Source organism: Lutispora thermophila DSM 19022 (assembly GCF_900142105.1).
In the GTDB taxonomy this organism is placed as follows: domain Bacteria; phylum Bacillota; class Clostridia; order Lutisporales; family Lutisporaceae; genus Lutispora; species Lutispora thermophila.
The window spans coordinates 115,344-160,273 of the sequence record NZ_FQZS01000008.1 but is presented as its reverse complement, the minus strand read 5'-3'; the positions used below and the strand labels follow the sequence as shown (position 1 = coordinate 160,273).

Annotated in this window: 39 protein-coding genes, 1 pseudogene and 1 CRISPR repeat array (1 of these 41 only partly in view); of the genes and pseudogenes, 4 read left to right on the top strand and 36 right to left on the bottom strand. The window is 36.6% G+C overall.

Features of this window, described 5'->3' with window-relative positions; genetic code table 11:
- Positions 1-244 precede the first annotated feature (244 nt).
- From cas2 to BUB48_RS07335, 10 genes are all read right to left on the bottom strand, one after another.
- Positions 245-508: a CRISPR-associated endonuclease Cas2 gene (cas2, locus tag BUB48_RS07380; RefSeq protein WP_073025606.1), complete on the bottom strand. Its 264-nt coding sequence runs from the start codon at positions 506-508 to the stop codon at positions 245-247.
- Between the two features lies 1 nt (position 509).
- Entirely contained in the window at positions 510-1,502 is a 993-nt protein-coding gene (gene cas1b, locus BUB48_RS07375; RefSeq protein WP_073025605.1) for a type I-B CRISPR-associated endonuclease Cas1b, read from the bottom strand.
- 12 nt (positions 1,503-1,514) lie between these two features.
- On the bottom strand, positions 1,515-2,006 hold the full coding sequence (cas4, locus tag BUB48_RS07370; RefSeq protein ID WP_175548379.1) for a CRISPR-associated protein Cas4: 492 nt from the start codon (positions 2,004-2,006) through the stop codon (positions 1,515-1,517).
- Between the two features lie 8 nt (positions 2,007-2,014).
- Positions 2,015-4,249, bottom strand: coding sequence for a CRISPR-associated helicase/endonuclease Cas3 (locus tag BUB48_RS07365; protein WP_073025613.1), 2,235 nt, complete (start codon positions 4,247-4,249; stop codon positions 2,015-2,017).
- Between the two features lie 17 nt (positions 4,250-4,266).
- Entirely contained in the window at positions 4,267-4,992 is a 726-nt protein-coding gene (gene cas5 / locus BUB48_RS07360; RefSeq protein ID WP_073025603.1) for a CRISPR-associated protein Cas5, read from the bottom strand.
- A 17-nt stretch (positions 4,993-5,009) separates the two neighbouring features.
- A complete protein-coding gene (gene cas7i / locus BUB48_RS07355; protein WP_073025602.1) occupies positions 5,010-5,894 on the bottom strand; it encodes a type I-B CRISPR-associated protein Cas7/Cst2/DevR in 885 nt (294 codons plus the stop codon).
- Entirely contained in the window at positions 5,887-7,554 is a 1,668-nt protein-coding gene (locus tag BUB48_RS07350) for a hypothetical protein (RefSeq protein WP_073025601.1), read from the bottom strand. Before BUB48_RS07350 ends, cas7i begins: the two co-directional genes overlap by 8 nt.
- A gap of 15 nt (positions 7,555-7,569) precedes the next feature.
- Positions 7,570-8,292 (bottom strand): CRISPR-associated endoribonuclease Cas6, encoded by a 723-nt coding sequence (cas6, locus tag BUB48_RS07345; RefSeq protein ID WP_073025600.1) that lies wholly within the window; start codon positions 8,290-8,292, stop codon positions 7,570-7,572.
- A gap of 156 nt (positions 8,293-8,448) precedes the next feature.
- A CRISPR array of direct repeats spans positions 8,449-9,808; the repeat unit is 30 nt; unit sequence GTTTCAATTCCTTATAGGTAGTCTAGGTAC.
- A gap of 232 nt (positions 9,809-10,040) precedes the next feature.
- Positions 10,041-10,763 carry a CRISPR-associated endoribonuclease Cas6 gene (gene cas6 / locus BUB48_RS07340; RefSeq protein WP_073025599.1) on the bottom strand — a complete coding sequence of 241 codons (723 nt, stop codon included), beginning with the start codon at positions 10,761-10,763 and terminating at the stop codon, positions 10,041-10,043.
- Positions 10,764-11,066: 303 nt separating this feature from the next.
- Positions 11,067-12,074 carry a helix-turn-helix transcriptional regulator gene (locus tag BUB48_RS07335; RefSeq protein ID WP_073025598.1) on the bottom strand — a complete coding sequence of 336 codons (1,008 nt, stop codon included), beginning with the start codon at positions 12,072-12,074 and terminating at the stop codon, positions 11,067-11,069.
- Between the two features lie 1,049 nt (positions 12,075-13,123).
- On the opposite strand from BUB48_RS07335, the gene BUB48_RS07330 reads away from it, so the two are divergent.
- Positions 13,124-14,008: a helix-turn-helix domain-containing protein gene (locus tag BUB48_RS07330; RefSeq protein ID WP_073025597.1), complete on the top strand. Its 885-nt coding sequence runs from the start codon at positions 13,124-13,126 to the stop codon at positions 14,006-14,008.
- Between the two features lie 133 nt (positions 14,009-14,141).
- Positions 14,142-15,704 carry an S-layer homology domain-containing protein gene (locus tag BUB48_RS07325; protein WP_073025596.1) on the top strand — a complete coding sequence of 521 codons (1,563 nt, stop codon included), beginning with the start codon at positions 14,142-14,144 and terminating at the stop codon, positions 15,702-15,704.
- Positions 15,705-15,744: 40 nt separating this feature from the next.
- Here BUB48_RS07325 and BUB48_RS07320 read toward each other — a convergent pair whose 3' ends face one another.
- Positions 15,745-16,221, bottom strand: a complete 477-nt coding sequence (locus BUB48_RS07320; protein ID WP_073025595.1) for a hypothetical protein — start codon at positions 16,219-16,221, stop codon at positions 15,745-15,747.
- A gap of 13 nt (positions 16,222-16,234) precedes the next feature.
- The gene (locus BUB48_RS07315) at positions 16,235-17,734 is read right to left on the bottom strand and encodes a putative glycoside hydrolase (RefSeq protein WP_073025594.1); all 1,500 of its coding nucleotides are present in this window, start codon (positions 17,732-17,734) and stop codon (positions 16,235-16,237) included.
- A 278-nt stretch (positions 17,735-18,012) separates the two neighbouring features.
- Here BUB48_RS07315 and BUB48_RS07310 point away from each other — a divergent pair, with 278 nt between their 5' ends.
- Positions 18,013-18,720 (top strand): DUF4397 domain-containing protein, encoded by a 708-nt coding sequence (locus BUB48_RS07310; RefSeq protein ID WP_073025593.1) that lies wholly within the window; start codon positions 18,013-18,015, stop codon positions 18,718-18,720.
- Between the two features lie 14 nt (positions 18,721-18,734).
- Here BUB48_RS07310 and BUB48_RS07305 read toward each other — a convergent pair whose 3' ends face one another.
- The 19 genes and pseudogenes from BUB48_RS07305 to BUB48_RS07215 all read right to left on the bottom strand — a co-directional run.
- Complete coding sequence (locus tag BUB48_RS07305) at positions 18,735-19,394, bottom strand: SdpI family protein (RefSeq protein WP_073025592.1); 660 nt, start codon at positions 19,392-19,394, stop codon at positions 18,735-18,737.
- Positions 19,381-19,674, bottom strand: a complete 294-nt coding sequence (locus BUB48_RS07300) for an autorepressor SdpR family transcription factor (protein WP_073025591.1) — start codon at positions 19,672-19,674, stop codon at positions 19,381-19,383. Before BUB48_RS07300 ends, BUB48_RS07305 begins: the two co-directional genes overlap by 14 nt.
- A gap of 104 nt (positions 19,675-19,778) precedes the next feature.
- Complete coding sequence (locus BUB48_RS07295; protein ID WP_073025590.1) at positions 19,779-20,309, bottom strand: hypothetical protein; 531 nt, start codon at positions 20,307-20,309, stop codon at positions 19,779-19,781.
- A 166-nt stretch (positions 20,310-20,475) separates the two neighbouring features.
- A complete protein-coding gene (locus BUB48_RS07290) occupies positions 20,476-21,093 on the bottom strand; it encodes a V-type ATP synthase subunit D (protein WP_073025589.1) in 618 nt (205 codons plus the stop codon).
- Between the two features lie 2 nt (positions 21,094-21,095).
- Positions 21,096-22,466, bottom strand: a complete 1,371-nt coding sequence (locus BUB48_RS07285; protein ID WP_073025588.1) for a V-type ATP synthase subunit B — start codon at positions 22,464-22,466, stop codon at positions 21,096-21,098.
- Complete coding sequence (locus BUB48_RS07280) at positions 22,441-24,243, bottom strand: V-type ATP synthase subunit A (protein WP_073025587.1); 1,803 nt, start codon at positions 24,241-24,243, stop codon at positions 22,441-22,443. Before BUB48_RS07280 ends, BUB48_RS07285 begins: the two co-directional genes overlap by 26 nt.
- Entirely contained in the window at positions 24,240-24,872 is a 633-nt protein-coding gene (locus BUB48_RS07275) for a V-type ATP synthase subunit E (protein WP_073025586.1), read from the bottom strand. The genes BUB48_RS07280 and BUB48_RS07275 overlap by 4 nt, the downstream gene beginning before the upstream one ends.
- Positions 24,873-24,885: 13 nt before the next feature.
- Entirely contained in the window at positions 24,886-25,194 is a 309-nt protein-coding gene (locus tag BUB48_RS07270) for a V-type ATP synthase subunit F (RefSeq protein ID WP_073025585.1), read from the bottom strand.
- Positions 25,195-25,206: 12 nt separating this feature from the next.
- Positions 25,207-25,626, bottom strand: coding sequence for an ATP synthase subunit C (locus BUB48_RS07265; RefSeq protein WP_073025584.1), 420 nt, complete (start codon positions 25,624-25,626; stop codon positions 25,207-25,209).
- 59 nt (positions 25,627-25,685) lie between these two features.
- Positions 25,686-27,650: a V-type ATP synthase subunit I gene (locus tag BUB48_RS07260; RefSeq protein WP_073025583.1), complete on the bottom strand. Its 1,965-nt coding sequence runs from the start codon at positions 27,648-27,650 to the stop codon at positions 25,686-25,688.
- A gap of 14 nt (positions 27,651-27,664) precedes the next feature.
- A complete protein-coding gene (locus BUB48_RS07255; RefSeq protein ID WP_073025582.1) occupies positions 27,665-28,711 on the bottom strand; it encodes a V-type ATPase subunit in 1,047 nt (348 codons plus the stop codon).
- On the bottom strand, positions 28,699-29,061 hold the full coding sequence (locus BUB48_RS07250) for a hypothetical protein (RefSeq protein WP_073025581.1): 363 nt from the start codon (positions 29,059-29,061) through the stop codon (positions 28,699-28,701). The genes BUB48_RS07255 and BUB48_RS07250 overlap by 13 nt, the downstream gene beginning before the upstream one ends.
- Positions 29,062-29,302: 241 nt before the next feature.
- Positions 29,303-31,855, bottom strand: a complete 2,553-nt coding sequence (locus BUB48_RS07245) for an ABC transporter permease (protein ID WP_073025580.1) — start codon at positions 31,853-31,855, stop codon at positions 29,303-29,305.
- 1 nt (position 31,856) lies between these two features.
- Positions 31,857-32,555 (bottom strand): ABC transporter ATP-binding protein, encoded by a 699-nt coding sequence (locus BUB48_RS07240; RefSeq protein ID WP_408631044.1) that lies wholly within the window; start codon positions 32,553-32,555, stop codon positions 31,857-31,859.
- Between the two features lie 52 nt (positions 32,556-32,607).
- On the bottom strand, positions 32,608-33,525 hold the full coding sequence (locus BUB48_RS07235) for a sensor histidine kinase (protein ID WP_073025579.1): 918 nt from the start codon (positions 33,523-33,525) through the stop codon (positions 32,608-32,610).
- Between the two features lie 2 nt (positions 33,526-33,527).
- A complete protein-coding gene (locus BUB48_RS07230) occupies positions 33,528-34,208 on the bottom strand; it encodes a response regulator transcription factor (RefSeq protein ID WP_073025578.1) in 681 nt (226 codons plus the stop codon).
- 233 nt (positions 34,209-34,441) lie between these two features.
- The gene (locus tag BUB48_RS07225; protein WP_073025577.1) at positions 34,442-34,945 is read right to left on the bottom strand and encodes an SEC-C metal-binding domain-containing protein; all 504 of its coding nucleotides are present in this window, start codon (positions 34,943-34,945) and stop codon (positions 34,442-34,444) included.
- A gap of 182 nt (positions 34,946-35,127) precedes the next feature.
- The gene (locus tag BUB48_RS07220; RefSeq protein ID WP_073025576.1) at positions 35,128-35,460 is read right to left on the bottom strand and encodes a PCC domain-containing protein; all 333 of its coding nucleotides are present in this window, start codon (positions 35,458-35,460) and stop codon (positions 35,128-35,130) included.
- A 20-nt stretch (positions 35,461-35,480) separates the two neighbouring features.
- Positions 35,481-35,840 (bottom strand): annotated as a pseudogene (locus BUB48_RS07215) (dihydrolipoyl dehydrogenase); the annotation flags it as partial.
- A 126-nt stretch (positions 35,841-35,966) separates the two neighbouring features.
- Here BUB48_RS07215 and BUB48_RS07210 point away from each other — a divergent pair.
- Positions 35,967-37,223, top strand: a complete 1,257-nt coding sequence (locus BUB48_RS07210) for an amidohydrolase (protein ID WP_073025574.1) — start codon at positions 35,967-35,969, stop codon at positions 37,221-37,223.
- Between the two features lie 14 nt (positions 37,224-37,237).
- On the opposite strand, the gene BUB48_RS07205 is transcribed toward BUB48_RS07210, so the two are convergent.
- The 5 genes from BUB48_RS07205 to BUB48_RS07185 form a co-directional block, all read right to left on the bottom strand.
- Complete coding sequence (locus tag BUB48_RS07205) at positions 37,238-39,583, bottom strand: beta-propeller domain-containing protein (protein WP_073025573.1); 2,346 nt, start codon at positions 39,581-39,583, stop codon at positions 37,238-37,240.
- Positions 39,584-39,755: 172 nt separating this feature from the next.
- Entirely contained in the window at positions 39,756-41,384 is a 1,629-nt protein-coding gene (gene pruA / locus BUB48_RS07200) for an L-glutamate gamma-semialdehyde dehydrogenase (RefSeq protein WP_073025572.1), read from the bottom strand.
- 27 nt (positions 41,385-41,411) lie between these two features.
- Positions 41,412-41,840 carry an Lrp/AsnC family transcriptional regulator gene (locus BUB48_RS07195; RefSeq protein ID WP_073025571.1) on the bottom strand — a complete coding sequence of 143 codons (429 nt, stop codon included), beginning with the start codon at positions 41,838-41,840 and terminating at the stop codon, positions 41,412-41,414.
- A gap of 177 nt (positions 41,841-42,017) precedes the next feature.
- The gene (locus tag BUB48_RS07190; RefSeq protein WP_073025570.1) at positions 42,018-43,391 is read right to left on the bottom strand and encodes a tryptophanase; all 1,374 of its coding nucleotides are present in this window, start codon (positions 43,389-43,391) and stop codon (positions 42,018-42,020) included.
- Positions 43,392-43,631: 240 nt separating this feature from the next.
- On the bottom strand, positions 43,632-44,930 hold the 3' portion of the coding sequence (locus BUB48_RS07185) for a methyl-accepting chemotaxis protein (protein WP_073025569.1). It continues 399 nt past the right edge of the window; the window shows 1,299 of its 1,698 coding nt (coding positions 400-1,698); its start codon lies off the right edge, out of view — the gene reads right to left on this strand; it ends in the stop codon at positions 43,632-43,634.

Genomic DNA, 44,930 nt, shown 5'->3' with positions numbered 1-44,930 from the left:
TTTTGTTTCAATTCCTTATAGGTAGTCTAGGTACTGTAGTAGCAGATATAGTTGATATTAATTTCTTCTGTTTCAATTCCTTATAGGTAGTCCAGGTACCCGTGCACATGGCACATTTACTACGTTTTTAATTTTATTATACCAATATATTTTTTAATAGTAAAACCCAATACCTCTTTATTTTAGCCATTTTCTATTTCTATCGATGTCCAGGGTTTTTTACAAGATTACAGGTCGACGGGAATTAAAGAAAAATGGATTGGGGATTTTTTTCTAATCCTATTACTTCTCTTGTAGAATACTTCATATTAGCAAATGTGTATATAATTAAAGAATCTTCCTCTTTGTCCATTTTAGATGATAGCTCATGTTTTAGCTTCTTTAGGTTAGCTTGTGTTATTTCTCCTTCAAAAACAGAGTTCTGTACCCAAGTCAAATATTTTCTACAAATCTTCAGCGCTTTCCCTACTCTTTTTTCTCCAAAGTCATAGAATAAAATTACAAACATGCTACCACCCCGCTACAAAACCTTTATATTTTTCCCCTTCGGTTATATGCTTTTGTATTTTATAAAGTTCTAATCGTATCAATCGTTTGTAGCTAACACTGGTATTTAGCCTAGGATGCTTTATTACCGCATCTAACTTGCCATTATACTCTTCTATGAATTTTTTCTTTCCTTTCTCAGACATCAATATGCCATTGAAATCTTTTTCAAAATCTTTCGCTATTATGACACCCCTATTTATCAATGAAAATATGGTTCTATCCACAACAATAGGCTTAAATATTTCAGCTATATCAAGATTTAGAGTAAATCGTCTCTCATTGGTTGAATGCAAATACCCTATCCTTGGATCTAATTGTGTTTGATATATCTCGCCTAAGACTGTTGTATACATTATTGAATTTCCAAAACTGATAAGGGAATTGATATTATCAAGGGGTGGCCTTTTACTGCGCTGAGTGAACTTAAAATCTTCATTCTTAAGAATATCATTGAAGCAGCTATAATACTCATCTCTTATATTTCCTTCCAGAGCCATCAGTTGTTCAATTTTATTAACCTCTTTCATATCCTCCATCATATTTGTTATATTATCAATCCTCTGACTAAGATCTAAACCTCTTCCATTGTAGTATTTCAGTATAACAATAATGTTCTTTATACCTGTAATAATTATTTCCCTAGCTATTTCCATTCTTTTCGCATAATCTAAATAGTGCTCTACCTGTTTAAGTATCACATATCCAGAGTTCAAATGTTCTCTTGGATAGAAACTGCCGCTATAGTAGCCATAATAATTAAAAAAATGAAGACATATTTCCTTTTGTGACACAAAATCTAAAAAGGTTTTATTAAGAGTAACTTCACCAAAAATCCATATATTATTTATTTCTTCTACAGGAATATACTTTTTACCTGTTTCCGTCTCAAAGAGTATTGTATTATCTTTTCTTCTTATTTCTCCGTCATTAAATACATATATATCTCTTTTCAACACATGACCCCCTTAAGCATAGCAATACTCTCTATATCCACAGCTTTTGCAATATTTATTCTTTACAACCGGTGGTGGAGTTGCATCATTTATAATACGCCCAATTTCATCTTCTGCTTTTTCTAATAACATATTTTTTTCTTCAGTAAATTCAACCTCTACTCTTTTTCTTTCCTCCGGATAAAGCAAGACACCCTTGGCATTTATCCCTGCTCTTCTTAATTCTCTTATATAATAAAGCAATTGCATAGTTGAAGCTTCCTCAAACTTAGAAGTCTTCTTGGTTTCTCCAATTACAAGTTCATCTTTTGTATTAACAAGGACATCAAATTTAACATTTCCAAATTCTATTTCCTTTTTTGACCTATTGTAATAAGTCTCATGTAAGAACCGACCTATTTCAATATTTGTGTCTTTCTGATCAGGAGTAATATTTCTGCTCATAAGCCAAACTTCGCGTTTGCATATGGCATAGTACCATATAAGAGTTCCATTGACTACCATTTCCCACCTCATATCATTTCAATAGTATTGTCATTATAGACTATTCCCATATCACTATTGTACTCAATGGTGTATATAGGCAATTTATATGGGTTTTCACAGTAATTTCTGCGAATATACTTATTAAATCTTCCTATTCCAACAGGTACTTCGTATAAAGCTATTTTTGCGTACTCTCCCTTCTCAAACAGTTCTTCCACAATATCTTTATAAGCATAAGGTATAATAGAAATCTTTATATTATCTATTAACCTTGTTTGCAATCTTTCCTCATCATAATTCAAGTCAAAAATTGTCTCTTCTTCTACAATTTCTTCATATAGCTGTTGTCCCTTTTTATAGTTTTCATCATATATGTTAAAACCTTCATATACTTCACTCACCATTTGGAATATTTCTCTTTCTGACAAGAGCCTCTGATTGTTCCTTACTACTTCCTTAGTTTTAGCCAGAATATCGCTGCGATCCCTATAAACATACTTCTCAGAGATTTCAGAGTAATCAAACACTATAAACTCCGAATCTTCATACTCTCCTTTTCTATTACATCTTCCTGCCCTTTGTACGAGGCTGTCTATTGGAGCGCACTCAGAAAACATGATATTAAAACTGATATCCAACGACACTTCCATCACCTGTGTTGATATCACTATATTATAATCATTATTTTCTTCGAGTATCTTCTCTTTTTCTATTCTATCTTTCATGATAAACTCAGAATGAAGACATAGTGTTTCATAATCAGATGAAAATTCCTCATACAACTTTTTTGCAGTTTCAATATTATTGACTATTACTGCTACCTTCTTGTCTTTATCGATATAACTTCTTATTTCACCCTTAATTTCACCTATCTTTTTATCTATGAATCTCCATTTATTTTGCTTTCTGCTCATCAATTCTTCAGCGACTATCGGTGAGGATATGCCCAACAGTTTGGTAAAATGTTGCAATAAAAAGCTTGGCATAGTTGCACTCATTATCATTACATGTCCTTGTAGTTTCTTTATTTTCTTTATAGTCTCGGTTATCAAAGCCAGAGTAAATGTATCATAAGCGTGAATCTCGTCAATGATTATGGAACTCCCAACAAGAGCATATTCCTTCAAGCACCAATGACCTGTATTAAAACCGCTGGTAAGCATTTGATCAATGGTAGAAACCATAACAGGTGGTATAAAAACTTTGTATTGAAGCAATTCTAACCTTTCTTTCTCGTTAAAATCAGGATCAATTGCAAAATATACATCAGAACCAGAATGTGCCAAACCGCAATGCTCTTCCTCAAAATAATGCTTGGCAAGCCTGCTGAAAATACTGTTTGAGGTAACCATGGTAGGCATTAAAAATATAACTTTGCTTTTTTCCCAATTCAAAGCCCATAACAGAGAAGCCTCTGTCTTACCTGATCCTGTAGGTGCTATGGCTACAATATCCTTTGCAGCCATAGCACATTTTTCATGGAACTGTCTTTCAACAAATATTTTACCCTCGGATTCTACTTTCTGCTTTATCCTATCTTTGAGTTCTGATTGGCTCAATGTTTGCTGCATAGGCTCTTTATCTGATGAAGCAATCCAATCACAGTATTGTAGCAATCCTTTGTATAATGAATATAGCATCCTTATGTTGCTTTTACTTAGATTTGATTTAATTAGATATGATTCTAACACATAACTCTCTAATAGCTTAAATATACTCTCTATATTAATCTTATACTTGCTTATATCCATGACAAATTCAGTTTCTACCTTTGCCAATTCTTTTGAAAGATTTATACCATATTCATACTCGTTTTGCTTCAATAAAAACCAATCTTCATTTATATTTCTTTCACGAAAAAAACTGCTGAAATTTATATCCAGGCACTTATGGTGAGATAAAACAGTATAATAATGAAATGGGAAAGAATCTTTATTATGTCTAAGGTAATTCTGTGTAGCCAATGCCATATAGAGTGTTGATAATACCTCATGTCTGAATTTGATGCTTCTTAGCCTTTTATTAAATAATTTATTTTTCATTTGATTTTGGAAGTTTTCTGACAATTTGCCTAAGTCATGTAGCGAAACAGCCAAATAGGAATATAACTTGAAATCGTTTTGATCATATCCGACATCTACCAATATCTTCTTGATTGCTTCGCTATTTCTTTCAACTTCTTGATGATAAATTTCAACACATCTGCTTATATGATATTCATAACTTCCTTCCGGCCCGTCAATGGGCTTTGCGTAGTACATTTCAAACACCCCATTCATCATTTGCCAAAGGTAAACAGCGGTACCCTCTTCCCCATGAAATCATATACTAATACAGGTTTTTTCAACATATGAAGATCACCTAAAAAAGTAAATTTATAAAACTTAGTTGCAATTCTTTCATCGTTTTTCGTAAAACTGAAATCAACAGGCAAATTCTTAACAATAGGAGGTTTAATGGTTCTTTTTATTGGTAAACCCTTTATATTCTCCCAATCCAATTCAAAATCTTTTATATAATTTCCTTCTATCCACGTATCCCTAATCATATTATCCTCAGTACTTTTAACATTGATGATTCTATCAACTTTCAATATCTTAACCACATCATCGCTATTCCCTAATGAAAGTGCATATTGTGGATTTTTTAAAGAATCGTACAATTCATCTATCTTTTCACCATCTTCGCATGCAAAGAATATATCGGCAGTTACATCAAACAAGAACTCTCTCAACAAAATGGCCTTCACAACTTCTTTTCCTTTTATCTTTGAATAATTCCAAAGGTCCTTCCCATTTCCTTGGCTTTTTAACATACAGCCTACGCTTATCCTATTTTCTTTGAAGTATTCTAAAGCATCCTTAAATCCATAACCCAAAGCCGCGCCGGCGATGCCTACAATAGTTGTAGGCGGTGGCGCTAGTATAGATTCCTGATAGAGATGGGTATTTGGATCCCTGAAGGATGCAGTCATAGCATAGAGAGATACTATTATTCCATTCATCAATATACCACTTCCTGTTACTTATTAGAGTATGTATCTCTTACCCAACCGCGGACTTTTTCAAAACAATCTCCTAATGTCATGAATTCATCTGTATCTTTATTAAAGAATCCTTTTCTTTCTCCAATTGCATAATCAATAACTTGTCTTTCAAAGTCTGATATAGTGTTTTTTATCAGTTCTACTTCAATATTATCATTATCATCTACTCTGATGCTTTCCATAAAGATAGGATTCTTAACACTCATTAAAGAAGCGCACACCAGCTTAGGTGATATGTCCGATAAGAATCTGCTTTGTCTCCCCACTGTCCAAAGATTTTGAACAGCATCTATCAAAGCTAATACTCTTTCTGCCTTTTGCTCATTATCTAATTTAAGTTCATACTTATCTCCTGTGGCTTTTTCACCTACTCTATCTAACTCAATAAGTATAGTTCCACAATAATACCCAGAATGTATCTCTGTCTCAAATATATTAGGATTTCCTCCAGAGCTAACTGACATATAGTTAGTAGCAAAATCCAATTCTCCTAAATATGGTGTAAGTGCCACTAATGGTGAAACTCTGACAGGGCTTGTCCTTTTTATTGTATCTGCTGAAGCATTCATAAATCCGAATAAATCATCATCAATATATGTCTGAGGTTCACATTTAGTTGTAGCTGCGCCTTTTTCTTTCTCTCCTGCCATACCTTCGGATAGTTTAAACCCCATCACTGCTAACTGCTCTCTTAATGCTCTTCTCACAGCCTGTGATGAACAATAAGGATATTCTTTTCCATCATTTTTACGAATTTTCTTTATGCTGGAGATATTATCAACTTCTTTATCAGAGCCATTCAAAGAAGCATAAGTTGCTTTAGTCAAATAAGTAATTGTCAACGCTTTTGCTTTATTCATCTTTATTCTCCTCCTTTTCTTTTGAACTTGAATTATAGTAATTATAGCTATTTAACGCTCCCATAATACAGTATCCTTTAAAGTCTTCAAAAGGCACTTCATTTAGCACCCCTTCAAGAATAGAATTTGATACAGAAATTCCATATCTGAATTGTAGAGCGTTTAATTGAACTATAAAGTCTGTTACTGTTCTTGTCTTTCTTAGTGTAAAAAGATCGCCTTTTATCCTCTTCAGTATTTCCTTGCTCTCTCCTGATTCTTTATAGGCTTGGTTTACGATTTGCTTACCAAGCTTAACAGCAACATCTATCTGTTCTCTGTTCATGATATCCTCCTTTATTACCAAATAATACTCAATTAAAAAATTAAGCATATTTGAAACATTGATAAACTTACCTTCATTTCTGCTTACCACTTTTCTGAATGTTATTGATTCAATATCTGATAATATGCAATGCTTATTAAGAACTTTTTTTAAAGTATTATTTCTCGATGGTTTTAGATTTCCTTTATTGTCTAATTCTCTCAAAGAAGTGAAAGCATCCTTTATATTTATACCTTTTTCAATTAATCGCTGAATGAGTCTAAAGGCATAGCTTACATCATTGTAAAAAATAATTTCTTTTGTAAGGAATGTTTCTCTCATTTTATCAAAACATATAATAACAATTTCTATTGGAGAAGATATTATATCACTTAAAAATGCATAAAATGGGTCTTCATCATTTACTTCCTGGTTGGCTATATTGCTTCTTAAAATTTCATAAGTATCTACAAAATATGCCCATAACAACTCATAGGACATCCTTGCTTTACTAATGAGCCCTTTATCATCTAACCCAATATTTTTATAGAAATATTCTTCATCTATGGATCTGAGTACGGAACTGCAACCAATCTTTTTCTGATTATTTATGTTATGTGCTATATCTGGAGAATTGAGTAGTAGTATAGATAATTTAGTATCATCTTTCTTATAGTTTACTGTTTCCATTGTGAATTTGGATATAAATTCACATTCCCAACATATCTTAGCTGGTTTTTTGCCTTGAGTATGAAATGAGGTTGTTGCGCTTGTGCTTGCGAAAAGTAAAAATGAAGGTTGTGAAATGTCACTTAGATTGCTTGATTTTTTTCCACACATGCAGCATGTAGACTGCTTCTTATTCTCTTTAGGTAATATTTTCAGGTTTTGATGTGATGTTGTCAATGAATAAACTAATTTGTTTTGTTTACCAAAAAGTTTTCTCTTTGTCTTCTTTAAATATGAATCAACCTCTGCTTTTAAAACATCATCCATGTCATTATACTTAATACCATCTGCATCAAATCTCTTAACAAATAAAGATACAACTGGCGTTGCTTGTCTTTTTGGTGCTAGAGAAAACTCCTTCTTTTCAGGATTATAAAGAACTAACTCAAGCTTTTCTTTTTGAGTTTTTGTTGATACATTCCAGTATTGTGACACAAGATAGTTATAACAGTTTTGTAAAAAATTTCTGATATCTTCTTCATTATTTCCACGAAAAGAAAGACTTTCTGAATCAAAGTTTATTTCTATGTTGTCATTATCCTGTTCAACTTTTTTTGCTATAAAATACAGTCCTGCAATACCAGCATCAAACCACCAATGATTCCTAGCCTGTATTTTATACTCCATAATATCCCCCCTTTCCTATATAACTTTTACGCAGCCAAATCCTTGACTGTTTTTGCTTCCAAATCCTGCATCAACTCCTACTTGTAATAAATCTTTACTGCCTTTTATTAAGAATTTACCTGAAGCACCCTTTATTATAGTATTTTTATAGTAAGTCAAGTTTTGTTTTACAGGTCCTAGTGGTATCACTTCAATGTCAGATTCTATCGTTTCATTTGTTAAAGCATTATATTTCTTTATTAGATTATCTTTTATCAGTCTGTTGAAATCAGGCTCTCTGGGCATAAAATAACATGTGTATTTGCTATTATCCGGCTTAAGAAATGTTGAGTAAACTACTATTGGTGATAATGTATTTACAACAATTCTATCCTCAGTTACATATTGATTGTTTATCTCAATTTGCTCTGTTTTGATACTGTTTTGGCCAATAAAAAGATTGTTTCTTTGCAGCATATTGTTTGCAATGGATTTACAAAAGTCATCTAGCGGTGAAGATATAAGAATTTGCATTTTTGTACCAAAATTCATTTGATCTTCTTGTATCTTGAATCTCCCTATTATGCGAGAAAATGAAAACATTTTAAATGTTCTACCGTTTGTCATGAATCCCCTATCATGTAAGAAATGGGCTAGGTTTTTGTCTATATTGCTATATATAAATGCTTGTACAATACTATTGTAGTGAATAGGCAACACTATATCCTTATCACTTATAAAACTAATTCGTATTTGCATAACAAGTCCTCCATACTATAGTCAACTTGTTGACTATATCAAAATAGCAACTATTATGTTCTCTGTTTATATTTGCATTTTCAGTCATAACTAAGGTTATTAGTATATAATTTGACATTTCATTGTATATTCCTTCTATTTCTGTAAAATATGTTGATTATAGTTCCTTATAGGTAGTCTAGGTACCAGTTGGAATTTTGGGGATAAAAATAATGGCGACCAGTTTCAATTCCTTATAGGTAGTCTAGGTACCTCAAAATAAGTTATCCGAGTTTATTCAAAGAAAGTTTCAATTCCTTATAGGTAGTCTAGGTACGCAATAGATTCAACCTTTGCCATGTCGAGCTTGCAGTGTTTCAATTCCTTATAGGTAGTCTAGGTACCTCAAAATAAGTTATCCGAGTTTATTCAAAGAAAGTTTCAATTCCTTATAGGTAGTCTAGGTACGCAATAGATTCAACCTTTGCCATGTCGAGCTTGCAGTGTTTCAATTCCTTATAGGTAGTCTAGGTACCCTTGTGACCAAAGGCAAGATCATACCAACTGATTCGTTTCAATTCCTTATAGGTAGTCTAGGTACCCTTTACGGCGTATTCAAGTGCTGCATGTAGTGTCCTGGTTTCAATTCCTTATAGGTAGTCTAGGTACCTCCATAATCCTGATTTTTCTTAGCATATAGAGTATTGTTTCAATTCCTTATAGGTAGTCTAGGTACTTTCGTATGCCTGTGGCAGTGCTGCTTCTGCGTCAACGTTTCAATTCCTTATAGGTAGTCTAGGTACCCAACACAATACAGCATGAACTTAGGGCTGTTTGAGGGTTTCAATTCCTTATAGGTAGTCTAGGTACTCGACCAATAATTATTTCGCCAGATTTGCATTTCTCAGTTTCAATTCCTTATAGGTAGTCTAGGTACTCTGCGCTCCAAACATTCTTCTTTAGTTGCTTCACAGGTTTCAATTCCTTATAGGTAGTCTAGGTACATGTAATTTTCTAGCCATTTCAATCCTCCTAAATTTGGTTTCAATTCCTTATAGGTAGTCTAGGTACCAGCAATGTTACACCAGCAGAAGCACTGAAAATGGCGTTTCAATTCCTTATAGGTAGTCTAGGTACCGGTCGGACAAGTACAAGTCGGCGTAAACCTAGCAGGGTTTCAATTCCTTATAGGTAGTCTAGGTACCCATATTATCACCTGCTTTCAGTATTTCTGAAAAATTGTTTCAATTCCTTATAGGTAGTCTAGGTACCAGGAGACAGTTTCAATTTTGCCTCTGGAATCCAAGTTTCAATTCCTTATAGGTAGTCTAGGTACTTGTTTACCATAGCAGTTATTGTTGAGATTCGCTCCAAGTTTCAATTCCTTATAGGTAGTCTAGGTACCACAATTGTTCTTTATCCAACTACTTCATACCCACCAGTTTCAATTCCTTATAGGTAGTCTAGGTACTTCTACATATCCATCCATTATCAATCATTGCAATTTGTTTCAATTCCTTATAGGTAGTCTAGGTACCCGTGCACATGGCACATTTACTACATTCTTATCTTTTCATATCAATATAATTTATTATGACAAAACCTATTAACTCTTCATTTTAGCCACTTTCTATTTCTATCGATGTCCTGGTATTTTTGCATGATTACAGGTCGACAGAAATTATAGAAAAATGGATTGTATATTTTCCCCTAATCCAATGATTTCTCTTGCAGAATACCTCTATCAGCATGCGAAAACATTCCTCTTCCTATATAACTTTTACACAACCAAAACCTTGACTGTTCTTACTTCCAAATCCTGCATCTACTCCCATTTGCAACAATTTCTTATTACCTTTTATTAAGAACTTACCTGAAGCACCTTTTATTATTGTTCCCTTATAGTAAGTGAGATTTTGCTTTACAGGTCCTAGCGGTATCACTTCTATATCAGACTCTATTCTCTCATTTGTTAAGGCATTATATTTCTTAATTAGATTATCTCTTATCAACCTATTGAAGTCAGGCTCCCTAGGCATAAAGTAACATGTATATTTTCTGTTATCAGGCTTAAGAAGTGTAGAATAGACTACTATCGGTGATAATGTATTTACAACAATCTTATCTTCAGTTACCAATTGATTATTTATCTCTATTTGCTCTGTTCTTATACTGTTTTTGCCAATGAACAGATAATTGCTTTGCAGCATGTTATTTGCAATGGATTTGCAAAAATCGTCCAATGGCGAAGATGCAATAATTTGAATTTTAGTACCAAAATTTATTTTATCTTCTTTTATCATGCTTTTGCCGATGATGCGTGAAAATGAAAACATCTTAAATGCTCTGCTATTGCTTATATATCCTTTATCATGCAAGAAATTTGATAGGTTTTTATCTATATTATCGTATATAAAGGCTTGTACAATATTATTATAATGAATAGGTAGCACTATATCATTTTCACTAGTAAAGCTTACTCGTATTTGCATTATAAGTCCTCCATCTTACAGTCGGTTTGTTGACCACAGCAAATTTACAATTGTATATTTCTATTTTTATCATCATTTTAAGTCATAATTGAAATTATTAATATATAATTTGACATTCGGCTGTATACTCCTTCTATTTTTGTTAAATTATTTATTTATTGCTCTATTCTCCATATATAGATCAGGCACCAGTTAGGTGCCCTCGAACATTCTCCATAAATATAAATACCCATAAAAATATAATAATAAATATATATAATTCATACTAAACTTACAACAAATCTTTTGATATTATATTGATTTTCATTTATCTTCCACAACCTCCCCATACCTCTCCATAATCTTTCTAGCTTCTTGGACAACCTGTTCTCTCAATGACTCCGGCTCCAAGACCAATACATCGCTGCCAAAGCTTAGCACCCACTTTAATATCTCAGGAGTCATGGTGGTGTTCTTTTCGAATATCAGGCTACCGTCTCTTTCTTCTACCAAGTAATCTGCCTTTTTGCTCTCATACTCCTTCACATATCTTGCCGCTTTGCCTTTAAATTTAAGCAATAGTTTTATTTTTTCTTCTCCTGAGAGCTTACCGAATCTGCCTTTCTTGTAGTTCTGATAGAAGTTTTTTGGTCTCTCAAAGGATTCATCTGATAGTTGTGCCTCTATTATACGAGATACTCTCAAATCTCTTATGGAGTTCCTCAGATGGCAATACCCTATCAGATGATAGCATCCGTCATATATTTCAATGATATAAGGATCGAATTTTCTTTCCGTAACCTCATCATTATTAAAGGAATAATACTTTATGAAAAGGCTTTTGTTTAGTCCTATAGCTTTTTTAACTATATCTATGGTTTCTTGATTAATGTTCTTTTCCGAACTAATAAATGTCTCATTCACTTTAAAAATTTCCTTAAGATTTTCAAGATAAGCTTTGTCCAGCTGCGGCAACTGTGCTATGATTCTATCTACAAGATGTATTGCAGTGTTTCCTATGTCTAATGTTGAATAGGATTTCAGAAGCTCTTTAATGAAATGCAAGGATATGAGTTCTGATGGTGAAAATGTTATATTCTCTAACCCAAATTTATTAGCCATATAATATGTTTTTTTGCTCCTTTTTTCTTCTGTCACAAAAAAGTTTCCGGTTGATAAAAAGTCTATGTCTCTTTCTATTGTCTTTTTGCTCACATCAATCCCTACCGCATCAAGGTTTTTCTTAATTTCATCAATGCTATAGCCTACCCTGCTTTCGGATAATAAAGATAAAATATATAGCTGCCTTTCAATTTGAGTAACATCATACATAGGCTCATTCGCTCCCCCCAAATTTAAATTGTAACCCATAAAATAGTCATATTATGGGTATCTTGTAAAAAATCTTTTTTGAAAAGTTTAATTAAATGCTGGGAAAGAATATGAACAACTCTATACAAGGAAAATTGGAATCGGATAATATATTTGACATATTCTTGGATAATCCTTCAAATTGTGTCAAATTCTTATATTTATATTTCGACATTTTTCTCCAAATAAGCAAAATAAAGAGCATACCATAAGGCACGCTCAATCTAACTTGATTTGTATTCCTGCATATCACTCCTAAATCTAACATACTCAAAATTCTTTCTACTCTCTTAGTAGATATGTCTTTTTAGACATTCCCCTTGCCTATACATCTTTTTTGTTAGAAAAATTCGGTCATCTGGAGCTTCTTTCAGCAAATACTCTGTATCAGTATTCCATGTGGAAAATTCGTCATTTGCTTATGGAAGTATGATTATTAAATATTCATCTTGCTGTTGTACCTCATCAAAGGATTCGGTCAAGGCAGCATCGGAAACTCCTTCAGAATTTCCTTATAATTTCTCAACCTTCCATGTCAATAACATTTAGTAGTTCTTTATATTCACCATTCTTAAATTCAATTATAAATAGGCTTACCAGCGATGGATTCATGATTGAAATATGATTATATTTCCCCCGTCCTGCAATTCTTTTTCTCCGTCTCAAGGAATATCAACCGCAAACTTACTGGTAGCATGGAGAAATTATGGCATAACTCCATATATCTCGCGCTTTATCTGATTGCTACGGCTGTCTTCATATCTAGGTGTAACTGTCCTCAATGCCAATTTCACTTTGCTTTCACATCAATAACCTACTATCATCAAAATTGATTTTATATAAAAAATTGCTTCCAACACATTTTCTTTGTTTTTATTCTATAAATTTTACTTCTTTGTCATGTAATATCTGGTATAATATTAAAAAAATTAGTATAAGAATCTAATTCCATATAATGACTCTTAGCATATAATCCTGTTATATGAAAATTTATATTTGGAAGTGAGTTTATGACAGTTGATATGGAAAAAGTCATATGTCTGGCCGGTCATATACCTTTCTCTAATATTGGTAACTCGAAAGTTGTCATTGAGAACTTTTGCAGTAAAGACATGGCTATAATAGCAACCAATCGTGCAACAAGCATAACTCGCGGAACCCATGCTCACAACAGCTTTGAATTTTGCATATGCCATGCCAATATACCTTCAATAATAGCAGATAATAGATTGATAGACGGATTTTCCGGGGCTATGATAGCTTTTAATCCATTGCAGGAGCATGGGATAATGAAGGACTTGAAAGGCTTTAATCTTTGTGGCATACATGTGGATAGAAAGATTGTAGAAAGTGTGGCAAGTGAATTATATGGTTCTCCCAATATAGTTTTTTCAAATGATCTATCTACTATAAATCATGATATAAACCTACTGTTGAATTTATTTCTGGAAGAACTTAGATACAAGCAGGTTGGCCATGAGTTTATAGTAGAGAATCTTGCACTCATAATTGTCGGTAACTTTATCAGAAATATAAAACATAACTTGTCTGCTAAACCTCATAACAAATCGAGAGGATACAAAGAGAACATTAAGAAAGTGATAGATTATATGAATGAACACTATACTAATTTGCTTTCATGTGACGAATTATCAGAATTGATTAATATGAATAAATATAGGTTCATACGGGTTTTTAAAAAACAGATGAATAAAACTCCTTATGAATACTTGCTGGACCTTAAAATAGAGAAGGCAAAGAAGATGTTGAAAACCAAAGATTATACTATTACAGAAATAAGCATGATGTGCGGCTTTTCCAGTCACAGCCATTTTACTACTATATTTAAGAAAAAAACTGGTTTATCCCCGACAGAGTATAGAATGAGCCCTTAGAAAGTCTAGGGCTTTTTTTATGCAATTTTTTGAAAGGATTCGTCAATAATTCGGAAGATATGCAAAAGCGTTGATGTTACAATATTCATAATTATACTGCTGAATTCTTATATAAAATTGGGAGGGAAAATTGATGATAAAAAGAACCCTAAGTATTGTACTAATATTATGTCTTATGATGACTGTCTTATTCAGTGTGCCTGTTTTTGCAGCACCAGTTACTATAACCCTGGATAAGACTGAATACACTGTGCAGGAAAAAATAAAAGCAAAATTTGATGGATTGACAGACGAAATGTTTGAAGATGGCACATGGATAGGCCTGGCACCGGAAGGAGCAAGATACCAGAACACAAGCTATCGTGCTTATGTAAATGAATTACCATTGAATAATGTATATGAATTTGATGCTCCTTATGAATATGGAAAATATGAATTAAGACTTCTGGACACCGACAGTAAGCTATTAGCATCTGCTTCCTTCTCTGTAGTTGGTTCAAAGACCAAGGAAGGAGACATAACTGTTTCCAAAAAAGAAGTGCTTTTAAGTGAACCTATGTCTGTAACAATAAACGGTCTCACAGATGGACAGATTGAAAACGGTGCATGGTTTGGCGTAGCCAGATATGATGAAAAACTGGAAAATACACCTTATATGCAATATGTCAGAGACTTGCCTGCAAATAACACGTACCAATTTAATGCTCCATATAATTTTGGAAAATATGAGATAAGAGTTTTCTCCAATTATGATGCTACCCCCGAGTCCTTTTTCGGCAAAGTGGAATTTGTTGTAGTTTCCAGCAAAGCAAAGCCGGGAGATATAGTTCTTTCAAAGACTTCCGTAGCTCCAAATGAATCCATGACAGTAACAGTGAATGGATTAACACCTGGTGAAATAGAGGAAGGTGCATGGTTGGGCATTTCAAAATATGATGAGAAATTGCAGAACACCAGCTATCGTACACATATCGCGTATTTAAAGGTAGGCAACATATATGAGTTCCAGGCTCCTGAAGAGCCAGGCAAATATGAAGTAAGAGTATTCTGCAAAGGCGGTTTGGATGAGGCTGAATATGAATATGGAATGTTCGGCAAAGCAGAATTTATAGTCAGTGGAGCACCAGTTCAGGAAATAACTCCAGGTACCAACGGCTTATCCGCATGGGCTGCAAGCGATGTAAACAAAGCTGTAGAGAATCAACTGGTCACCGAAAAGGTTCTGTCAGAATTCCCAAAAGATATTACCCGCGAAGAATTCTGCGAATTGGCAGTATTGCTATATGAAAAGATGACGGGGACTAAAGCTGCCCCCGTTGCTTCAAATCCGTTCAGCGATACAAAAAACCCCGAGATTCTGAAGGCTTATAAACTTGGTATTGTTGGCGGTGTTGGGGAAGGCAAATTTGCACCAAATAACAAGGTTACAAGACAGGAAATCGCTGTAATGCTGCTACGTGCTCTGAAAGCTGTAATGCCTGCAATTGACACATCTGCTCAGTTTAAAACAAAGTTCCAGGATGAAGGGCAGATAGCAAGTTGGGCGTTGGAAGCAGTAAAGTTCATGAACAGCCATGATGTAATTAAAGGAACTGAAACTGGTGGCGTTTCTTATATACTTCCACATGGAAATACAACAAGAGAACAGGCAATTTCTTTAGTACTGAGAATATTCAATAAGTTTACCGGCCTATAATGCATAAAAAATCTCCTCCGTATTTGGAGGAGATTTTTTACTATTCCATTTCTATCAGAAGCTCGCCTTCCTTGTCATATATGCCTTCTTCATCTATCTGGACATAGCCGTCGGTGGCATCAGCAATAAAGTCCAGCAGTGTCTCCAGAAAGTCCCATCCTTCCTCGGTGATATCTTCATCAATGTCCAATGCGTATATCTGAACCATATTCTTTACTATCTCTATGGCCTTCTTTTGTTCCTTGCTGTAAGGAAGCTCCTTCAACACTTCAAGAAATTCTTCCTGCTCTTCTTCAAAAATTGTATCTACGCCTTTTACATTTCTTTCTATCCTGATGGGTTCATGATTGGGATCATATTCCAGCATCAAGTATTTCCAATCTTTTTCGTCAAAGTCCTCGTCAAATTTCCCGGGAAAAGTTGAAAATTCAAATCCAGCTTCCAATAGTTCATCACATATGGCAAATCTCGATGGATAATCCTCTGCCATTGAAAAAACTCTAGCATAAAAGCTCATATACATGCCTCCTTCAATTAGTTACGGCTCCTTCAGAATATTTATTATTAGGATTCCATAATAGGAATTCGTCAACTCCGTTTTCCTGAAGAGCTTTGATCTGATCGATAACCTGTTGATCTCCATATTTAATATAACCCTTCACCCATGGGGCTGTAAAGTCTTGTATCCATGGTCTTATTATGGCAGGAGTAGGCATGTTTTTATTCCTTCTTACCGAATCTTTTGCAGAATTATATACTGTTCCATAAGGATTTGCGTCCGGTACAGGTATTCCATATGTGTTATTGGCATAATGACTGGGGTACATCATGGGACAGATATAATCCACAATGTTGCTTACAGCCTCCCAGTATTGTCCAAGAGACATGTCATCCTCTACAGATCCTACCAGTCCGTAAACATCAGCGGATATATAGACTTTTTTGGGGCCCAGCTGTTCTTTTGCGTATTTCAAATAATTTTGTATTGTAGCCGCCTTTGATTCTCCAGTGGTATTCCTATAATCCAATCTTTTATCCAGCTTTCCCCCATCGGAAGCAGGAAATCTCACATAATCAAACTGTATCTCGTTAAAGCCCACTTCAGCGGCTTCCTTTGCCACTTCAATATTATACTCCCACAGATTTCTGTCATGGGGAGAAGCCCAGACTAAGCCATCACTGTTTGTAAAAGGTTTGCCTGTATCCTTGTATATTATTGCTTTATCAGGGTTGTGGGCTGTGTATAATGGATCCTTAAAAGACACTATTCTTGCTATTGTATATATGTTGTTATCTTTCAGCTTTTTCATCAAAGCTTCTATATCCTTGACTGTAGCATGTTTGTTAGCTTCAGGGCTATACTTCTCTGCAGCCTTGGTAGGGAACAACATATATCCCTTATCTTCCTTAACATCTATTACGAAGGTATTTATATCCGTCTTCTTAGCCATTTCAATAAGAGAATCAATTCTGGCATTAGAAGCAGACCATATGGTTACATATACCCCCCTGACTTTCACTCTTGGATTGTTCTCATACTCCACTACCTTTTCCTGAGGTGTGTAATCCAAATCCTTGAACTTTTCATCTATCAGATCCATCCAGTTTTTTGAGGCATTCTGTGCGCTTATCCAGCCAATGCCTTCTTTACCTGCATCATCCATATAGCTTACTTTGTACCATGTTTCTTCTTGTTCATCCGTCTTTTCCTCAAGCAATGTCACCTGGCTTCCCTTAGAAAGGTTCCCTAGTACTTTGGCACCTTTTACAATGTCTTCTCTTACATTTATTTTTCTGCCAGTTATGAATAGAGTGTTTTCAGGAAAAGTTACTTCTGGTATTATTTGTTCGACAAAAGCTGGTTTTTCAGATTCCGCCGCTTCTTCAGCATTAGGATCAGAACCTTGTTGTTGACCGGAAGCTTGTCCCTTTGATGGATCCGAAGGATTTGCTCCTACTGAGCAGCCAGTAAAAATTAATGATAGCGATAAAATAATAGTTAAAATAGCTAGAACATTTTTTGGTTTCATAGGGCACCTCTCATCTAATATTATACTTCTTCATTATATCACATTATTCGACTACTTTTGTGAGTAAATAGTTTCAATTATGTGGGAATTTATTGGCTATATAATCATATATATAAAATGAGACTGTGTCACATTTTAGTCGCGTGTTGCAAGCATAGGGTCATTTTTATAGGGTCCTGTCTCGCGTTACGAATATTCCAGCAAGGCTTCGAAGTTATTTTCATAGAACTCGTATCTCGTGACTCGTAACCCGTAACAAAAAAATGAGGAGGATCATTATGGTTTATTGTCCGCTGCGTCCATATATGAACTGTCCACTGTATATGATGAATAATATGAATAGAGAAGAAACATTTGATGAAAAGGATATGGACAATGAAGAAGAAAGACAGACAGGTTTTTCCTTTGTGAGATTCCTTCATGCTTCTCCAAATACGCCTGCTGTTGATGTCTATATCGATAATCGAAAAGCTGTATCCAATCTCACCTACGCAAGCATTGCCGGGTATGCGGCACTGCCTTCAACAATCCATGATATTGCAGTTTATCCCCTAGGCCAGACAGATAATCCGTTAACTCAGTTTACCATAGATCCCTCCAAAGATAGCTACAGAACAATTGTATTGGCAGGATTATCACCAAATATTCAGCCTAGGATATATGTTGATTCCAGCCAGATTATACCCGGCAATGAAAGCCGAATTAGATTTGTCGATATGTCTCCAGCTGCTCCTGCCATGGATGTGGCTACTGAAACAGGTCAGCTATTGTTCAGCGGAGTGACCTTTGGAAGAGTGGCTGACTACATTTCTGTTCAACCCAACATTTACTCATTAAGAATTCGAGCTGCCGGTACACCAAATGTTATCCTTGGATTGCCCGAATTGGCATTCAGAGGTGGAAGAACCTATACCATATATGCCATAGGCATCCTTGGAGGTTCTCCTCCTCTTACAGCAGTTTTGCTGGCAGATGGGAGAAGATAGAAAAACAGGCAACATCAATTGCCTGTTTTTGCTCTATTGAATAGTATATATGAGTATGCAGTAGGTATAAGGGATGAAGCTATTAACATAACTATCAACATCCATATCAAATTGATCCTAAAAAGTGCCAATATGATTCCTATAAAGCCCGCTACCGTCCATAGCAATGCAGCCAACCTGTGGGTTTTTTTCCATACTTCCTCACTGGCCAAAGTCCAAGGTGTTCTTATTCCAATAAAATAATTGTGTTTAACTCTTCCCATCACATTGCCCATCAGCATGAAAAGCATAGATATGCCAAACATAACAAACCTTCCCATATCCACATCATATCCTAGGGCAGCTGCAATGATGACTGCATGAAATGCCAGGAAGTATATGTGGAACAAGTATCTAAAAAATATATATGTGCTGCTGAAAAGCTTGTAATTTTCCTTCTTCGGATCCAGCAATGGTATCAATATGAAAAGCCCATACATTATTAAATTCATGACTGGAAGCAAATATGCCCCTGACAGTTTTCCTGAGTATCCATCTATCTCCCCTTTAAAATTCCAGTGAGTAGGGATCCTATCCGGCAGCATTGGATAAAAGTATATAGTTATGGCAAAAGCAGCTATTATCATCAGTATAAGTGGTAGTTCTTTCTTAATGTTATAATCAATCTTCTTCACCTATTGACCCTCCTTTTTTATCAGTTATATTAAAAAACCAGTTGACCATCTCCTGAAACACAGTGGTGTTTAGCGAATAGTAAATGTTTTGTCCTTTTCTTTCGTCTATTACCAGTTCGGCTTGCTTAAGTATATTGAGATGATGAGATATGCTAGGCTTTGTCATGTTGAAATGCTCAGCAATTTCTCCCGCAGTCATATCCCTTTCCTTAAGCATTTGTATTATTTTTCGTCGAGTTGGATCGGACAAGGCTTTAAAAGGCATATTAAGTATAGACATGTACTGGCCCCCTCCAATAATTATATTAGATATTTAGATAATTATTTAAATATCTAATATAATTATATACTATAGCTGCAAATAAATCAACAGTATCAGAAAATTTAATTATTGACAGCGTTAAAGTGATGTCCTTCCACACAGTCCAATATCCTTTCTTTTAGTTCATCCCCGTTTTCTACCAAGGATACCGGTACCTTTACTGCTTTATTGAAATTAACCTTTAAGTCTTGTATTCGTCCACCTTTTTTTAAAGCTTTAATTATTTCGTCATAAGACATGGTTGACTTTACACCCTTTATCCTATAGTCATTTCCCCATTTGTACTTTACAAATACAAATAGGGTGGATTTGCCTTCTCCAATATCGTGAACGGCACAAAACGCTATTTGAGACAACTTCAGTGTCTTCCAGCTTAAGGGTCTTCTTATGACTACCTTCTTTTCATCCATTGTGATTTTCAGTATCATTCCACCATAGACAGGTATGCACATAAGAGCTAAAGAGATGATGAAAAACCAAGGTAAAAACCCTCTTTCGGTGAAAAAGTATATTATAAGTATCATTGCAATAAATCCTAGCATCACCAGGCTGGTTCCTTTAAGATTGCTTGCTTTTCCTTTGTATACAGTCATTATTACCCACCTTTCCTTATTTCCTATTACTATTATATATCCCAAGAAGATATTTTTATATAAAAATTATATGGCATTGCCTAGCCTTTAACCTAATATTTTTATCAGTGCCTTTCCAAAAATATAATGAAGAATTACATAAAAAAATAGGCTGTGAGTCCACAGTCTATTTGCATGTCTTCTTTTTCAACACCTTCAAACGGAAAAATTCTTCCCTTTCCTTTTCTTCCAATACATCTGCAATGGTCTTTACCATCTCTTTGTATTTAGGTATCTGGATATTCTGCAACGCATTGGCTCTTTTGGTGGTTCTTTTGACTTCCATGGCCAGTTTGTATACCGAGTCTTCCACCTCAGAAAGCTCATAGATCAGATATTTCAACTCTTGAAACTTCCTCAAGGCCACATCCAGAGCAGGGTTCGTATGATAAAAGCTATAGTAGGGGTGTATATCCCTTCTTTGAAACTTTATTTCAGGTATTTCAACCCCCATTACGCTCCTGTTCATTATATCAAATCCTGTAGCCTCCGGTATGGATTGGGCTATCTCCGCTATGGTGGATATGCCCATGGTTATGTTTGCAAACTGCAATGCTTCATAAGCTTCCCTGAATGTATCGCCTATTTTCTCCTGTATTTTCTCTGCCCTGTCTATAAAACTCATCATGTTCATTATAAGTACATTTCTTTTCTTATCCAAAAGCTCAAAGCCCTTTGATGCCAATTCGAGAGAATTCTGAGCCGCCATGAGATTGCTCTTTGTATAAGCAACATTGGTTTCCATGTCTAAGCCTCCATATATTTTTCAATATGTTCCGGTTTAACTCTTGTAAGTTCAGATTTGGGCAATATCTTCAACAGCTCCCACATTATGTCCAGAGTATCCATAAGATTTCTGTTTTCATCATAATTTTGCCTTACAAATTGTTTTTCAAATTCGTTGCCGAATTCCAGGTACTTTTTGTCCGTATCAGAGAGTTCATCTTCTCCTATTACCTGTGCCAAGGATCTTATTTCCTGAACCCTAGAGTAGGCAGAGAAAACCTGGCTTGATACATCCGGATGATCCTCCCTGGTAAAGCCTTCTCCTATACCGTCCTTCATAAGTCTTGAAAGGCTGGGCAATACATTTATCGGTGGATATATGCCTCTCTGATGCAAGTCCCTAGAGAGTATTATCTGACCTTCAGTGATATATCCTGTAAGATCCGGTACCGGATGGGTTATATCGTCATTGGGCATAGTCAGTATTGGAATTTGAGTTATGCTGCCTTTCTTTCCCTTAATCATGCCTGCCCTTTCATATAGGGTAGCCAAATCCGAATATAGATAGCCTGGATAACCCTTTCTTGAAGGCACTTCCTCTCTTGAGGCGGATATTTCCCTCAGCGCTTCACAGTAGCTTGTGATATTGGTGAGTATGACCAAAACATGCATGTCTTCTTCAAAGGCCAGATACTCTGCTGCGGTGAGAGCGCATCTGGGTGTGGTTATCCTTTCTATGATGGGATCATCAGCAAGGTTTTGATACATGACCACCTTTTTCAGAACTCCTGATTGTTGGAAGCTTCTTCTGAAGAAATCCGCTTCCCCATGCTTGATTCCCATAGCAGCGAAAACTATAGCAAAGTTTTCTCCCTCTCCCTCAGTTATCTGGGCTTGCCTTACGATTTGGGCAGCCAGCTCATTATGCGGAAGACCATCTCCTGAGAAAATGGGAAGTTTTTGTCCTCTGATAAGAGTTGTCAAACCGTCTATTGCGGAGATACCTGTCTGTATGAAGTTTCTGGGATAAAGTCTGGCCACAGGATTCATGGCGCGACCATGTATGTCATATTTTTTTCCCGAAAACAATGGAGCACCGTCCAAGGGTTCTCCTATACCATTGAATACTCTTCCCAGTATATCCTTCGATAGAGGGATTTCAAGGGGTCTGCCGGCAAAAGATATTCTCGTGTTATTAAGGGACATACCTGTAGTTCCTTCAAACACCTGTATTATAGCTCTATTCCTATCTATCTGAACCACTTTCCCCTTCCTTACTTCCTGCCCTTCAACTTCTATTTCCACCATCTCATCAAAGGAAGCGTCCTTTACTCCGTCAAGAATAATTAGAGGACCTTCTATCTTTTTAATGTTCAGATACTTTATCTTCATATCTAATGCCTCCTTTGTCATACTGGGAAACCAATGGGTCAAAATAAATATCAATTTGCTCTATATATCTATCAAATGCTGCCTCATCATCTTCCGGCACATTGTATTTCATGGATATTATATCGTAAAACAGCTTTTCTTCCCTTATCAAACTTATGGGCACGCCTTTCTTCACTGCTGCCAAAGCTTTTTCATAGAGCCTGTCTATAACCCTTAGCATATTGTATTGCTTTTTCAAGGATACATTGGCATCCAGTTCATGAAATGAGTTTTGTTGAAGATACCCGGTTTTCAGTACCTTTGAAATCTCCAGTATGAGCCTTTGATCATCCGGTAGAATATCTTCTCCTACCAGCTTTACTATTTCCATCAGCTTATGTTCTTCTCCCAAGATGCCAAGCATCTTTTCTCTTAGTTCCAGCATATGTTCGGATACATTTCCCCTGTACCAATCCCTCAAGTCATCCACATAACCCGTATATGAGTTAATCCAGTTAATGGCCGGGTAGTGCCTTGAATAGGCCAAAGCCCTGTCCAGCGCCAGAAAAGTTCCTACCACTCTCTTGGTATTTTGGGTTACAGGTTCGGAAAAATCTCCTCCAGGTGGAGATACAGCTCCTATTATGGTTATGCTTCCTTCCTCTCCCGAGAGAGTCTTTACATCTCCTGCCCTTTCGTAAAATTGACCTATTCTGGAAGGCAGATAAGCAGGGTATCCTTCTTCCGCAGGCATCTCCTCCAACCTTCCTGATATTTCCCTCAATGCTTCAGCCCATCTTGAGGTGGAGTCTGCCATAAGGGCTATATTGTAACCCATGTCTCTGTAATATTCTGCTATAGTTATTCCTGTGTATATGGAAGCTTCACGGGCTGCAACAGGCATGTTGGAAGTATTGGCTATGAGCACTGTCCTGTTCATAAGGGGTTGGCCGTTTCGAGGATCCTTTAGTTTTGGAAAATCCTCCAGTACTTCAGTCATCTCATTTCCTCTCTCTCCACAGCCTACATATACTATTATGTCTGCATCGCTCCATTTTGCCAACTGATGCTGGGCGCTGGTTTTCCCTGTACCGAAACCTCCTGGTATTGCTGCCGTACCACCCTTAGCCAACGGGAAAAATGTATCAATAACCCTCTGACCCGTTACCAACAGCTTACTTATAGGATTTCTTTTAGTTACGGGTCTCGGTATTCTCACAGGCCATTCCTGATACATTTTGATTTCATTTTTATTGACACCATCATCCAATATCAAAAGCACATGCTCAAGATCGTATTCCCCGTCTTTCTCTGCAAATATGACTTTTCCCCATTTATCCGGAGGTATCATGAGCTTGTGCCTTACAACAGGACTTTCCTGCACTTCTCCAAATATGGCTCCTGCTTTTAATTCTTGTCCTACAGGTACATTTATTTTCACTTTCCATTTCCTATGGAGGTCTATGGATGTGAGACCTATGCCTTCTGGAATATAGTCACCGCCTTTATCAAATATATCCATCAAGGGCCGTTCAATACCATCAAATATATTTCCTATTATGCCTGGTCCTAATTTAACTGATAGGGGCTTGTTGGTTGGATAAATGGCTTCTCCAGCCTTTAATCCAACTGTCTCTTCATATACCTGTATGGTAGCTATTCCTTCATTTATTGATATTATTTCTCCTATTAGCTTTTTCTCTCCAACCAGCACCATTTCCCTCATAGTAAAGCCTTCCATATTCTCCGCCTTCACTACAGGACCGTTTATCATAATAATTTTCCCCACATTGCTCATGCCTTCAACACCTCGTCTAATCTTTCATAAAGGAGTTTGCCCATAAACACCTTTGCCTCATCTGCAAGGGCTTTTATGCTGAAATCCGCTATAATGCCCATTTCTCTGTCTTCCATGATAAAACCGCCTATGATATCTTCTTTGGTTTCCATAAGCTCAATATTTCTTTTGCCTTCTTTTTCAGCTATTTTATCCTTTATAAAGGAGCTCAGTTCATCCATATCTCTTTTTGTTAAGATTAATACCAGTCTTTTCCCTTCCATTAAACCCAAAGCCTGATCCAAGTTATTGCTTAAAAACTCCTTATACTTCCCACTTTTAATGAATTCTCTGGCCCATGCCTTGAGACTTTCATTGAGATCCTTGAATAGCTCCTCCTTTTTACTGGTTATTTCCTCATCTTTATCTCCTTGAGCTATTGCCAATATATTTTTTCTTTTTGCTTCAGCTCTCCTTTTGGCATCTTCCATTACGAATTTTATTTGCTTTTCATATTCCTTTTTCTCTTCATTAAGCTTTTGCTCCATAGCTTCAGCCAACTGCTGCTTCCTTTGAGACCAGTCTTCTTCCACATGTTCAAACAATATTTTTTTAAATAGTTCCAGTTTTCCTTCTACAGTTACAGACATACTATCATACTCCTCAAATCTTTAATCCTATAGATTCCTTAATGGTTCTTGTGATGTAGTCTTTGCTTCTTCTGAAACCATGTCTGTCGGGTATTGTTGTTACTATTGGCATCTTAGGATTAAGCTTTATCTTGTTAATTTCCTGTTCCAATTCCTCCGTAAGAGATTCGGTAATGAGAATGATACCTATATCAGAATTATGACATGCCTTTTGAAGCTCTTTCTCAGCTTTTTGCCTGTCATGAGCCACCACACCCTCAATTCCTGCAAGTCTGAAGCCTATCAAAGCATCTGCATTATCGCTTATAATAAACATTTTCATGCATTACACCCTCTATAGTCTTCCCAGTATCATGATGGACACTATAAGTCCGTATATGGCGATACCTTCTGCCAATCCAACGAATATAAGGGTCTTACCCAATATGCCTGGATCTTCGGATACTGCTCCTAAAGCTGATGATCCTACTGCTCCAACCGCATATCCTGCACCAATGGTTGCAAGACCTGTAGATACAGCAGCAGCTATAAAACCTAAGCCTGAATTTGACCCTTCTTCAGTTGCAGCAAATGCTACCTGTGGAGCCATTATAAAGAGGAATAAAGCTATTAAGGTTAAATATGATCCTAAGCTGACTCTTAATACCCTTTTTATCTTATTTTTATCTGTACTTTCGTTTGTTTTTAACAATATCACACCACACCCAATGGTAATCAATACGATTAATAAAGCAATTGCAACAATTGTATACATATTTCTTCCTCCATTCGCCAATATATTATTTCTTTGGGACATAGTCCTAAATATTACGCCTAGTTGTTTAATCTTACGGGAGCATATTCTACCCCATCACCGGAATAATACCTTGAAAACAATTCATAATATTCAAGTCTCAGGCCTTGAATAAATACTATAAGCCCTTCCAATCCTATTATGACTATATTTCCCAATATTAAGATCAATGTGCCTCCAATGCCTGAATTTATCATCTCTGCCATGGTTTCAAAGGCCAGATACAATCCTGCATGGTTTAGTGCGAAGGCACCCACCCTTATAAAGGATATGGTATTTGATAAAACAGAAAGCAATGTTTCTATAACTCCGAATCCTGCTTCCGTATAATAATCTACAACACTTTCCTTATACAACCTGTTGGAGCCTATAATTAGGTTTGAAATGGGCTCTTTGAACACATTCAACAGCAAGAGGACTGCCATGATGATTATAGGGACAGCAAGAGGAATTTCAATAAGATTGTAAAAATAGTTTACTACCGTAAATATCAATGTCAGAAAGAACAGGAAGCCCACCAAGCCTTCCCTTCCGAAAATGCCTTCTTCAATGTTCCTTCTTTTCCAATTGTTCACCAGACTATATAGGAAACTTATGGTCATAAGTATGACACCTAGTCCTATGGCTAGTATGAGCATGGTGTTTATATTGGCCATTGGCCTGATAAAGAGAGCAGGTATCAAATGTTCATTTCCAAATACACTGCCATACAGCAATCCGAATATCATGGAGCTTCCGCCAAGTCTGGACAAAACTCCTCCTAGATTTACTCTCTTTTTCTTGTAAGTCAGGTACAAGCCTCCTAGGAGAATTACAAATCCTTGTCCCAAATCACCAAACATGGCTCCAAAAAGAAACATGTAACTAAGTCCGAAAAATACGGTAGGATCTATCTCGTTATAGGACGGAAGTCCATACATTCTTATTAATGCTTCAAAAGGCCTTATGATCCAACTGTTTTTAAACTTAGTTGGGGGAGATTTTGCCATTTCCCTTGCCGGAGCATCGTCTATTACAAGTATTATATTGCTGCCGAAATAATCCCAAAGTTCCTTCTGAAGTCTCTTTACCTTGCTCTTAGGAACATATCCGAAGAGGAAAAAAAGCCTTTTGCCCATGGCAGCTTCTCTCTTAACCAATTCAACCTTCTTCTCAAGTTCCAGAGCTGAATAAGCTTTTTTTATTGTAGGACTGACATCTCCTCTGCGCTTTTGCACCAAATCCTTCAGGTCTTTGATTTCATTCAATATGTTTTTTATTTCTCCAGTAAGTTTTTCTATAATCTCCTGAGCTGTTCCTGTATATCCCGCAGGCAGCTTCAGTTCCTGGTAATTCAATGTGGCAAACAGTCTTTCGATTTCCTCGTCAAAGTATTGAGGAGCAACAGACATTACTATTACATTGTCATCTTTTGTGGCAATTTTCAGCACAAGTGAAGGAACATTTTCATAATTTCCTTTTAACCTTCCAAAGTTTTCTCTGGATATGATAAATAGCCTCAGTCTCAAGTACTTTAGATTTAGCAGCGGGCTTATGTCCATGTTAATATCTTTCATATAACTTAAATTTTTAATATAATTTTTCTTTTCTTCTACCAATTTGTTTTTTTTCTCTATTTCATCCCACAATTCCTTTACAGCACCATATTCTTCCTCCACTGCATTTATGAGCTTTTGATAATCATAATCGATTCCTATTGAGCCAGTATCCTTTGATGGCTTAAAATCAAATATTTCATTTAGGGCCTTGATGATTTGCTCATCCTTCCCATAATCCTTACCGACATTGTAGGGTACAAGGCGATTGGATTCTTCTATAGCCTCTATATTTTCCTCCGAAGCACTGAGCTTGAAATAATTAGAGTTTATTTCCGTAAGAGCATTCAGCATATGCATACTACCGTTTAGCACGATGGTTCTGCATATTTTGTCCATATCTGTTATGTTCCCCACTATGCCTACAGTTTTCATCCTTTCCACTGCCACTCCGTACCGCCCCCTTAATGAATATTTTTTATCAGATATTTTTTGCCTTCATCTTCCGGGACATCATATCTTATTATTTCTATAATCGATATAATATCTCTGGCTTCAAATTCAAGAAGCAATATATAGGCTACCACATTGATGATATTCATGTTGGTATTCCGGTCAATCTTTTGAAGATAATAATAAATATACCTATGCATTCGCCTGTCCATATATATATCAATGGTTTCATCGTTTTTAAACAAAAAACCATAGCGAGTCTCTCGTGCTTTGTCCAGAAACTGGGATAGACTGCTTTGGTAGCACAACTCCTTAATCTTCCTGAAATTAAGCCTGTTGTAGAGATTTATAGTATAGTTCAATAGCAACTGAGGTTCTATATTATAAAACTTCTTACCTCTGTATATCCATTGAATATTTAGCACATCCCCTATGGTGCCGAAGACATTCCTAATGGTTTCCTGATCTGCAGGCGACAGCTTATCCCATTCCTTTTGCAATATGCTGTAATATGCCATATCAAGGGTCATTTCAAAACGAAAAAGGTTTTCTCCCCTATTATCATCTAGCAAGGGGATAGTATACTTACCAAAAGCGGTATCTTTCAAAGCAATAATTATATCCCTCACCGACTTTGCATCCAGAATCTTGCTTGGTTCTGCTTTGCTGTATTTGCCAACGAAAACATTGTCTTCGTAATTTTCAATTTTCCCTTTCTTGTAGACTTCCCTGGCCAAATCTTTTAGATCTTCTATCTCATATTTAGCGAAGAAGGTATTTATAAACTCCTTATAGCTTCCGCTATAGTAATGTATTATCTTATCGATGTTGTAAATTATATTCTCCTTTATATGCCCTTCCAAAGCTCCCCTTTGTACCGTTTCCACATCTACATCTGCGAGGAATCTTCCATAGCTGGTTTTCTCCTTCAGATAACGTGCACATTCTGTTATAGATTTTGCATTCAAAAGATTTATATAATCATCATCATTAAGCATTTTGCTTTCCATGCCTTTAACCTTTGTGGCAACTGCTCCATGTATTCTTATGGCATCCATTTGCTACCCAACTCCATGCCGAAGATTTTATATATGGTCTGGCTCAATACTTCATCTTTTATCTCGTTGTATCTTCTCTCTAAATTTCTGAGAGCTGACAGTTTTTCTTCTTCTATTCTCTCTGCTTCTTTCTGAGCCTCTGCTATTGCATCATCAATATATCTCCTTGCATTAGCCTTTTCATCTTCCAACTGCCTTTTTAAGTTTTCTATCTCCATTTTATATTTTTGCTCAATAACATTAACTTCTATTTGTCTCTTTTCATTCATTTCAGAAGCTATATTGTCAATGCGAACCAAATCCTTCAGTATTTCTTCTATTTTATACTCCATAGAATCACCCACTTCCATATGCATTACTGCTTTTCTACCCAATAATTTTCATTATGGTACTGAAGTTATCAAAAGTCAAAATCAATAAAATTGAAACCATCTTCAAAAAACTTCAAAATTTACATTGCTCATTAATTACAATTCCCAATATAAGCTTTAATATGCCATTTTCATTGTTTCTCAAAGTTTGTTAGTAAAAATAGCCCTCTAAAGCTATACAAGCTTAGAAGGCTTTATATTGTCATTTACTTAATAATTCTTATTCAATTTCTCTCAACCTTTGTACCACAGTATCCTTAGAAATGCTTCCATATACATTGATTGGCAAAACACAGGCCAATAATATAAGTATAGGGAAACAGATTATAAAAGGAGCAAAGCTGAATCGGTAGGTATATGCAGCACTGTTCTTGGTCACGGCATTTACACTATAATAACTAATACCATAACCCATTGTCACAAAAACAAACATAGTTAACACCATATAATATAGGCTCTCCAATACAAGCATCTTTTTGCTTTGCCCTGCTGTCATACCTATACTCTCGTACATGGCAAGCTCGTGCTTCCGGGAAAAAATATTGGTTATTGTGGTATTGACAAAGTTCAAGATACCAATGAGCAATATGACGGCACACAATGTGAAGCCAATCAGTGCTGTTTTCTGATTATCGCTTTTCAGTTCCTCGATGTAGTTATTCCTAGAGCGAAAATCCACTTCTGAGTTATTTTCAAGCATCATACCAATCTCTTTTTGCAAGTTGCCAACAGCAGCTTCATCCGCTATAACCGTTGCTGACATAATATCTGGGTTTGATAGCTTTTCAAACTCAGTTGAGGGAAGATAGGCAGAAAATCCAGGCCATGTTATGAAGTGGGCGCTTAATGAATTGAGTTTTCTAAAGTCTACCTTTCCCATAACTTCATAGGTTCGTTTTTCTCCATCCTTATCATAAAAAGATAATGTGACCATATCTCCTGTCTGTAACATGTCATCTCTGTCATATCCAATCAGAATATATTTTCCAGACAGAAATTTCTCACGGTCAAAGCTTCCTTCCAACATGTTTTCTTCCAGCTTATCCAGCCAATAGCTATCAAAACCGTATATCTGAGATACCATCTTGTTTTCGTAACCATCTGAAATGTTTTTTTCGATTATTTCCTCAACTTCTTCCTCTGCCAAAGATGGTTCGTCGGCCAGCAACTCTTCTCGAAGATGTTCCTTAAGCACGTCTTTGATTTTCCCTTCCACAGGAGTAAAACCGTTTCCATAATAGACCCTGGCAATGTTCTTAACTCCTTCCAGTTTACTTATATCCGTCAGCAAATCTTCATTTAATGTATAGCTTGGTACATAAGGCTTGACATGGTTGAAATAATCTGTATCGGCAATGAGAAAATCACCGTTAATATAGCCTTGCAGAAACTTATTTATATCAAAACTTCCCACTACAGTATAAACTATATTAAATAGAACCAATCCTACAGACAAGGATGCAATTACAACGGACGCCTTTTTCCTGCTGCGAAAGATATTGGACCAAGCCATACGGTATATTCTTGCCCCTTTTTTCCCTCGTTTCATCTTTTTAGGGGAAACTGCGGCAAAGACTGTATATCTCACTGCTTCTATAGGACTGATTTTACCTGCTTTCTTTGCAGGTCCATGACAGCTTATAAGTACCGTAATAAGTGAAAGCGCTGCTCCAAGCAAGAATATCCATAGATTTGGATGTGCAGGCATATAATCGATGTTCAGAAAACCAAGCAACACAGGTATTAGCACAATACCCAGCAAATAACCGAAAATCAGGCCTACGGGAATAGCTATGATGCAAAGCATAAATGCCTGAAAGTTGACAATTCTCATAAGCTGCTTTTGTGTTGTACCAACGGTTTTCAGCAGCCCATAGTAGCGCACATCCCGCATTACTGAAATATAAAAAATATTATAGATGAGAAGATAGCCGCTTACCAGTATAATGGCAATAGCCAATGCCATTGCCAAGATGATTCCAGAGTCCATATTTCCTCTATGGTAAGCACCGTTATAGACAATGCCTACCATATCAGCATCAATTCCCGTATCCGCCAGTATAGTATCAACATTTTCTTCAAGTTGCGATAGTTTTCCATTTATATTTGCAGTCATCATGGTGACACCATAATACCCCTTCCCCAAACGCGTTTCCTCAGGATTCACACCTTCAAGAATCTTGTCTGCCAGTATATCGGATATATACATGATTCCATATGGATGGAGGTTTATATCATCATCCCAAAAACCACTGACTACAAAATCCATACTGTAAGGAGTCCCTGCCACTTCAAAATCCAAATGGACTTCCTTCCCCAATTCTCTCGGCAGATTCATAACATCAAGAATCCAGCTTGTTAGGGCAATTTCATTTTCCTCCTTAGGAAGTTGACCTGTTGTAGGCATGCTAAATGTAAATTTGGCAAAATTCTCATCGGCTGTATGTATCTCTCCTTGTTCTTGACGGAAGACACCTTCCGTAATTACTGTAATCAGTCTTGACAAGCCATATTCCTCAATGAGAGGATGTTCAGCCACAGCCTTTGCTTCATCTTCAGTCAAATATTGAAAGTCCACCTCCGTACTACGCCCATATTTTCGTATCATCATTTCCTGCATGCCGTCGGAAAGACTTATCCCTATAGTAAACACCGCAGTAATGAGAACGGTGGTAAGCACTATGGCAATGATTCCGAAAATGTTCCGACTTTTATTGGCAAGAAAGCTTTGTCTTGATAATTTCCATATTGCAGCTTGGTTGTTATTTCTCATATCATATCCATCCTTCCATAGTAACTATTTTGCCATCTTCAATTCGTATAATCCTATCTGCAAGCTGAGCAATTTGCTCATTGTGCGTAATCATCACTATAGTTTGATGGAACTTAGTAGAAGTCATCTTCAATACACCCAGAACATCCTGGCTGCTTTTTGTGTCCAGATTCCCCGTTGGTTCGTCTGCAAGAAGAATAGATGGCTTTGTTGCAAGAGCCCTGGCAATGGCTACACGCTGCTGCTGTCCTCCAGACAAATTATTAGGGAGATGGTTTTTCTTTTCTGACAACCCCAATGTTTCTATTATATTTTCTACATAGTCCTGATCTACAGTGTTGCCATCTAGTTCTATAGGAAGAACGATGTTTTCATATACGTTCAATATTGGGACAAGATTATAGCTTTGAAATACAAAGCCTACATTCCTACGTCGGAAGATTGTCAGCTGTTCATCAGTCATTCCTGAAATATCCTTTCCTCCGACAATAACCTTTCCATCTGTAGGTTTATCCAATCCTCCCAGCATGTGAAGCAAAGTACTTTTTCCTGATCCTGACGTACCTACAACTGCTACAAATTCTCCTTCTTGTACCTCCAAATCAACACCATCCAATGCCTTAACAACATTTGGCTCCTTCCCGTAATACTTTTTTAAGGCTTCTGTTTTTAATATTACCACTTCATTTCCCCCTTTCATTACATAGTTCATCATAAAGGACAGTTCTTACAGACTCCTAACAAAAAACAATTTATTTCTTACAGTTTTGTAAAAACATTGAGAATGTGGTATATTGCCCTGGTCTAGAATCTACGAGAATATATCCGCCTTGTTTTTCCAATATCAGAGATGCTAGGTAAAGACCTAATCCTGCTCCGTCTATCCCCTTTGCATTTCTTCCTCGATAAAATCGCTTAAAAACAGAATTCCACTCATCAGAAAAGATGCCTATGCCATGGTCTGTGATATTGATTTTTGTATAGATAGGAAGTTTTTCTATTGATATGTTTACTTCACCGCCTATGGAAGAGTATTTGATGGCATTTTCCAGAACATTTGCAATGGCCTCGCGGGTCCACTTCCGGTCATTGAGCAGCATAATATCATCAAAGTAGGTGGTTTCAATTGAAATGTTTTTTTTGACCGATGCTGCATATACATCGCTGACGCTTTCAGAAATTGTTTGCTTTATGCCGGCAGGAACAGGATTCAGTTCAATAGCTCCCACTTCCAATCTGGACATTTTGACAAGGCTATCCATCATCCATTGGAGTTTTTCCGTTCCCTTTTTTATGCGATATAAAAATTCTTGCCTCTCATCTTCTGTTATGCGTCCTTCCAGCACCAAATCAGTATACATGGTTACGCTGGATAGGGGTGTTTTCATTTGATGAGACATATCAGAAATAAAGCTTTGTATTATTTCTTTCTCATGCTTGATTTGAGAAACATCCATTATATTCATCTCAGCAATTCTAAGAGCTTTATGCCCCAACTTGGAAAGTCTGCTGTCTTCCATTGTTTTCAATGATATATCCGTTTTTTTGGCTAATATGCTGTCTAATACATAATCAACATCATCAAAGGTCTTTTTTACATATCTGTAGCAAAAAAAGACAGTAATGAGGCATAAAGAAACGGAAATTATAATAGCAATTATTGGGTCCATCTCTATACCCCTCCTGTCCATATGTAGCCAATGCCATGAATGGTCTTAATGGTTTTTGGATTTCTTGGGTTATTCTCCAATTTTGCACGCAAGCGGCTGATATTAACTGCAAGGGTGTTTTCATCTACAAAGTTTCCTTCATTATCCCATAGAGAAGCTAATATCTGTTCCTTAGACAGTACTTGTCCGGCATTAATCATCAATAAATTGAGGAGTCTATATTCTGTTGAGCTTATAGGTATTTCTTCGTCTTCTTGATATAACTTGCATAAATTTAAATCCAGCCTATATTTGCCTGAAACAATTATATTATTCCTTTCAGTATCCATGCGTCTAAGCAGAGCTTCCACTCTTGCCCTTAGAATGGATAAAGAAAATGGCTTGGTAATATAATCATCAGCTCCGGCCATGAGACCGGACACCTCATCTGTTTCCAGATCACAGGCAGTAAGCATGATAATGGGAACGTTTGAATTTGCTCGGATTTCTTTGCATAGATCCATGCCATTTCCATCAGGCAGCCCTAAATCCAATATTATAAGATCAATCTTGTGCCCCTTTAACATCCTTTTTCCATCTTCAATAGTGCCTACCGAAATAACATTGTAGCCATCCTTTTCAAATATAAAGCTAATACCACGGATTAAACTTTCGTCATCTTCCAGTATCAAAATGCTCTTCATATTAAACCCTCCATTCTAGTTTGTCCCCTTCAAAGGCAGGTATTATTTCTTTTATATGTCCTTGGGGATTTTCCTCTTTCAATGCCCTTCTGTACTATTATATTACAATTATATGAACTGTAATGGATGGACACAAGTAAAAGAAAAGAAAGGCTTCAATCAGAAGCCTTTCTTCAACTCATTATTGATTTTACCACTCCATATGTCCATTGTCTTCTCATGTCTCGGCTGGCTTATTTGTTTGCGCCGCAGCACTTTTTATATTTCTTTCCGCTTCCACAGGGACATGGATCGTTCCTGCCCACTGTATCTCCTTTTATAACTGTTCCTGAAAGCCTTTGCTTTTTAGTTATTTCTTTTCTCTTTTCCTCGGTGAGAATATTGTCCCACTGGGGCAATGTATAGAGCCATTTTGCTTTGGCTGCCAACATGTTATAGTAGAGCTCTTCTACATTTATATCCAATTGGACATATGAATCTTCTTCCAGCTCCTCCAATTTGTTGGGTTCCTTGAGGCTTGAGTTTATACCGTCCAGAAACCCGGTAAAGTGAAGCACATCTGTGCCATACTTTTCAGCCAATTCCTTTACTGTTCCTTTTACCACTTCATTTGGATTGGTTAGAAGCTTTTCATATATGCCCTTCTCAATGTCAAAGTATTCTTTCCAGAACTTCTTTTGCACATTTGGATTGTCGCCTTTATAGGCGGTTTCTCTCCATGTTTCTAATAAACTCATGTTACGACTCCCTTGCTTTGTAATTTTTACCCTAATATTATATTACAAAGAGGAGTTGTTTTCAATTATGTTATAATACTGCACATCCTATCTTGCTTTAAATAATAAGAAACCTGCATCTTCATCATAGACTCTGTGATTTTCAACCTTATCTATTACGTGAATTATTATTTCTGCTGTGACTAAAACATCATTACCACTATCAATAAAATGTCCACCGATAGCCCATCTTTATCATCCAGTCCTACAAGCCCTTGCCCAGCCAGTATTTCAAGAAAACCACTCAACATAACAGGTTCGCTGTAAGTTATACCCATATTTGATTTTTTGTCCTTTATCGTATATACAAATCTTGTGCTTTTCAAGCTCCCTTCTATACCAACTATATACCCATGTTTTACTCCATAGGATTTGCAAAATTCCTTGATGCCCATAAGCAAATCCATATCTTTAGGTATCCTTCCTGCTAAGGTTCTTTTTATATCTGCATCTTTGGAGCATTTCTTCACATTCATGTCACACCTCTAAAGCCTGGTTATGCATTCACATTGTGAATTGCTTCATTTTTCACTGCTAAGGCTGCTTCCTTAATGGATTCTGATACAGTAGGATGGGCATATATTGTAGATATGAGTTCGTCTACCGTTGCTTATAATTTAATCGCTAAAGCCGCCTCTCCGGTCATATCCGTAGCTCTTGGTCCAATAATATGGACTCCCAGAATTTCACCATATTTCCTATCTGCGATTATTTTAACAAAACCCCATGTTCCATTGCATATAATGGATTTGCCATTGGACTTTGCTTCTTCTGTCATTCCTACAGAAGCGATTTCAGAATTGGTATATATACAGGAAGGTATTACTTTATAATCCATCCTATCTTTTATACTCATTTAAATGTTCATCATTTCTCCTTTTTTTATTTCAGTCTGTTAGTATTCTTATACCATCAATGTTATAATTATGTTATAACAGTATATCTTTTATAGTAAGTTTAAATACCCATATGGAGGTCATAGATGGATAATAAATATCAGAAATTAATTGATTGGCGAAGAGAGTTTCATAAATGCGCAGAAACAGGATGGCTGGAATTCGAAACTACAATAAAAATAATCAAGTATCTAAGATACTTTGGCTATGAAGTAAAGTATGGCAAGGAAATCCACGGAGAACGAATGGGACTTCCTGATATGGATATCATCAGAAAGCACAGAGAAACTATAAAAGAAGATGCAGATTTTGATATATCTGAAATATTGGATGGCTATACAGGAGCAGTTGCCATATTGGATACCCATAAAGAAGGACCTGTAATAGCTATGAGGTTCGATATTGATGCAAACGCCATAGAAGAAAGCAAGGATGAAGACCATAGGCCAAATAGGGAAGGCTTCGCATCAAGAAACACAAATGCTATGCATGCATGCGGTCATGACGGCCATATAGCATTGGGACTTGCTGTTGCTGAAGAGCTAGTGAAAGAAAAACACCATCTGTCAGGAAAATTCATTTTGATTTTCCAGCCTGCAGAGGAAGGTGTACGAGGCGCAAAAAGCATAGTTGAATCAGGAATGTTAAAAGATGTGGATTATTTAATATCAGGACATATAGGATTGGGAGCCGAAAAAAATGAAGTTGTGTGTGGCACCACTGGATTTCTAGCTACTTCTAAGCTGGATATATACTTTGAAGGAAAACCAGCCCATGCAGGAGCCAATCCGGAAGCGGGCAAAAATGCATTGCTTGCAGCTTGCAGTTGTGCCTTGAACCTCCACACTCTAACCCAGTTCGGAAGCGGAATGAGCAGACTTAATGTGGGAGTGCTCAAAGCAGGAACAGCAAGAAATATAGTTCCCCATAAAGCATATATGGAAATAGAAACAAGAGGAGAAAACGAAGATGTCAACAGCCTTCTTCTTCAGAAGGTGCATTATATCATAGAAGGCAGTGCCAAATCCTTTGATGTGAAGTTCAAAATCGTAGAGTCAGGGGGAGCACCAGCTTATAATAATTGCGACAAAAACTTTATTGATGAATTAATTCAAGTTCTGACGAAAAAGAACATAAAAGTTACAACAGGAAAATCACTGGGAGCTTCCGAGGATATTACTCATATGATGAATGAAGTGGAAAAAAACAGGGGCAAATCTGTATACCTAATGTTCGGTACCAAATTAGCTGCCCCCCATCACCATAATAGATTTGACTTTGATGAAAGTGTTTTAAGCTTGGCATACGATGCTTTCTTGGAAATCATAAGGAGTCTTCTGTAGCAGGCCAAAGGAGATTATCTCTGGGGTATCTCAAGTTGGCCCTTTAATTTCAGGCTGTTAATGTCATTTGCCTTTATCATTCCTTTGGATATTGTATATAAATCATCATTGATGTAGAGAATTCTCTCTACATTTTTGCTGCTGTCATACCAATAATCTCCTGCTTTCATATATTCATCATCGGTTATATGAGTAATTTTGCCTTTAAGCTTGAATCCTTCCTTTAAGTCTATATTATAAACATACGCTCCCTGAAATGTAAACTGACCATATCTGGGTACCATGTTTGCATTGTTCTCTTCATCTTCTTTTACCTCTGCTACAGTAACAGGAAAAGCCATTAAATTCCTTTCCTTTGAGAATAATAATGCTTTATGGTTATTCAGCAGTTCAGATGTTGTACCTCTGTCCCCGATCTTTTCTACAAAAAGCTCTTTGGGATTAGCCATATCGCTTACATCGAACATGGCTATTTTCATGCCCAGATAATATGCAGTGGTTCCTATTTCATTGCCATGAATATCTTTGTGCACCACTTCCACAGTATCTTTGCCGAATCCTATTATGTGGTTTTCATCGTAGGGATGGAGGTAATCACTGTAACCAGGTATCTTTAATGCTCCTAATATCTTTGGAGATTTAGGATTCTTCAGATCTATTACAAACAACGGATCTACAGTTTTAAAGGTCACCATATATGCCTTGTCACCCATGAACCTCACTGAATAAATTTTTTCACCGGGAGCTATGTCTTCTATGGTGCCTGTAATATTCATAGCCTTATCTAATATATAAAGATTGTTTTTGGATGTATGTTCGTCATTTCTCCATATCTCTCCCTTGGTGGTAGCTATACGAAAATAACCATTATATTCGTCCATAGAAAATTGGTTCAATATTTCCCCAGGTACTACACCCTTACCTATACATATAAGTTTTCCTTCATTCATTGCAAACTTGTATATAATTGATTCTTTGTCCCTATAATCATCCTGATTTTGAGGATTTGCAGAATCATATATTACAGGATTGTTGCTCTTCTTTTCTGTTCTTATCAGTGCTACATATAGATTTTCTCCAGATGCATAAATATTATGACCTCCCCCCAGATAAGTGGATACATTTACACCTTCCTTGGGTTTTCCCAAATCCACTCCGGCAACTATTAGGTAATTGGCAGATATGCAATCGGGAAAGTAGGCAATTTTTTCATAGGATATGTTTATGAATTTTTCACCTAGCGCAGTATCCCTATAAGAAGGAGTGAGGTTCTCCTGTCCGGATCTCATTATGTGATAATAGTTGCAACTTCTGCTGGATACAAGATAAAGCTTATCTTCTATTTTTCTGGAGGAGATATAGCTCCCTTCCACTTCTATTTCCCTGGACTTTTTTATGTCCCTTTTATCCTTAATATCATATTCTATGAGCTTTACGGTACGGGAGGAATAATAGGATGGTAATTTAGATATTCTTTTTCCTCCAGGGATAGTATCAGATATGAGAAGATTGCTGTAAGAATGGCCTATTACCACCATCCTCTCTTCATCTACATAAAGTTCCGATGGATAAAGATTTTCTTCTTCCATATCTATTACTTTTACTATTTTCATTTCATTGGAAGGATATATTTTTGAAATAACTATCATATTATTATTCATTTGATATAGATACTCACCATCTGTCTTAACCACATCTGCCTCATCAACCCCCTGAACCTGCACATTTGTAGTAGAATAATCCCCTTGACCGGATGTGACTTCATTAGAAATGTTATTAACTCCCGCATTTGGTGCTGTAGTTGCTTCAGCAGATTTCTTCGTCTTTACAACAGGAATATCAAATGAACCTCTTGTCATCTCCTCTTCAATGGACCCGGCATAATCCGGCTCTTGATCCAGTACTGCCTCTTTCAAAAGTTTTTCAAGATTTTCCGCTGTGTCTACCGTGGGAAGATTTACAGGTTCTTGATCCATGACGGTAAAGTTCATTTTCAAATTCTCCCCAATAGAATTACCGTTTCTGTATTTCACATTTTTGCTTATATATAGAGTATAAGTCTCGCCTTTAACATATTGTGTGACAGGTTTGATAATTATAATCTTTCCATCGGAGCCTATGCTTCTGTCTATGGGTACCTTTGCCCCTTTTGAATTTTTTACACATATATTGCTTACGTTTATTGTATTGGCTGCAAGTGGTTCATCAAAAGGCACTTCCAATGTTTCATCATTATAAATTTTAATATGTGGGAGTTCTCTATATGTCTCTTCTTTAGCAAAAACTATGGAGCATAGGACCATAGAGACTATAACTATGAGAATCATAATATTCTTCATGGGATTCTCTTTATCATGCACGTTCAACCACCCCTTCAAAACCTTTCTTTTATCTTAGACTTCATAGTCTCTATGATTGTTCCCTGCATAACATAAATTCAAAAGAAAGAACCGTTGAAGCAGTTGTTATGAAAAGAAAAGGGAGTGCAGCTACCCGTTTAAGGCAGTTTTTCCCGACTCCCTTTTATATGCATTATTCCATATTGCTCGGATATCTATAATCAGTTACGCAATTGAGATTTTCCTTAATAGTTCTCGGACTCATCCAACGAAGCAGATTATACTTGCTGCCTGCCTTATCGTTGGTTCCTGATGCTCTGGCTCCTCCAAAGGGCTGTTGTCCCACCACAGCACCCGTAGGCTTGTCGTTTATATAGAAGTTACCAGCATTGTGGGTTAATTCCTCCTCAAGTTTTGCAATTGCATATCTGTCTCTTGCAAATATTGCACCCGTTAAACCATATGGAGAAGTTTTATCACATATCTTTATTATATCTTCAAAATCTTCGTCTTCATATACATAAACCGTAATAACAGGACCGAATATTTCCTCCACCATGGTTTTGAAGTATGGATTTGTGGTGGCTATAACCGTAGGTTCCACAAAATAACCTACTGAATCATCACAATTGCCACCAATAATGATTTCTGCTTCATTGGATTCTTTTGCATAATCTATGTATCCTTTTATGGTATTAAAGGCTTTTTGATTTATTACTGCTCCCATGAAGTTGCCGAAATCTTCTACATCGCCCACTTTTATTGTCTTTATATCTCTCACAAGTTTTTCCTTAACTTCCGGCCAGATGCTCCTTGGTATATAGGCTCTGGAAGCAGCTGAGCATTTTTGTCCCTGGTACTCAAAAGCTCCTCTGATCATGGATGCAACCAATGCATCAATATTGGCAGAATTATGAGCAAATATGTAATCTTTGCCTCCTGTCTCGCCAACCAGTCTAGGGAATGTCCTGTACTTATCCAGATTATTGGCAACATTCTTCCACATAGTCCTGAAAACCTCTGTAGAACCGGTATAATGAACTCCTGCCAAGCTCTCATGTGACAACACCATATTTCCAATAATTCCTCCACTGCCGGGGATAAAGTTAATTACTCCATCAGGAAGGCCTGCTTCCTGAAGAAGCTTAAATACCATGTAAGATGAATATACTGCGTCGGAAGAAGGCTTCCATAGTACCACATTACCACATATGGCCGGTGCGGTAGCCAGGTTGCAGCCTATGGCAGTAAAATTAAAGGGAGATACGGCAAATACAAATCCTTCAAGAGGTCTGTATTCCATCCTGTTCCAAGTGCCTTTTGCAGACATAGGCTGTTCGCTATATATTTCATAAATGCATCGGGCATTATATCTTAAAAAGTCTATCATTTCACAAGCCGAATCTATCTCAGCCTGAATAAAGGTCTTGCCCTGACAAAGCATTGTGGCAGCATTAATCCTTGCCCGCCAGGAAGTGGAAGCTAATTCTGCCGCCTTCATGAATATTGCCACCCTGTGCTCCCAGTGAAGCTTTTCCCACTCTCTTTTTGCTTCCAAAGCCGATTGGATAGCCATTTTTACTTCAGCTTCTCCAGCCATATGATATCTTGCGATTACCTTTTTGTTATTATGAGGTATTATGCATTGACCCATGTTTCCGGTTCTTACTTCTTTGCCGCCGATTATCAAAGGTATTTCCAGCACTTCTTCCTTTAAAGATTGAAGAGCCCTTTTTAGCTCCATCCTTTCCTTGCTTCCTGGCATATAATCAAGAACCTTTTCATTTTCAAATCCCCATATTTTCGATATTGAGTTAATCATACTTTAATACCTCCCGATTCTATAATTTCATTTTTCCGAAAGAATCAACATAGTAAAGGTCTCTATGACGCCCTGAATTTTCAAAACCTCATCATGCAGTAAAGTGATTTGGGATGTCTCTTCTGCTCTTATTCTCAACATGACGCACCACTGTCCGGTAATCCTTAAACATTCTTCAATATCCAGACCCTTAACCTTTATGTTCACTATTTCATCCATAAGGCCATTAAAATCAGAAGTTTTTACGTTTATGAACACCAAAGCTCTAAGGGGCTGTCCTGCTTTACTCCATTCTATGTCTGTCCTATACCCTTTTATGACCCCTGCCTGCTCCAGCTTTACAACTCTTTGATGAATTGCAGGTCTGGATAAGTTAAGCCTCTTGGATAACTCTTCGTGAGTTATTCTTCCTTCTTTCTCTAGTATCCTCAATATTCTAATATCTATATCATCCACCCAACCACCTCCAATTACTATTATATATCTATACAGGTATATTTCTACATATAGTTTTTAATTTTAATTATTTTTTACTATTAGTTATTTTTATAGATTAACGAATAGTAAAAATACAGTAAAAACAGGTTACTGAATAATTCCAGTAACCTGTTTTCCGTTAATGTACAAGACTTACTATTTTACCGGTCTTAGTCTTGCTGTAAAGTGTCTCAATACCCTTGGCTCATATTCTATTTCAACGCCTTTTATTTCCGATGCTCTATCCAACAATGCTATGAGAGAATCAGCTATATAGTCCATATGGCTGTTGGTGTATACTCTTCTTGGTATTGTAAGCCTCATGAGCTCCATATCTGCCTCTCTCTGCTCTCCTGTCTCAGGATCTCTTCCCAGCAGGAAGGAACCTATTTCTACAGCTCTTATTCCGCTTTCTATATATAAAGCATTTGCCAAAGCCTGAGCCGGGAACTGATAATATGGAATATGCGGCAAGAATTTCTTGGCATCTACGAATACAGCATGACCTCCTGGAGGTGTCTGAATTGGCACTCCACCATCCATAAGCCTCTTTCCGAGATATTCTACCTGGCTTATTCTGTATTCCAGATAGGCTTCATCTATACCTTCATATAATCCTATTGCCATAGCCTCCAAATCCCTTCCTGACAACCCGCCATAAGTCGGGAATCCTTCATAGGGAACTACTGTAGATCTGGTGTTTAAATAAAGTTCTTCGTCATCTTTGATACCAACAAGTCCGCCTATATTTACTATAGCATCCTTCTTTGCGCTCATAGTGAAGCCCTCTGCGTAAGAGAACATTTCGCGAACTATTTCTTTTATGGACTTGTTTTCATATCCCTTTTCTCTTGTCTTTATGAAATAAGCGTTTTCAGCATATCTAGCAGCATCTATGAATACTCTTATGCCGTATTTTTTGCATATTTCACTTACTGCCTTAATATTGGCCATGGATACAGGTTGGCCTCCGGCACTGTTGCATGTAACTGTTATGATCAGGAATGCAATATTCTCTGCTCCTCTGTTTTTGATATAGTCTTCTAATTTTTCCAGGTCAAAGTCTCCCTTGAAAGGATAGGGTGTTGTTGTATCGAATGCTCTTTCGTGTATAAGATTAACTGCACGTCCTCCAGCCAGTTCGATATGAGCCATGGTAGTATCAAAGTGCATGTTACCCAATACATCCTGGCCCTTCTTAATCAACTGCGGGAAGAATATCTGCTCAGCACCTCTTCCTTGATGGGCAGGTATGATATATTTGTAGCCGAATATATCCTGAGCTGCTGCTTCTAATCTGAAGAAGCTTCTGCTACCTGCATAGGATTCGTCTCCCATCATTATTCCAGCCCACTGCCTGTCGCTCATGGCACCTGTACCACTGTCAGTCAATAAATCTATGAATATATCGTCGGATCTTAATGAAAAGGGGTTGTATCCTGCCCTCTCTAAAGCCTTGATTCTTTCTTCTCTCGAAATAAGTTTTATAGGTTCTACCATCTTAATTTTGAAAGGTTCCGGTTTTCTCATTTTTTTACCTCCTTTTAATTATACTTATTTATGTTTATTGCAAAGAGTATGCCAGGTAAATTCTTGCACATGCTCCTATGAACATGTTTGAACCAGCCGTCTAGAGATATGTCTATAACATTGATGCATTAAACATTAAAGCAAATTGTATCATTATGATACATATACATTTTTTAACTGTTTCAGAAAAAGACACATAATTCTTCAAATCGTGAATTATGTGTCTTTTTGTTACACTTTTTAAATTTTGAATCGGCTTATTAATTCTTTTAGCTTTAAAGCCATTTCCTGCTGCTCTTTGGCAGACTTTACTAAACCCTCTACTTCTTCAACACTTTCGCTTACAGTACCGTATATCTCTTCGGTTCCTGCCGCTGATTCCTCAGCAATAGCGGATACATTTTGTATGGAACCACTAACCTGTTCTATAGATTCTCTCATTGTTCTTACAGCAGATAGTATCTCGTCAGCCATCTTATTTATAAACTCTGCATCTTTGCTATACTGATCACCTGTATTCATCAACAGTTGGTAGCTTGGTTTCATTTCATTGGATAAGAATTCAAGAAGTTCACTTGAACCCACGGAGAGATTTTTGAAAGCCGCTTCTACTTTCTCTACAACACTATGTATTTTACTTACGGCTTCGCTTGACTGCTCAGCAAGCTTCCTCACTTCATCAGCAACTACCGCAAAACCTTTTCCTGCTTCTCCTACCCGTGCGGCTTCTATGGCCGCATTTAATGCCAAAAGATTGGTTTGAGCCGCAATATCCCCTATAGAATCAGCCATTATCCTTACTTCATCAACTACCTGCCCTTGCTGTATAGCTTTTTCGATTACATCATATTTCTCTTCATAAAGAACATTGCCTCTTTCCATGGCATTAGCGGATTCATTTTTTATAGCGACAGCTCTTTCATGAATTTCCTGCGAAGATTTTCTTGCTTCTTCTGCTCTAGTTTCAAGCTGGATTGCAGCACTTGATATTTCTTCTATAAAAGCATTGACTTCCTCAGTGGTAGCACTTAATTCCTCTGCTCCTCCTGTTATTTCTTCCACTGATTGATTTATACCTTTCATTCTTGTAGAAACTTCCATGATTGTAGCTTCAAGCTTCTTAGTTTCACTGGCAACCAACTCAGTTGTGTCATTTACTTCTGAAATCAAGCTTCTAAGATTTGAGACCATCTTATTAAAGGCAGTTCCTATTTTACCTACCTCATCCTTGCTCTTAATCTGCAATTGGGAGGTCAAATCACCTTCGTTATTTGATAGCTCTGTCATTTTATTTGATATATCGGTAAGCCTGGAGATTTTCCTGCTTAAAATGACAAAAGTGAATAGTACGAATGCTACGAGTAATGACGAGGTTACAACAATTATTGCGAATAGATAGTCCGTTTTAACCATTATTTGTGATGTGTAGGCTTTAGCTTCTTCATTTATTTTATTTTCAAATAACTTTAAATAGTTATTCAAGGTGGTTTTGGTTGCATCGTAGGAAGATCCAGTAACTAAAGCCAGAGCCATATCCTT

Coding starts and splice junctions, on each gene's coding strand:
- cas2 (WP_073025606.1), bottom strand. CDS start 508: ATGTTTGTAATTTTATTCTATGACTTTGGAGAAAAAAGAGTAGGGAAA.
- cas4 (WP_175548379.1), bottom strand. CDS start 2,006: ATGGTAGTCAATGGAACTCTTATATGGTACTATGCCATATGCAAACGC.
- BUB48_RS07365 (WP_073025613.1), bottom strand. CDS start 4,249: ATGTACTACGCAAAGCCCATTGACGGGCCGGAAGGAAGTTATGAATAT.
- cas5 (WP_073025603.1), bottom strand. CDS start 4,992: ATGAATGGAATAATAGTATCTCTCTATGCTATGACTGCATCCTTCAGG.
- cas7i (WP_073025602.1), bottom strand. CDS start 5,894: ATGAATAAAGCAAAAGCGTTGACAATTACTTATTTGACTAAAGCAACT.
- BUB48_RS07350 (WP_073025601.1), bottom strand. CDS start 7,554: ATGGAGTATAAAATACAGGCTAGGAATCATTGGTGGTTTGATGCTGGT.
- cas6 (WP_073025600.1), bottom strand. CDS start 8,292: ATGCAAATACGAATTAGTTTTATAAGTGATAAGGATATAGTGTTGCCT.
- cas6 (WP_073025599.1), bottom strand. CDS start 10,763: ATGCAAATACGAGTAAGCTTTACTAGTGAAAATGATATAGTGCTACCT.
- BUB48_RS07335 (WP_073025598.1), bottom strand. CDS start 12,074: ATGTATGATGTTACTCAAATTGAAAGGCAGCTATATATTTTATCTTTA.
- BUB48_RS07330 (WP_073025597.1), top strand. CDS start 13,124: ATGACAGTTGATATGGAAAAAGTCATATGTCTGGCCGGTCATATACCT.
- BUB48_RS07325 (WP_073025596.1), top strand. CDS start 14,142: ATGATAAAAAGAACCCTAAGTATTGTACTAATATTATGTCTTATGATG.
- BUB48_RS07320 (WP_073025595.1), bottom strand. CDS start 16,221: ATGAGCTTTTATGCTAGAGTTTTTTCAATGGCAGAGGATTATCCATCG.
- BUB48_RS07315 (WP_073025594.1), bottom strand. CDS start 17,734: ATGAAACCAAAAAATGTTCTAGCTATTTTAACTATTATTTTATCGCTA.
- BUB48_RS07310 (WP_073025593.1), top strand. CDS start 18,013: ATGGTTTATTGTCCGCTGCGTCCATATATGAACTGTCCACTGTATATG.
- BUB48_RS07300 (WP_073025591.1), bottom strand. CDS start 19,674: ATGTCTATACTTAATATGCCTTTTAAAGCCTTGTCCGATCCAACTCGA.
- BUB48_RS07295 (WP_073025590.1), bottom strand. CDS start 20,309: ATGACTGTATACAAAGGAAAAGCAAGCAATCTTAAAGGAACCAGCCTG.
- BUB48_RS07290 (WP_073025589.1), bottom strand. CDS start 21,093: ATGGAAACCAATGTTGCTTATACAAAGAGCAATCTCATGGCGGCTCAG.
- BUB48_RS07285 (WP_073025588.1), bottom strand. CDS start 22,466: ATGAAGATAAAGTATCTGAACATTAAAAAGATAGAAGGTCCTCTAATT.
- BUB48_RS07280 (WP_073025587.1), bottom strand. CDS start 24,243: ATGAGCAATGTGGGGAAAATTATTATGATAAACGGTCCTGTAGTGAAG.
- BUB48_RS07275 (WP_073025586.1), bottom strand. CDS start 24,872: ATGTCTGTAACTGTAGAAGGAAAACTGGAACTATTTAAAAAAATATTG.
- BUB48_RS07270 (WP_073025585.1), bottom strand. CDS start 25,194: ATGAAAATGTTTATTATAAGCGATAATGCAGATGCTTTGATAGGCTTC.
- BUB48_RS07265 (WP_073025584.1), bottom strand. CDS start 25,626: ATGTATACAATTGTTGCAATTGCTTTATTAATCGTATTGATTACCATT.
- BUB48_RS07255 (WP_073025582.1), bottom strand. CDS start 28,711: ATGGATGCCATAAGAATACATGGAGCAGTTGCCACAAAGGTTAAAGGC.
- BUB48_RS07250 (WP_073025581.1), bottom strand. CDS start 29,061: ATGGAAGTGGGTGATTCTATGGAGTATAAAATAGAAGAAATACTGAAG.
- BUB48_RS07245 (WP_073025580.1), bottom strand. CDS start 31,855: ATGAGAAATAACAACCAAGCTGCAATATGGAAATTATCAAGACAAAGC.
- BUB48_RS07240 (WP_408631044.1), bottom strand. CDS start 32,555: ATGAAAGGGGGAAATGAAGTGGTAATATTAAAAACAGAAGCCTTAAAA.
- BUB48_RS07235 (WP_073025579.1), bottom strand. CDS start 33,525: ATGGACCCAATAATTGCTATTATAATTTCCGTTTCTTTATGCCTCATT.
- BUB48_RS07230 (WP_073025578.1), bottom strand. CDS start 34,208: ATGAAGAGCATTTTGATACTGGAAGATGACGAAAGTTTAATCCGTGGT.
- BUB48_RS07225 (WP_073025577.1), bottom strand. CDS start 34,945: ATGAGTTTATTAGAAACATGGAGAGAAACCGCCTATAAAGGCGACAAT.
- BUB48_RS07220 (WP_073025576.1), bottom strand. CDS start 35,460: ATGAATGTGAAGAAATGCTCCAAAGATGCAGATATAAAAAGAACCTTA.
- BUB48_RS07210 (WP_073025574.1), top strand. CDS start 35,967: ATGGATAATAAATATCAGAAATTAATTGATTGGCGAAGAGAGTTTCAT.
- pruA (WP_073025572.1), bottom strand. CDS start 41,384: ATGATTAACTCAATATCGAAAATATGGGGATTTGAAAATGAAAAGGTT.
- BUB48_RS07190 (WP_073025570.1), bottom strand. CDS start 43,391: ATGAGAAAACCGGAACCTTTCAAAATTAAGATGGTAGAACCTATAAAA.